At 39.9% G+C, this 41412-nt stretch carries 39 protein-coding genes (1 of these 39 running past the window's edge); 30 read left to right on the forward strand and 9 right to left on the reverse strand.

The window, feature by feature from the left end:
• The 4 genes in view from HMPREF2867_RS03795 to HMPREF2867_RS03810 are tightly spaced (at most 17 nt apart) and all read right to left on the reverse strand, a layout consistent with a single transcriptional unit that may run on beyond the window.
• Positions 1-62 carry the start of a DUF956 family protein gene (locus tag HMPREF2867_RS03795; protein WP_014633902.1) on the reverse strand. It extends 325 nt beyond the left edge of the window, so the window shows 62 of its 387 coding nt (coding positions 1-62); the start codon lies at positions 60-62; its stop codon lies off the left edge, out of view.
• A 12-nt stretch (positions 63-74) separates the two neighbouring features.
• Positions 75-989, reverse strand: a complete 915-nt coding sequence (locus HMPREF2867_RS03800; RefSeq protein ID WP_070575920.1) for a PTS system mannose/fructose/sorbose family transporter subunit IID — start codon at positions 987-989, stop codon at positions 75-77.
• A gap of 15 nt (positions 990-1004) precedes the next feature.
• Positions 1005-1805 carry a PTS mannose/fructose/sorbose transporter subunit IIC gene (locus HMPREF2867_RS03805; RefSeq protein WP_038675307.1) on the reverse strand — a complete coding sequence of 267 codons (801 nt, stop codon included), beginning with the start codon at positions 1803-1805 and terminating at the stop codon, positions 1005-1007.
• Positions 1806-1822: 17 nt separating this feature from the next.
• Positions 1823-2830, reverse strand: coding sequence for a PTS sugar transporter subunit IIB (locus HMPREF2867_RS03810; RefSeq protein ID WP_060973178.1), 1008 nt, complete (start codon positions 2828-2830; stop codon positions 1823-1825).
• 377 nt (positions 2831-3207) lie between these two features.
• On the opposite strand from HMPREF2867_RS03810, the gene HMPREF2867_RS03815 reads away from it, so the two are divergent.
• On the forward strand, positions 3208-3939 hold the full coding sequence (locus HMPREF2867_RS03815; protein ID WP_070575923.1) for a cyclase family protein: 732 nt from the start codon (positions 3208-3210) through the stop codon (positions 3937-3939).
• A gap of 44 nt (positions 3940-3983) precedes the next feature.
• On the opposite strand, the gene HMPREF2867_RS03820 is transcribed toward HMPREF2867_RS03815, so the two are convergent.
• Complete coding sequence (locus HMPREF2867_RS03820; protein ID WP_070575926.1) at positions 3984-4796, reverse strand: Cof-type HAD-IIB family hydrolase; 813 nt, start codon at positions 4794-4796, stop codon at positions 3984-3986.
• Between the two features lie 208 nt (positions 4797-5004).
• Between HMPREF2867_RS03820 and HMPREF2867_RS03825 the strand changes: the two genes are divergently transcribed.
• The 11 genes from HMPREF2867_RS03825 (at position 5005) to HMPREF2867_RS03875 (ending at position 15347) form a co-directional block, all read left to right on the forward strand.
• Positions 5005-6426, forward strand: coding sequence for an NCS2 family permease (locus HMPREF2867_RS03825; protein ID WP_002883789.1), 1422 nt, complete (start codon positions 5005-5007; stop codon positions 6424-6426).
• Positions 6427-6697: 271 nt separating this feature from the next.
• Entirely contained in the window at positions 6698-7141 is a 444-nt protein-coding gene (gene tsaE / locus HMPREF2867_RS03830) for a tRNA (adenosine(37)-N6)-threonylcarbamoyltransferase complex ATPase subunit type 1 TsaE (RefSeq protein WP_014633907.1), read from the forward strand.
• Complete coding sequence (locus tag HMPREF2867_RS03835; protein ID WP_060973182.1) at positions 7134-7655, forward strand: GNAT family N-acetyltransferase; 522 nt, start codon at positions 7134-7136, stop codon at positions 7653-7655. Before tsaE ends, HMPREF2867_RS03835 begins: the two co-directional genes overlap by 8 nt.
• Before the next feature lie 8 nt (positions 7656-7663).
• Positions 7664-8914, forward strand: coding sequence for a glycopolymer--peptidoglycan transferase LytR (locus tag HMPREF2867_RS03840; RefSeq protein ID WP_070575928.1), 1251 nt, complete (start codon positions 7664-7666; stop codon positions 8912-8914).
• A 152-nt stretch (positions 8915-9066) separates the two neighbouring features.
• On the forward strand, positions 9067-9540 hold the full coding sequence (gene rimP, locus HMPREF2867_RS03845; protein WP_002883745.1) for a ribosome maturation factor RimP: 474 nt from the start codon (positions 9067-9069) through the stop codon (positions 9538-9540).
• Between the two features lie 65 nt (positions 9541-9605).
• Entirely contained in the window at positions 9606-10805 is a 1200-nt protein-coding gene (gene nusA, locus HMPREF2867_RS03850) for a transcription termination factor NusA (RefSeq protein WP_064524541.1), read from the forward strand.
• A 20-nt stretch (positions 10806-10825) separates the two neighbouring features.
• Positions 10826-11122, forward strand: coding sequence for an RNase P modulator RnpM (rnpM, locus tag HMPREF2867_RS03855; protein WP_002883779.1), 297 nt, complete (start codon positions 10826-10828; stop codon positions 11120-11122).
• Positions 11115-11417, forward strand: a complete 303-nt coding sequence (locus HMPREF2867_RS03860; RefSeq protein ID WP_002883776.1) for a YlxQ-related RNA-binding protein — start codon at positions 11115-11117, stop codon at positions 11415-11417. Before rnpM ends, HMPREF2867_RS03860 begins: the two co-directional genes overlap by 8 nt.
• A gap of 18 nt (positions 11418-11435) precedes the next feature.
• Entirely contained in the window at positions 11436-14270 is a 2835-nt protein-coding gene (infB, locus tag HMPREF2867_RS03865; RefSeq protein ID WP_070575932.1) for a translation initiation factor IF-2, read from the forward strand.
• Between the two features lie 95 nt (positions 14271-14365).
• Positions 14366-14719 carry a 30S ribosome-binding factor RbfA gene (rbfA, locus tag HMPREF2867_RS03870; protein WP_002883798.1) on the forward strand — a complete coding sequence of 118 codons (354 nt, stop codon included), beginning with the start codon at positions 14366-14368 and terminating at the stop codon, positions 14717-14719.
• A gap of 64 nt (positions 14720-14783) precedes the next feature.
• Positions 14784-15347: an LOG family protein gene (locus HMPREF2867_RS03875; RefSeq protein ID WP_070575938.1), complete on the forward strand. Its 564-nt coding sequence runs from the start codon at positions 14784-14786 to the stop codon at positions 15345-15347.
• A gap of 76 nt (positions 15348-15423) precedes the next feature.
• Here the strand turns inward: HMPREF2867_RS03875 and HMPREF2867_RS03880 are convergent, their stop codons facing one another.
• Entirely contained in the window at positions 15424-16869 is a 1446-nt protein-coding gene (locus HMPREF2867_RS03880) for a UDP-N-acetylmuramoyl-L-alanyl-D-glutamate--L-lysine ligase (RefSeq protein ID WP_070575941.1), read from the reverse strand.
• A 94-nt stretch (positions 16870-16963) separates the two neighbouring features.
• Here HMPREF2867_RS03880 and HMPREF2867_RS03885 point away from each other — a divergent pair, with 94 nt between their 5' ends.
• The 4 genes from HMPREF2867_RS03885 (at position 16964) to HMPREF2867_RS03900 (ending at position 24054) form a co-directional block, all read left to right on the forward strand.
• Positions 16964-18595 (forward strand): putative polysaccharide biosynthesis protein, encoded by a 1632-nt coding sequence (locus HMPREF2867_RS03885; protein WP_070575944.1) that lies wholly within the window; start codon positions 16964-16966, stop codon positions 18593-18595.
• 116 nt (positions 18596-18711) lie between these two features.
• On the forward strand, positions 18712-21492 hold the full coding sequence (locus HMPREF2867_RS03890; RefSeq protein ID WP_070575947.1) for a cation-translocating P-type ATPase: 2781 nt from the start codon (positions 18712-18714) through the stop codon (positions 21490-21492).
• Positions 21493-21785: 293 nt separating this feature from the next.
• Positions 21786-22880, forward strand: coding sequence for a cystathionine gamma-synthase (locus HMPREF2867_RS03895; RefSeq protein ID WP_038675324.1), 1095 nt, complete (start codon positions 21786-21788; stop codon positions 22878-22880).
• A 10-nt stretch (positions 22881-22890) separates the two neighbouring features.
• Positions 22891-24054, forward strand: coding sequence for a MalY/PatB family protein (locus tag HMPREF2867_RS03900; protein WP_070575950.1), 1164 nt, complete (start codon positions 22891-22893; stop codon positions 24052-24054).
• A 35-nt stretch (positions 24055-24089) separates the two neighbouring features.
• On the opposite strand, the gene HMPREF2867_RS03905 is transcribed toward HMPREF2867_RS03900, so the two are convergent.
• Positions 24090-25694: a GH32 C-terminal domain-containing protein gene (locus HMPREF2867_RS03905; protein WP_021143579.1), complete on the reverse strand. Its 1605-nt coding sequence runs from the start codon at positions 25692-25694 to the stop codon at positions 24090-24092.
• A 277-nt stretch (positions 25695-25971) separates the two neighbouring features.
• On the opposite strand from HMPREF2867_RS03905, the gene HMPREF2867_RS03910 reads away from it, so the two are divergent.
• The 11 genes from HMPREF2867_RS03910 (at position 25972) to HMPREF2867_RS03960 (ending at position 36663) form a co-directional block, all read left to right on the forward strand.
• On the forward strand, positions 25972-28887 hold the full coding sequence (locus HMPREF2867_RS03910) for a glycoside hydrolase family 68 protein (RefSeq protein WP_070575953.1): 2916 nt from the start codon (positions 25972-25974) through the stop codon (positions 28885-28887).
• Between the two features lie 89 nt (positions 28888-28976).
• Positions 28977-29606 carry a uracil phosphoribosyltransferase gene (gene upp, locus HMPREF2867_RS03915; protein WP_002883819.1) on the forward strand — a complete coding sequence of 210 codons (630 nt, stop codon included), beginning with the start codon at positions 28977-28979 and terminating at the stop codon, positions 29604-29606.
• Positions 29607-29780: 174 nt separating this feature from the next.
• Complete coding sequence (locus HMPREF2867_RS03920) at positions 29781-30371, forward strand: ATP-dependent Clp protease proteolytic subunit (protein WP_002883818.1); 591 nt, start codon at positions 29781-29783, stop codon at positions 30369-30371.
• An 85-nt stretch (positions 30372-30456) separates the two neighbouring features.
• Entirely contained in the window at positions 30457-30906 is a 450-nt protein-coding gene (locus HMPREF2867_RS03925) for a YlbF/YmcA family competence regulator (protein WP_014633922.1), read from the forward strand.
• The gene (locus HMPREF2867_RS03930; protein ID WP_014633923.1) at positions 30899-31180 is read left to right on the forward strand and encodes a DUF2129 domain-containing protein; all 282 of its coding nucleotides are present in this window, start codon (positions 30899-30901) and stop codon (positions 31178-31180) included. Before HMPREF2867_RS03925 ends, HMPREF2867_RS03930 begins: the two co-directional genes overlap by 8 nt.
• Before the next feature lie 154 nt (positions 31181-31334).
• On the forward strand, positions 31335-32510 hold the full coding sequence (locus HMPREF2867_RS03935; protein ID WP_014633924.1) for an ABC transporter substrate-binding protein: 1176 nt from the start codon (positions 31335-31337) through the stop codon (positions 32508-32510).
• A gap of 43 nt (positions 32511-32553) precedes the next feature.
• The gene (locus tag HMPREF2867_RS03940; RefSeq protein WP_002890014.1) at positions 32554-33438 is read left to right on the forward strand and encodes a branched-chain amino acid ABC transporter permease; all 885 of its coding nucleotides are present in this window, start codon (positions 32554-32556) and stop codon (positions 33436-33438) included.
• Between the two features lie 3 nt (positions 33439-33441).
• A complete protein-coding gene (locus tag HMPREF2867_RS03945; RefSeq protein ID WP_002883720.1) occupies positions 33442-34392 on the forward strand; it encodes a branched-chain amino acid ABC transporter permease in 951 nt (316 codons plus the stop codon).
• A 2-nt stretch (positions 34393-34394) separates the two neighbouring features.
• Positions 34395-35159 carry an ABC transporter ATP-binding protein gene (locus HMPREF2867_RS03950; protein WP_021143582.1) on the forward strand — a complete coding sequence of 255 codons (765 nt, stop codon included), beginning with the start codon at positions 34395-34397 and terminating at the stop codon, positions 35157-35159.
• Positions 35159-35869, forward strand: coding sequence for an ABC transporter ATP-binding protein (locus tag HMPREF2867_RS03955; RefSeq protein WP_002883761.1), 711 nt, complete (start codon positions 35159-35161; stop codon positions 35867-35869). Before HMPREF2867_RS03950 ends, HMPREF2867_RS03955 begins: the two co-directional genes overlap by 1 nt.
• 134 nt (positions 35870-36003) lie before the next feature.
• Positions 36004-36663, forward strand: coding sequence for a CBS and ACT domain-containing protein (locus HMPREF2867_RS03960; protein ID WP_070575956.1), 660 nt, complete (start codon positions 36004-36006; stop codon positions 36661-36663).
• A gap of 150 nt (positions 36664-36813) precedes the next feature.
• Here the strand turns inward: HMPREF2867_RS03960 and cysK are convergent, their stop codons facing one another.
• Together cysK and HMPREF2867_RS03970 are read right to left on the reverse strand one after the other, a co-directional pair.
• A complete protein-coding gene (cysK, locus tag HMPREF2867_RS03965) occupies positions 36814-37740 on the reverse strand; it encodes a cysteine synthase A (protein WP_002883742.1) in 927 nt (308 codons plus the stop codon).
• A gap of 101 nt (positions 37741-37841) precedes the next feature.
• Entirely contained in the window at positions 37842-38468 is a 627-nt protein-coding gene (locus tag HMPREF2867_RS03970) for a YigZ family protein (RefSeq protein WP_070575959.1), read from the reverse strand.
• A gap of 54 nt (positions 38469-38522) precedes the next feature.
• On the opposite strand from HMPREF2867_RS03970, the gene HMPREF2867_RS03975 reads away from it, so the two are divergent.
• The 3 genes from HMPREF2867_RS03975 (at position 38523) to hpf (ending at position 41112) form a co-directional block, all read left to right on the forward strand.
• The gene (locus HMPREF2867_RS03975) at positions 38523-39842 is read left to right on the forward strand and encodes an ATP-dependent helicase ComFA (protein WP_064524563.1); all 1320 of its coding nucleotides are present in this window, start codon (positions 38523-38525) and stop codon (positions 39840-39842) included.
• Positions 39823-40485: a ComF family protein gene (locus HMPREF2867_RS03980; RefSeq protein WP_064524565.1), complete on the forward strand. Its 663-nt coding sequence runs from the start codon at positions 39823-39825 to the stop codon at positions 40483-40485. Before HMPREF2867_RS03975 ends, HMPREF2867_RS03980 begins: the two co-directional genes overlap by 20 nt.
• A gap of 78 nt (positions 40486-40563) precedes the next feature.
• Entirely contained in the window at positions 40564-41112 is a 549-nt protein-coding gene (gene hpf / locus HMPREF2867_RS03985) for a ribosome hibernation-promoting factor, HPF/YfiA family (protein ID WP_002883786.1), read from the forward strand.
• Positions 41113-41412: the final 300 nt, after the last annotated feature.

Genomic DNA, 41412 nt, shown 5'->3' on the forward strand with positions numbered 1-41412 from the left:
CCTTCACGAAACCAAGTTCCCTTAGTTGTGTGAGCCATTTCGGTATTGAGCGATTTAACCATACCTTGCTCCGATTAGAGTAGACCAATAATGTGGAGCACAATAGCTAGGACAAAGATACCCAAGATGATAACGATTGGAGAAACTTTTCTCTTAAGAAGGTACATACAGAGGAAAGTCAAACCAAGGGCAGCAAGACCAGGAATCAATTGGTTCAAGTTATCTTGCAAGGTTGTCACTTTGTTAACGTCAAGAGAGCGACCGGCAGCTTGTTGATGGAAGGCTTCTTTAACACCGGCAATACCTTTTGGAAGTTTATCCCAATCGATATAAGCACCTTCTTGTTGTTTAACAGTAGAGACAACTGGTGTGAAGGTGATACTTACCCAACGTTGAATAAGAGAACCGATAACGAACATCCCCATCATTGATGCGCCACGAGTTACTTGTTGAAGAAGGTTACCAGACACGTCGTCTGTAATCGCAGCACCAGCTCTATAACCGAATTCTTGAGTATACCATTTAACAGCGGCAACCATAACATTCCAGAGAACGAAGAAGACGATTGGGCCTAGGACGTTACCTGAAACTGCCAAACCTGCTCCTAGTGAAAGGAAGATTGGACGAAGGGTAAACCAGAAGAGAGGGTCACCGGCACCTGCAAGAGGTCCCATCATACCGACCTTAACCCCTGAGATAGCAGCATCATCGATCTCAGCACCGTTGGCACGTTCTTCTTCCAAGGCAAGTGTAACCCCAAAGATTGGGTTAGCCATGAAAGGTTGTGTATTAAAGAATTCCAAGTGACGTTTAAGAGCAGCAGCACGGTCTTCTTTAGTTTGATAAAGTTTTTTGATTGCAGGAATAAGGGTGTAAGCCACACCACCATTTTGCATACGTTCATAGTTGAATGAAGCTAAAAGGAAGTATGAGCGCAAGAAAGCTTTGAAACGATCTGCTTTTGTTAATTTAATTTTTGAATCAGCCATTTTCTTTCCTCCTAATTAAAAGTCTTCCAGAATTTCACCGAGGGGATCACCTGATCCTCCGTCGTTTGAAGAACCCAATGAACCACTAGCTTCAAGTGCAAGGTACATAACGGCAAGGCAGAGACCGATGATACCCAAGCTAATCAAGGTCAATTCTTTGAGGGCAGCCAAAGCAAAACCAAGGAAGAAGAATGGCCAAACTTCGCGACTAGACATCATGTTGATAACCATGGCATAACCAACAGCTACAACCATACCACCACCGATTGTCATACCTGATGTTAACCATTCAGGCATAGCTTCAAGACCAGATTGTACGATGTGTGCAGGAATCAAGAGCAAGAGGAGGGCAGGGATAGCAACACGGAGACCTTGGAGGGCCATACCGATGAAGTGCCATCTTTCAACACCAGCGATATCAGCAGCTTCTGCACGGCTATCCATAATATGAGAGATGAAAACAGTTGCTGTACGGACAAACATTGTCAAGGCAAGGCCGGCAACAGCTAAAGGCACCGCAAGGGCGATGGCAGGACCAATTCCTTTAGCTCCTTGGCCACCCAAGATAAGGATGATTGTAGAAGCTACAGCGGCAAGTGAAGCATCTGGTGCCATGGCAGCACCAACGTTTGCCCATCCCGAAGTAATCAACTGTAAGCTACCACCCAACATTACGCCGAGTTCGAGATGACCAGTAACAAGACCGATTAGGGAACAAGCCACAACTGGCTGGTATGTTTCGATTTGGTCGTTAACTGAGCTACAACCGATGATGAAAGCAACAATTACGACTAAAATAATTTGTACTAAACTCATTTATGCATCCTCCAAAATTATTTCTTCTCTGCTAATTTAGTTTCAGCTGACTTAATCAAGGTATCAACGTTTGCTGGGCTATCACTTGGTACCCCACGAACGTCAAATTTGACACCCAATGATTGCAACTCTTTGATAGCATCCACATCTGTTTGGTCAAATGAAAGAGCTTTAGTAACGTTGACTTTTCCTTCTTTATAAGCTGAAGAACCAAGGTTGATTTCTTTAACATCAACACCTGCTTTAACAGCAGCAAGAGCATCTTCAACAGATTCAAAGAGAAGCATAGCACGTGTATCACCAAAACGTGGGTCATTGTTTGCTTTAACCATGTTTTTAATTGGGATAACGTGAACTTGAACACCAGATGGAGCGGCTTGTTTAATCATGCTTGTACGAAGTTTATCATGACAAACAGTGTCTGAAACAACGATGATACGGTCTGGGTGAGTTGAGTGAGTCCAACCAGTCGCAACCTGACCGTGGAGGAGACGTGTGTCAACACGAGCCAAAACGTATTTGATTTTTCCATCACCAAGAACGGTTCCTTCAGGAATGGTACCTTTAGGAATAGAAGGTTTAGCGTCGGCTGGTTTAGTGTCTTCTTCAGGAATAAGGCCTTCTGGAAGGACTTTAACGCCTTCTTTTGTTTCCTTATAAATGTTAGCGACAATCTCTTCAACCCCAGCGTCAGGAGCTACCATACGTTCCGTATATGCTTGGATAAGCATTGGCAAGTTGAGTCCTGTCACGATAACCATCTTGCGATCAGGATTTTCTTCCTTGATACGGCTTGCCTGGTTAAATGGGGATCCAGACCAAAGGTCTGCAAGGACAAGAATTTCGTCGTCAGCGTCAAATTGAGCGATGGCATCTTTGAAGTGAGCGTACAAGTCGTCTGGACCTTCATTTGGCATGAAAGTAACCACTTGAACTTTCTCTTGTTCACCAAAAATCATAGAACCTGATTGGTGAATACCTTCAGCGAATTTACCATGGCTAGCAATAATAATACCGATACCCATTAGTGTTCTTCCTCCTTTTATATATTGCTTCTTAGGAATAGAAAAATGATTATTGGTATTATCATTCATGACATGAAAATGACAACAATATTTTTTTAGTCCCTCGAAAATTAGAACAATCTAATTGTAAAACGTTATCATAAATTTGTCAATGCTTTTCGTAACAAAAGTGTCATAAAATTGAAAAAAATATCAAATTATCGCAAATATACTTTTTTTCAGACAAAAGGATTTAGATATAGTTTGAAGCTATATCTAACTAGAAGAAATGGGATTAAGAAAAAATGAGATAAATGCTTGTAATAGCTAGTAATGGCTGCTATAATTTCTTCAATTAACTATTTAAGGTTAAATCTATAAGAAAAGAGGGCCTCCTTATGTCAGATTTACTAAGTATTTATAAAGAATTGCAATCTAAGAAATGGGTTGACTTGACCCACAAAATTAATGCGGAAAGTCCACACTTTCCAGCACTCCCTGCTTTGAAACAAGAAGACCTTTTCACATTAAAAGATGGTTTCCATGTTCAAAAATTTACAGTAGTTGGTCAATACGGAACGCATATTGATGCACCGATTCACTTTGTAGAAGGTGGTCGTTGGTTGGATGAGATTGCCCTCAAAGATCTTCTTTTACCACTCTATGTTATCGACAAGTCTAAAGAAGTTGCTGCGAGTCCAAACTTTATCTTGAGCAAACAAGATATCTTAGACTTTGAAGCAGAACATGGACGAATTGTTGAAGGGGCCTTTGTCGCTTTTCGTAGTGATTGGTCGAAGCGTTGGCCAGATCAAGATGCTATGCGCAACCTTGATGAAAATGGGGTTCAGCAAAGTCCAGGTTGGAGCCGCGAAGCTCTAGAATTCTTGATTCATGAACGCCATGTTAAGGCTGTCGGTCATGAGACTTTTGATACAGATGCTGGTATTCCAGCAGCAGAACATGGCTTGGTTAACGAATACTACCTCTTGGAACAAAACATTTATCAGGTAGAAGTCTTGAACCAATTGGATCAAGTTCCAGCCGTTGGTGCTTTGATTTCAATTGCATTTCCTCACTGGGACAAGGCGACAGGTTCCCCAGTGCGTGCAGTGGCTATTTTACCTTAATCAGAACAAAAGACACCGAAGAAATTTTCAGTGTCTTTTCTTGTTTATAAAAAGAGTTCTTGAAGTTTGCGAGCAACGCCATCCTCTTCATTAGTCCACTCAATTTGTTCGTTAGCGTGGGGAAGAAGGACAGAGCTAGCATTCTTCATGGCATAACCAGTTTTAGCAAGTTCCAACATCTCTGTGTCATTGTGTTCGTCACCAAAAGCAATCAAATCATTTGTTGATTTACGCATGGCCTTAAGTAAGTAGTTTAGAGCGTAGGCTTTTTTGATGCCTTTAGGCGAAAATTCCAAAATATTAAGTGGGCCACCCCAAGAATCAACTTCAATTTCTTCCTTGAAGTCTTTCTTGATGTCATCGGCTAGTTGGTACTTATCCTCATGACGAGTTTGCATAAGAAGAGCATTTGGGTTGCGTGTAATTTTTGCTGGTTCCAAACGCATAGCCTCAATGATTTTATCAACACCAAAGAGTTGTGGTTGAATACGCTCTGGGTGATTCATAGTGATATAGAAATGTTTTCGGTATTCACTTGCCAGAAAATCCATTTCTAACTCATCGTGTCGTTGTAGGAGGTCAATCAGATATTTTTTGTCTAATTTAACCGAATGCTCATAGGCCCAGTCTTGGTCTGGAAGATTGGTCAAGGAGCCATTAAAGGTAATGAGTGGTGTTTCTAACCCAAGTGTTTTGTAATGGTCGATAGCCATACGATAAGGACGACCTGTAGCAATAACGACTTGGTGTCCTTTGTTTTGTACATCTTTAATTGTTTTTTGTGTAAATTCTGAAATAGTTCCATCTGGACGCAAGAGGGTTCCATCAAGATCTAGTGCAATCAATTTTTTTGTCATGTTCCCATTATAGCAAAAATCTGTCCTTTGTTGGTGATTAAGAAAGAGCTTTCTAAGAACGTTCGGTTTTTCATAAGAAAAGTCTCAGGAAATAAACCTTGCACCGTAAAATAATTTCATGTAGAATAGTAACGTTGCATTCTACGTGAGAATGTTCCGAAATTATTCGGATTTTGACAATATTTTTTATTAAGGAGTCTAAACTTTCATGGAAAAGTTTTTCAAATTGAAAGAACATGGTACTGACGTCCGTACAGAAGTGACTGCCGGATTGACAACTTTCTTTGCCATGTCTTACATCCTCTTTGTTAACCCAGCGATGTTGGCTCAAACAGGGATGCCTGCACAAGGTGTGTTCTTAGCAACAATTATTGGTGCGGTTGCAGGGACATTGATGATGGCCTTTTATGCCAACCTACCATACGCTCAAGCGCCTGGTATGGGACTTAATGCCTTCTTCACCTATACAGTGGTCTTTTCTTTGGGGTACACTTGGCAAGAGGCCTTAGCGATGGTCTTTCTATGTGGTGTTATTTCATTGATTATCACAGTAACTAAAGTACGTAAGATGATTATTGAGTCTATTCCAACAGCCCTTAAATCTGCGATTTCAGCAGGTATAGGTGTTTTCCTTGCCTATGTGGGGATTAAAAATGCTGGTTTCTTGAAATTCTCAATTAATCCTCATACCTACACTGTAGCAGGTAAAGGTGCTGATATGGCCAAGGCTTCAATTACAGCTTCATCATCAGCTACACCAGGTTTGGTTGCCTTCAATAACCCAACTGTTATTGTCGGTTTGATTGGTCTTGCGATTGCGATTTTCTTTATCGTTAAAGGTATTCGTGGTGGAGTTCTTCTTTCAATCCTCGTAACGACTATCATTGCTATTTTTGCTGGTGTCGTTGATCTTGGAAGCATCGATTGGCACGCAGCTAGCTTGACATCATCTATTAAAGATCTTGGTCAGGTCTTTGGTGCAGCGCTTGGATCTAAGGGATTGGGATCACTCTTTGCAGACGTTTCTCGTTTGCCTGGTGTCTTTATGGCTATCCTTGCCTTCTCATTGACTGATATCTTCGATACTATCGGTACCTTAATCGGTACTGGTGAGAAGGTTGGTATCATTGCTTCAACAGGTGATAACAACGAATCAAAAGCTCTTGACCGTGCTCTTTACTCTGACCTTGTTGGTACAAGTATTGGTGCCATTGCAGGGACTTCAAACGTTACAACTTACGTTGAATCTGCAGCAGGTATTGGTGCTGGTGGACGTACTGGTTTGACAGCTCTTGTGGTTGCTGTACTCTTTGCCATTTCTAGTTTCTTTAGTCCAGTGGTGTCAATCGTTCCAAATGCGGCAACAGCGCCTATTCTTATTATTGTAGGTGTTATGATGCTCTCTAACCTTAAGAGTGTCGATTGGGAAGACTTGTCTGAAGCTATTCCTGCTTTCTTTACTTCTATTTTCATGGGATTCTCATATAGCATTACCTATGGTATCGCAGCTGGGTTCCTTACTTATACTTTGGTCAAAATTGTCAAAGGTCAAGCTAAGGATGTCCACTTTATTATGTGGATTTTGGATATCTTGTTTATCCTTAACTTCATCAGTATGGCTGTGTTCTAAAGCTTGAAAGAAAAAGTCTGTACATTTGTCAGGCTTTTTCTTTTGCAATTTTTATGTGGAAGAAAGGTGAGAGGTTTTTTTGATGAATTTTCAATGCCATAGAAATTTCACGAAAAAATCTAATTTATGAGCGTTTGATGTGTCTAAGATAAATCCAAAATTAAAACACGGATTTTGATTTCTTACTTAAATGATTCAATATTTATAAGTTTCTACTGTATTTTTACAGTGGATTCTAGTCCATATTTTTATTTTTTGATATAATGAAAACATGATTTACAGTCAAAATGAAGAAGAATTGATTAGTATCGGTCAAAAGCTAGGTCGACTACTCGATTCTGGAGATATAATTGTTCTCTCAGGTGATCTGGGAGCTGGCAAAACAACCTTAACCAAGGGGATTGCCAAAGGTTTGGATATTTCACAGATGATAAAGAGTCCAACCTATACTATTGTAAGGGAGTATGAGGGGCGACTGCCACTCTATCATTTAGATGTCTACCGCATTGGTGATGATCCAGATTCTATTGATTTAGATGATTTTCTGTATGGTGAAGGTGTGACAATCATCGAGTGGGGTGAGCTCCTAGATGAGAGTCTGTTAGGGGATTATCTCCTAATTTCGATATCTCATCATGGAGATGGACGTCAGTTGCTTTTTGAATCTTTCGGTCCTAGAAGTAAGGAGATTCAGGAGGAAATGGTAAATGGCTGAGCAAGAATTAGTCATTGAGGAAGCTCAAAGAGAGGATGCTGCCTCTCTAGCTCGCTTGCTAGAGACTGTAGCCTTGGAATCGGATTTTCTAGCACAAGATGCTAGAAGTTCTATACTGAGTGCCGAACAGTTAGCATCTTATATTGAAGGCCATCAGCATATGCTTAATGAGATTTGTTTGGTGGCAAAATTGGGTCGTGAGGTCATTGGTGTTTGTAATGTAACCTCTGATCAAGATACTAAGACTAGTCATATTGGTGACGTATTTATTGCGGTTGCTAAACCCTACTGGGGAAATGGTGTTGGCCAGTTTCTGATGGAAACAATGATTGATTGGGCAGATCATACACCTATTATCCGCCGCTTAGAGTTGACGGTTCAAGCACGTAATAAACGGGCGGTTCACCTCTATCAAAAATTTGGCTTTGACATTGAAGGCACTAAGAAACGTGGTGCAAGAACTAAAAATGGAGAATTTCTAGATGTTTACCTTATGGCTAAACTCATAGATTAAGAAAAAACATGAAACTTGGACGAAAAATTTTATTGATGTTGTTGGCGATTTTTGCAACGACAGTAGTAGCTGCTGGTATTTACCTAACGACAACTTATAATTACGCCACAGGCGAATTGTCAAAAACGTTTAGGGCTTCTAAAGCAACTTCAGGGAATAGTAAGGCTATTCAACAGACTAAGCCTATAACTATTCTCTTGATGGGGGTAGATACAGGATCCAAAGAACGTAAGGAAACCTGGGAAGGAAACTCTGATACCATGATCTTGGTAACAGTGAACCCTAAGACTAAGAAAACAACCATGACCAGTTTGGAACGTGACCTTTTGACAGATATTGAGGGGTCGGGGGAAGCAAAACTAAATTCAGCCTATGCTGAGGGTGGTGCTGACTTGGCTATTTCAACTATTCAAAAGGTTTTAGATATTGATATTGACTATTATGCACTGATTAATATGCAGGGTATGATTGATCTGGTAGATGCCGTGGGTGGAATTGAGGTAACGAATCATTTTGATTTCCCTATTTCAATTGCAGAAAATGAACCAGAATTTCAGGCAAAAGTTGAGCCTGGAACCCATAGAATCAACGGTGAGCAAGCCTTAGTTTATTCACGTATGCGTTACGATGACCCTGATGGTGACTATGGTCGTCAAAAACGTCAACGTGAGGTTATTCAAAAAGTTGTAGCTAAGCTCTTGAAGATGGACTCGATTGGTTCTTACAAGAAAATCTTGTCAGCTGTAAGTTCAAATGTTCAAACTAGCATTGATCTTGGTGATACCAATACTCTGCGTAGCTTGATGGGCTATAGTGATGCACTTAAAAATATTAAGTCATACCAATTGGCTGGTTCGGATGCCATGATCAACGGAGGAAGCTATCAAGTGGCCTCTACTGAGGATATTCTTAAGGTGCAAAACCGTATTAAGAAGGAAGTTGGTAAGAAAAAAGTCTCTGAATCCAATCTTAAGACTAGTTTGGTTCTCTATGGATCTGGTAGCTCTAACTATGGTTCAGATGATTTCGTTAATTCTAAAGGAAGTGCGGCTTCAAGTGAAACATCTTCAAATTATGAGGCTGGGCCATCTGAGGCAGCAGGTAGTGGATCGGTAAGTACCTATAACGGAGGTACAAACTATAGTAATAATTATAGTGAAAACACAGGTAATTATGTTCAGGAACAAGGTACGACAACCCCTACATACAATAATGGATCGGGTGTGACTACCTATAGCACTGTTCCAGCGGCACAATAAATGAGGTTGGGTGATTCCCAACCTTTTTGCTTTAAAATGACAGCGATATGGTTATTCCTTGCAATGGCTTTTGAGCTATGCTATAATATAGTAAAATAACGAAAGAGAGGCGGAGTAGAAACTTCGTCTCTTGTGTGTGTAAGGAGGTCATAATGTCGCAAAAAATTATTGATCTCGTGACGGCAGTCGTAGCTCCAGCTATTCCTGAGCCATACGAACTGGTCGATATCGAGTACGAAAAGCTTGGCGGTGACTATGTCTTGTCAGTTTTGATTGATAAGCCAGGTGGTATTACTGTAGAAGATACTGCAGACTTGACTGAAATTATCAGTCCCCTCTTGGATACTATTCAGCCTGATCCTTTCCCGGATCAATACATGCTGGAAGTTTCTAGTCCAGGGTTAGAGCGTCCCTTAAAAACCAAAGAAGCTTTGACAAATGCTGTTGGTCAGTATATCAATGTTAGTCTTTACAAAGCTATTGATAAGATCAAGATTTTCCAAGGTGACTTGGTGGCCTTTGATGGGGAAACCCTAACAATCGATTACCTTGATAAGACTCGCCATAAAACTGTTGAGATTCCCTATCAAACAGTTGCTAAAGCTCGTTTGGCAGTCAAACTCTAAAACTCTTAGTGTAAATAAAGAAAGGATGCCAGTTTTGGCCAATAGAGGCTAAAACAACAAAGAATATGAGCAAAGAAATGCTAGAAGCCTTCCGTGTCTTGGAAGAAGAAAAACACATTAACAAGGAAGACATCATCGATGCTGTGGTTGAATCACTTAAGTCAGCCTACAAACGTCGTTATGGTCAGTCAGAATCAGCTGTAGTTGAATTCAATGAAAAAACAGGTGATTTTCAAGTTTATACCGTTCGTGAAGTTGTAGACGAAGTCTTTGATAGTCGTTTGGAAATTAGCTTGAAAGATGCCCTTGCTATCAGCTCTGCTTACGAGCTTGGTGACAAGATTCGTTTTGAAGAGTCAGTCGATGAATTTGGTCGTGTTGCAGCGCAATCTGCCAAACAAACCATTATGGAAAAAATGCGCAAGCAGATGCGTGAAATCACTTATAATGACTATAAACAACATGAAGGTGAAATCATGCAAGGGACAGTTGAGCGCTTTGACCAACGCTTCATTTATGTGAATCTTGGAACACTTGAAGCCCAATTGTCACGCCAAGACCAAATTCCTGGTGAAAGCTTTAAGTCACATGATGTCATTGATGTTTATGTTTATAAAGTTGAAAACAACCCTAAAGGTGTTAACGTCTTTGTTAGCCGTAGCCATCCAGAATTCATCAAACGTATCATGGAACAAGAAATTCCAGAAGTATTTGATGGAACTGTAGAAATCATGAGCGTGTCTCGTGAAGCAGGTGATCGTACTAAGGTTGCTGTTCGCAGTCATAATCCTAACGTTGATGCTATTGGTACTATCGTTGGTCGTGGTGGAAGCAATATTAAGAAAGTTGTCAGCCGTTTCCACCCAACACGTTTGGATGCTAAGACAGGAATTGAAGTTCCTGTTGAGGAAAATATTGATGTTATTCAATGGGTTGAAGATCCAGCTGAATTCATCTACAATGCTATTGCACCGGCTGAAGTGGACTATGTTCTCTTCGACGAAGATGATAGCAAACGTGCAACAGTAGTTGTGCCAGATAACAAATTATCTCTTGCAATTGGTCGTCGTGGGCAAAACGTTCGTTTGGCAGCTCATTTGACTGGTTACCGTATTGACATCAAGTCAGCTTCTGAATACGAAGCACTCGAAGCTGAAAAAGCTGAGGCTGCTACTGAGGAAGTTGTAGATGAGATTGTTGCAGAAGAAGCTACACCTGTTGAAGTCACAACAGAAGAAGTAACTGAAACAACAGAAGCAGAATAAGAAGAACATAGAGGTGTTTGATGGCTAAAACACGAAAAATACCTTTACGCAAATCAGTTGTCTCAGGAGAAATCATTGATAAACGTGATTTGCTCCGCATTGTAAAAACTAAAGATGGTGAGATTTTCATTGATCCAACAGGAAAGAAAAATGGCCGAGGTGCTTACATTAAACTAGATAATGAAGAAGCTCTCCAAGCTAAAAAGAAACGTGCTTTTAACCATAGTTTCTCAATGGATGTTCCTGAAAGTTTTTATGATGAACTCATTGCTTATGTGGATCACAAGGTCAAAAGAAGAGAGTTAGGTCTTGAATAACACAGAAAAATTGTCAAATATGTTGGGACTGGCACAAAGAGCTGGAAAGCTTATTTCTGGCGAAGAACTTGTCATCAAGGCAGTTCAATCAGGACAGGCGAGACTAGTTTTTCTTGCCAATGATGCTGGTAGTAACGTGACTAAAAAGACGACTGATAAATGTAACTACTATAATATAGAAGTCTCCACAGTGTTTAACGCACTGGAATTAAGCATGGCTATTGGTAAACCAAGAAAAACGGTTGCTGTAGTTGATGCTGGATTTTCAAAGAAAATGAGGACTCTTATGGACTAAAGAATAGGAGGACATCACGTGTCAAAGAAACGATTATATGAAATCGCAAAAGAGGTTGGTGTAGAAAGTAAGGTTGTTGTTGCGAAAGCTCAAGAACTTGGTCTTTCTGTGAAGAGCCATTCCTCATCAGTTGAAGAAGCTGATGCTAATCGTATCACTTCAAGTTTAAAAGGGGGAACAGCTAAGGCTGAAAGCAAGCCAGCTCCTAAAGCGACACCAACTCCTAAAGAGGAAAAGGTAGCGCCTAAGGTTGATAAGGTACCTGTTGCCAAATCAGCTCCAGCTAAAGAAACATCAAAGGCTGAAGTCAAAGAAGCCCCTGCGACTCCGAAAAAACCACAAAGCCGTAATTTTAAGGCAGAACGTGAAGCACGTGCCAAGGCAGAGGCAGAGCGTCGTCAAAATGGCGGAGGCCGTGACAACCGTAATCGTAACCGAAATCAACAAGGGAGCGATCAAGGTAAACGTCAGAATAATGATCGTCGCAACCAAAATGGAAATGGTCAAGGCAACCGTAACAATGGAAACCGCGATAACAATAGTAATCGTGACCGTAATTTCCAAGGTAAACAGCGCAATGATCAAGGTCGAAATAAACGTAACGATGCTGCCCGCAACAATCAGGCAGGTCCACGTATTGACTTTAAAGCGCGTGCAGCAGCCTTGAAAGCAGAGCAAAATGCAGAATATTCACGTCAAAGTGAAACACGCTTCCGTGAAGAAAAAGCTGCAGAGCAACGCCGTGCGAAAGAGCAAGAAAAGGCAAGAAAAGAAAAACAACAGGCTGAAGTCGCTGCTCAAAAAGCAGTTGCTGAAGCTAAGCCAGCTCCCAAGCCAGCACCGGCTGCTCAACCAGCTCTAGCTGCGCAAACACAAGATACACGTCGTAAAAAGGCACGTCCAGATAAATCACGTGATAATCGTCGCGAGAATGAAGATGGACCTAAGCAAACAAGAAATAATAAGTGGAATAATCAAAACCAAGTGAGAAATCAACGAAATAGTAACTGGAATAAAAACAAAAATAAAAAAGGTAAAAATAACCGTGGTAATTCAGCTCCAAAACCAGTAACAGAGCGTAAATTCCATGAATTACCAAAAGAATTTGAATACACTGAAGGCATGACGGTTGCAGAAATCGCAAAACGTATTAAACGTGAGCCAGCTGAAATCGTTAAGAAACTCTTCATGATGGGTGTTATGGCAACTCAGAACCAATCTCTTGATGGGGATACTATTGAGTTGTTGATGGTTGACTACGGTATTGAAGCAACCAAGAAAGAAGAAGTCGATAATGCTGATATCGAACGTTTCTTTGTTGACGAAGACTACCTCAATAAAGATGCTATGGTAGAACGTGCACCAGTTGTTACTATCATGGGACACGTTGACCATGGTAAAACAACCCTTCTTGATACCCTTCGTAACTCACGTGTTGCGACTGGAGAAGCTGGTGGTATCACACAGCATATTGGTGCCTACCAAATTGAAGAGGGTGGTAAGAAAATCACCTTCCTTGATACTCCAGGACACGCGGCCTTTACATCTATGCGTGCCCGTGGTGCTTCTGTTACAGATATTACTATCTTGATTGTCGCTGCGGATGACGGTGTTATGCCACAAACTATTGAAGCCATCAACCACTCTAAGGCTGCTGGTGTTCCAATCATTGTTGCGATTAACAAGATTGATAAACCAGGTGCTAACCCAGAGCGTGTAATCGGTGAATTGGCAGAGCATGGCGTTATCTCAACTGCATGGGGTGGGGATAGCGAATTCGTTGAAATTTCAGCGAAGTTTGGTCAAAATATTGAAGAATTGCTTGAAACAGTTCTTCTTGTGGCTGAAGTGGAAGAACTTAAAGCTGACCCAACAGTTCGTGCCATCGGTACCGTTATTGAAGCGCGTTTGGATAAAGGTAAAGGTGCGGTTGCAACCCTCCTTGTTCAACAAGGTACCTTGCATGTTCAAGACCCAATCGTTGTTGGTAATACCTTCGGACGTGTCCGTGCTATGACCAATGACCTTGGTCGTCGTATTAAGACTGCAGCACCATCAACACCAGTTTCAATTACTGGTTTGAACGAAGCGCCTATGGCGGGTGACCATTTTGCCGTTTATGAAGACGAAAAAGCAGCTCGTGCAGCCGGTGAAGAACGTGCCAAACGTGCCCTTATGAAACAACGTCAACAAACACATCGTGTTAGTCTTGATAACCTCTTTGATACCCTTAAAGCTGGTGAATTGAAGACTGTTAATGTTATCATCAAGGCTGACGTACAAGGTTCTGTTGAAGCCTTGGCAGCATCACTTCTTAAGATTGATGTTGAGGGTGTTCGTGTTAATGTTGTTCACTCAGCAGTAGGTGCTATCAACGAATCTGATATTACTCTTGCGGAAGCTTCAGATGCTGTTGTTATCGGATTTAACGTTCGTCCTACCCCACAAGCACGTCAACAAGCGGAAACTGATGAAGTTGAAATTCGTCTTCACAGCATCATCTACAAGGTTATCGAAGAAATCGAAGATGCCATGAAAGGGATGCTTGATCCTGAATTTGAAGAAAAAGTCATTGGTGAAGCTATTATCCGTGAAACCTTCAAGGTTTCTAAAGTCGGAACAATCGGTGGGTTCATGGTTACTAGTGGTAAAATCACTCGTGATTCAAGTGCCCGTGTGATTCGTGATGGTGTCGTTATTTTTGATGGTAAATTGGCAAGCTTGAAACACTTTAAAGATGACGTTAAAGAAGTCGGAAACGCTCAAGAGGGTGGTTTGATGATTGAAAACTATAACGATATTAAAGTTGATGACGTTATCGAAGCTTACATTATGGAAGAAATTAAACGTTAATTTTGTTAGCTTTTAAGAAAGCTTACTTAGGAGACAAAGCTAGGTCATCTGGCCTGGCTTTTGTTCCATCATAATAAGAGAGAAAGGATAAGACTATGGGAAATTCATTTCGTGTAGACCGTGTTGGTATGGAAATCAAACGTGAGGTCAATGAAATTCTTCAAAAGAAAGTTCGTGATCCACGCGTGCAAGATGTCACTATCACAGATGTACAGATGCTTGGTGATTTGTCAGCTGCTAAGATTTTTTACACCATTCATTCAACCTTGGCCTCAGATAACCAAAAAGCACAAACTGGTCTTGAAAAGGCTACTGGGACAATCAAGCGTGAACTTGGTAAAAAATTGACTATGTATAAGATTCCGGATTTGACCTTTATTAAAGATGAGTCTATCGAATACGGTAATAAAATTGATGAAATGCTTCGTAATTTGGAGCGTAAAGACTAAGAAAAAATTCCTGTCAGTTATGGCAGGAATTTTGCGTTATAATAGAATAAAAAGGAGGACTTCAATGAAAGTAACGGTCTATTTGGGTGCTAATATGGGTGATAATCCTAGCTTTAAGAAAGCAACAATTGCCTTGGGTCAGTGGATTGCTAAAAATGGGCATACCCTAGTCTATGGTGGCAGTAAGATGGGACTTATGGGAGTTCTTGGTGATACGGTTTTGGAAAATGGTGGACAGGCTCATGGCATTATGCCACAATTCCTCAAAGATAGGGAGATAGCTTATGAGGGGTTAACCTCAATGACCATAGTAGAAACTATGGCAGAACGAAAGACTGCCATGCTAGAGCAAGGAGATCTCTTTATCGCCCTTCCAGGAGGTTTAGGGACACTGGAAGAAATCTCTGAAGCTATTGCAGCTGCTCGAGTCGGTAAGTTGGACAAACCCTGTGTTTTCTTCAATCTCAATGGCTATTATGATGCTATGAAAACGATGTTAGATACCATGGTTGCTCATGATTTTTTGGAGGCTGAAACAGCAGCAAAATTCCTCTTTACAGATGATTTTTCAGAAATTGAAGCTTTCGTCCAGTCTTACACGCCTCCTCAATTGAGACGTTATCGGTAGTATTGCTTTAATTTGTAAAATTGAGATGAATTAAAAAGATTCAATGATATGTCATTGAATCTTTTTAATTAAATCTTTACAAATATTTTTTAGCGACTTCAATATCGCCAGCATAGTTATCACGTTTCCCATTTACGATTTGGAAAGCATCAGCACCTTTACCGGCAATAACCACAGCGTCTTTGGAGTCTGTAGTCTCAGACATTGCTGTTTTGATTGCTTCTTCTCGATCAACAATGATACGTACCTCACGGTTGATGTGACTGGCAATTTCTTGACAGATAGCAAGAGGATCCTCCTTGTTAGGATCGTCGGCTGTTAGGAAGACATCAACATCAGGGTAGGTATTGAGGACATGTCCGAAGTCTTTACGACGACTTTCACCTTTATTTCCAGGAGCCCCTAGAATTAGGCTAATATGGCCATCTTGATGGCTGGTTACGACTTGTAAGAGCTTATCTAGGCTATCTCCATTGTGAGCATAGTCCACAAAAACCTTGGCTCCTTTAGTTTGTGTAAGAACTTCCATACGACCTGGAACAGAGGTCTGAGTAATCCCTTCTTTGATGTCTTGAAGGCTAGCTCCAAGACGTAGGCAGGCTAGACCTGCAGCCATAGCATTGTCCTGGTTAAAGTCACCTATAAGTTGGATATCATAGTCGCCGGCTAATTTCCCACTTGCCTTAAAGCTAAAACCTGAGCCATGTTTAACAGCATTGTCGGAGTTTTTACCATAGAAGTCATGCTCTTTATCCGCAACTTCCTCAGCGACAAAAGCAAAGTGATCCATACCGCTATTGACGATAACAACTCGACTGTTTTCCAAGAGAAGACGCTTATGGTAGAAGTAGTCTTCAAAGGTTGGATGTTCAATAGGTCCAATATGGTCTGGGCTGATGTTAAGAAAGACACCCACATCAAAAGTCAGTCCATAGACACGCTTAGTCAGATAGGCTTGACTTGAGACTTCCATAATCAGATGGGTCATGCCATTATCAACAGCTTCAGCCATCATACGGAAAAGATCCAAACTCTCAGGTGTTGTTAAGGTAGACTTGAAGAAGTTTTTTCCGTCTAATGTCGTGTTCATGGTTGAAAGCATAGCAGGTTTATGACTTTGCTTGAGAATATTGAAGGCAAAGTAGGCTGCTGTTGTTTTCCCTTTTGTCCCAGTAAAAGCCAGTAATTTAAGCTTGTCTTGAGGGTATTGGTAGAAGGCCTGAGCAACGAGGCTCATAGCCTGTTTAATATCTGATACGATAATGGCAGGTATTCCCACTTGATAATCTTTCTCAGCCACGTAGAAACTCAAGCCAGCTTTGACAGCATTCTCTAAAAATTCAGGCTTAAAGGCAGCCCCTTTGGCAAAAAAGAGGGAAGATGGTGTGACATCACGACTGTCGTAAGAAAGATGATCAAAAGTCACTCCAGTCCATGAATAGTAGTAGTTGTCTTGGTCAATAATATCTCGAAAATTACGGTCCTTTTTGAGAACCTCTAGAACTTGTTCAATAGTAATCATAGTTCCTATTTTAGCCTTAATGTTCTTGTTTTACAAGTCACAGCCAAAAGTTTATAATAAACTAGATTATATTTTATTCTTTAGAAAGAAAATTATGACTGAAACTAAAACTGACACACAGCAGCAGCAGATGCTAAGAGGGACGGCGTGGATGACAGCATCCAATATTATCAGTCGTCTATTAGGGGCACTTTACATTATTCCTTGGTATGCTTGGATGGGTAAACAGGGCGACCAAGCCAATGCCCTCTTTGGTCAAGGGTATAACATTTATGCCCTTTTCCTTTTGATTTCTACAGCAGGGATTCCAGTCGCAATTGCCAAACAGGTGTCTAAATACAACACTCTTGGAAAGATGGAGACGAGTTTCTTCTTACTCAAGCGTATCTTGTATTACATGATTGGTCTCGGATTGATCTTTGGCGTTTTCATGTACTTTGCTTCGCCGTGGATGTCTTACCTTTCTGGGGGAGATGAGGATCTGGTTCGCGTAATGCGTAGTCTTTCTTGGGCAGTTGTTATTTTCCCATCCATGTCTGTTTTACGAGGCTTTTTCCAAGGCTTTAACAATATGAAGCCATATGCCTTAAGTCAGATTGCGGAACAGATTATCCGTGTTATTTGGATGCTGTTGGCTACCTTCTTCATCATGAAAATTGGGACAGGCGATTATGTGACGGCAGTTGTCCAATCGACTTTTGCCGCTTTCATCGGTATGTTGGCTAGTTATGGGGTGCTTTTCTTCTACCTTTGGAAGGAGGGCAAGCTCAAGAGCCTTTTTGGCAAGCAGGCTGTTCATCCGGATATCAATCCAACTGCAATTGTTATTGAAACCTTTAAGGAAGCTGTCCCTTTTATTATCACTGGATCTGCTATTCAGCTTTTCCAACTGATTGATCAATGGACCTTTATCCGTACTATGGAGAAGTTTACAAGCTATAGTAACAGTCAACTTCAGGTTCTCTATGCTTACTTGTCTTCAAACCCAAGTAAGATTACCATGATTTTGATTGCCGTTGCTCTTTCTATTGCCGGGGTTGGGATTCCACTCTTGACGGAAAATATGGTTAAGAAAGATCTTAAGGGAGCGGCTAAACTGATTATCAATAACCTACAGTTGCTTTTGCTCTTTATTGTTCCTGCTATTGTGGGGTCAGTGATTTTAGCTAAACCACTTTATACAGTTTTTTATGGGGCCCCAGATAGTCAGGCCCACTTGCTATTTGTAGCCAGTCTGATTCAAGTTATTTTCTTGGCCTTGTATAGCGTTTTAGCACCAATGCTTCAGGCAATCTTTGAAACCCGTAAAGCTATTAACTATTTTGCGATTGGGGTTTTAGTTAAGGCTGTTCTACAGTTGCCATTGATTATTTTCCTAGGAGCCCTTGGCCCTGTTATTTCAACAGCCATCGGTTTAGGTGTTCCAATTGCTCTCATGTATAATCACCTCCACACTGTTACGCACTTTAGTCGTAAGACAGTGTTTAGAAAAGCCTTGCTCATCTGTATCCTTACAGTACTCATGGCTATTCCAGTTGCGGTCTTCTATTGGTTGTTCCAGTTTGTACTGTCACCAACAAGCCGTATGGGTAGTGTGATTTACTTGGTCATTGGAGGAGGCCTTGGAATCGGTGTCTATGGCGTTCTTGCTCTTGTAACTCGTATGGCTGATCACTTGCTTGGTGCCCGAGCTGCTAGTCTGCGTGCTAAATTACATATTAAATAAGATTTAAACCAAGTTGTGTGGCTTGGTTTTTTTCTTTTCAACAATTTCTGAAAAAGGAGTATAATGAGGGTGAAAAAATGAAATCGTTTTAATGATTTAGAATCGAGGAAAGGATTATGGTTGATTCTAGACAAGAAAATATAAAATTAGGGACCTATCCTCCCGAACAAGTTTACCAAGTCTTGCAGACAAGCACTCAAGGTTTGAGCTTACAAGAGGTTAAGGAGAGGCAGGCGACTTATGGCCCTAACCAATTGAAGGAAAGTAAGAAGGAGCCTATTTGGCTGGTCTTTTTCAGGCATTTTACCAGTCTTATGGCACTCTTATTGTGGGTCGGTGGTTTTATCGCTATGCTTTCTCATAGTTTAGAGTTGGGGATTGCAATCTGGTTGGTCAACATTATTAATGGTCTCTTTAGCTTTATTCAAGAATATAGAGCAAGTCAGGCTACGGCAGCTCTTAACAAGCTTCTTCCAGCCTATACGCGAGTTCTTCGTGATGGTAAGGAGGATAAGATTCTAGCTCAGGACTTGGTGCCAGGTGACTTGGTTTTCATTGAAGAAGGAGACCGTATTTCTGCAGATGGACGCTTGGTCGCCGTGACAGATTTGCAGGTTAACCAGTCTGCCCTCACTGGTGAGTCTAATCCTATTTATAAGTCAGATCAAGCAGATTTGACTCCCGACAAGACTGAGTTAGAATATGACAATATGGTATTTGCAGGGACGACAGTCTCTTCTGGTTCTGGACATTTTATAGTATCTGCTATCGGTATGAAAACTGAGTTCGGACAAATTGCAGACTTGACGCAAAACCTAGCTCAGGAAAAAAGTCCACTGCAAAAGGAACTAGACCATTTGACCAAACAGATTTCGGTCATCGCAGTATCTGTAGGTCTCTTCTTTATGGTGGCAGCGACTCTATTTGTCCATCAGCCTTTGTCTCAAGCCTTTATTTTTGCATTGGGGATGATTGTGGCCTTTATTCCAGAGGGACTTCTTCCCACAGTTACTCTCTCTCTAGCCATGGCAGTTCAGCGTATGGCTAAGGATCATGCTTTGGTTAAGAAGTTGTCTTCGGTAGAGACACTAGGAGCAACTTCTGTTATTTGTTCGGATAAAACAGGGACTTTGACGCAAAATGCTATGACGGTTAACCACCTGTGGACCTTGTCAGACAGTTATGGGGTAACTGGGCTAGGTTACGCACCGGAAGGGCAGATTGAGCAGGAAGGACAACCTGTTTCTCTTGAAGAAAATGAGCTCCTTAATCGTTTGGTCAGATTCTCACATTTGGCTAGCAATGCTCAAGTTGTAGCTCCTAGTGCTGATAATCCCAATTATACGATTTTAGGTGATCCGACGGAGGCTTGTCTTAATGTTCTCGCTGAAAAAGCAGGAATTAATTTAAATGACAATCATACTTGGGCCCCTCGCATCAAGGAAATTCCCTTTGATTCTGATCGTAAACGGATGACAACAGTGCATAAGCTTGAGTCAGGATTGGATGGTAGTTATCATATATCTATCACCAAAGGTGCTCCAAAAGAAGTGATGGAGCTTTGCTCAGATTACTTTGATAATCAAGGGATGATTAAATCATTGACAGCTACTGAGCGTCAGGCTATCCTTGCGGCTAACGATAAGTTTGCCCGTGATGGTCTACGTGTTTTAGCTGTGGCCTATAGACCTTTAGATAGCGAGCATATTGGAGAAGACCGGTGGGACATGCAGACCCTGGAGGACAGTATGGTCTTTCTAGGTTTAGTTGCCATGAGTGATCCGCCACGTCAGGGGGTGCGAGAGGCTATTGAGAAATGCCATAGAGCTAGTATTCGTATTATCATGGTAACAGGTGACTATGGTTTGACAGCTCTCAGTATTGCCAAGAAAATCGGAATTGTACAAGGTGATGATGCGCGTGTTGTTTCGGGACTTGAACTAGCTGCCATGGATGACGACCAGCTCAAAGAAGCGCTTAAAGGGGAAATTGTTTTTGCTCGTGTAGCACCTGAACAAAAATACCGTGTGGTCAATGCACTTCAGGAGCTTGGTGAGGTTGTCGCTGTTACTGGTGATGGTGTTAATGATGCCCCTGCCCTTAAAAAAGCTGATATCGGTGTAGCTATGGGGGTATCGGGAACCGATGTTGCCAAGGAATCTGCGGATATGATCTTAACAGATGATCATTTTGTTTCGATTGTACATGCTGTTGAAGAAGGTCGTGCAGTTTATAGAAACATTCAAAAATTCCTGACTTATATTTTTAATTCCAACACGCCAGAAGCCGTACCCTCTGCTTTCTTCTTGTTCTCTTTGGGACGCATACCTCTTCCCTTAACGGTTATGCAAATCCTAGCTATTGACTTGGGGACAGATATGGTACCTGCTTTGGGATTGGGGGTTGAACCACCTGAAGAGGGCGTTATGGATAGACCGCCAAGACGTCTTTCAGATCGCTTGCTCAATCGACAATTATTGATTAAAGCTTTTGTCTGGTATGGACTGATTGAAGCAGCCTTAGCTATGGGAGCTTTCTTCCTTAATTATTGGGTTAATCAAGGTAATTTAAACCATTTGGCCAGCTCAGGTCCTCTTTATCGAGAGGCAACCACTATGACCTTAGGTGCTATTATCTTTACCCAAATTGGTATGGCTATGAATAGTCGTAAAGGTAGAGGGTCTATATTCCAAGTTAAACCATTTGCTAATCGGATTATTAGCTTAGGGATTGTTTTAGAAATTGTTCTCTTTATCATCCTGTCTTACGTGCCTTTCTTCCACACGCTATTTAACACTGCACCTATTGGACTTGATGATTGGCTCTATTTACTTGCTTGTCCGTTTGTTATTATGGCTTTGGAAGAAATCAGATATCGCTTATTTGATAAAAAGTAAGTCAGTAGCTTACTTCGGATTGCAGCGAGACTTTTAAATCATTTCTTAGTGCTTGAAACTATGATGTTTCAGGCACTTTTTGATGCTTGAAAATCTACTTTAGACAATCTCAAAAATTGGCCTTATTTTAAATTAGAGTCAGTATCTATCTGTCTTTTTAGGTTATAGAAATAAACTATAACTAACTATCAAGAATCCGTATGATGAACTTACCATTATTTTCAGAAAATAGTGATAAAATAGAGGTCATAGATATGGATTATATCCACTTTACCATGTAGAAAGGGCACATTATGACACAAGAATATCAATTAGAAACCATTTTGGCACACGCAGGAATCAATTCGGATGAAGCAACAGGAGCCTTGGCTTCACCGATTCATTTTTCAACAACCTACCAACATCCAGAATTTGGCCATTCTACTGGTTTTGACTATACACGAACTAAAAATCCAACACGCGCAACAGTGGAAAAAACACTTGCAGCTATTGAAAAAGCAGATTATGCTATTGCGACAAGTTCAGGGATGAGCGCCATTGTTTTGGCCTTTGAAATTTTCCCAGTAGGTAGCAAGGTTGTAGCTGCGCGTGACCTTTACGGAGGCTCTTTCCGTTGGTTTAATGACAAGGAAAAAGAAGGTCGCTTCTTTTTTGAATACACTAATACCGAAGACGAGATGATTGCGGCCATCACTGATGATACTGATATTGTCTACATCGAAACACCAACAAATCCACTTATGATTGAGTTTGATATTGAAAAAGTGGCAAAAATTGCTCATGATAAGGGTGCAGTGGTTATTGTTGATAATACTTTCTATAGCCCAATCTATCAAACACCGATTACTCAAGGTGCTGATATCGTTGTACATTCAGCTACTAAATACCTATCAGGTCATAATGATGTTTTGGCTGGTGTTGTTGTGACTAGCAACCAAGAATTTTACGATAAACTTTATTATAACCTCAATACTACGGGTCCTACCTTATCACCATTTGATAGCTATATGCTCATGCGTGGTCTTAAGACCTTAAAACTTCGTATGGAGGCATCGACAGCTAATGCTCAAGAAGTTGTAGCTTTCTTAGAAAAGTCACCGGCTGTTAAGGAAGTTCTCTATCCAGGCAAGGGTGGGATGATTTCCTTCAAAGTGGCTGATCAAGACAAGATTCCAACCATTATCAATTCTCTAAAGGTCTTTACCTTTGCGGAGAGCCTAGGTGGTGTCGAAAGCTTGATTACCTACCCAACGACACAAACCCACGCAGATATTCCAAGTGATGTACGTGCTTCCTATGGTTTGACAGACGACTTGCTTCGTCTTTCAATTGGTATTGAAGCAGCACAAGATTTGATTGCTGACTTGGAAAATGCCCTTAGTCTTTAAGGAGTTATCTATGACACGTTATGATTTTACAACACAACCAAATCGCTTGAATCAAAACACCATGAAATGGCACGAAGCTGAAAGTAATCCAGAACTCCTTGAGCTTTGGGTTGCTGATATGGACTTCCTACCTGTTCCTGAGATTAGGGATGCAGTCATCAACTATGCTGAGACACATATTTTTGGTTATCCTTATCCAAGTGATGAGCTTTATCAGTCCATTATTAATTGGGAAAAAAATCAACATGGTTATGTCGTTGATAAAGAGAGTATTGTGCTTATTGAAGGTGTTGTCCCAGCCATTTCAACAGCTATTCAAGCCTTTACGAAAGAAGGCGATGCTGTTCTCATCAATACACCAGTTTATCCGCCTTTTGCTCGTTCTGTCCGTTTGAATAATCGTCGATTGATTGAAAATAGTCTTGTTAAAGTTAATGGCCATTTCGAAATTGATTTTGAACAATTGGAACGTGATATCGTCGAGAATGATGTTAAACTTTATGTTTTCTGTAGCCCACATAACCCAGGTGGGCGTGTCTGGACCAAAGAGGAATTGACTAAGGTAGCAGATTTGTGCCAGAAACATGGTGTCCTCTTGGTATCTGATGAAATCCACCAAGACTTAGCTCTATATGGGAATAAGCACATCTCTATGAATACCATTTCAGATGCTTACAAGGACTTTACCTTGGTGCTTAGTTCGGCTACTAAAACCTTTAATATTGCTGGTACCAAAAACAGTTTTACTATCATTGAAAATGAAGACTTACGTAAAGCCTTTAAACAAAAGCAATTGGCAAATAATCAACATGAAATTCCAACCATTGGTTTGATTACAACCCAAGCAGCTCTGACCTATGGGAAACCTTGGTTAGAGGAATTGAAAACTGTCTTTGAAACTAATATTGACCTTTTAACCAAAGAATTTAGTGAAAAGACTAATATCAAGGTCATGAAACCTGAGGGAACTTACTTGGTTTGGCTTGATTTTTCAGCCTATGATCAAGACCATAATGAACTTGGACGTTTGCTTAAAGAAGAAGCCAAGGTAGTGCTAAATGACGGTATTACTTTTGGTTCCGAAGGAGAAAAACATTTCCGCTTTAACGTAGCTACGCCAACTACGGTTGTTGCCGAAGGAGTTAAACGTCTTGTTTCTGTCTTTGGAAAATAATAAAAGTGATGCTGTTTGCATCACTTTTATTATTGTTATGAGTGTACATCGTAGATTTTCAAGTTTAATAGTAGATCTTCCTGAGTGGAGAAAACCTTGACATCCTGCTTGCCAGAGGTATTAAATCTGGCTAGAGTGTAGGTTTGGCCATTGGGGAAGAAAATTTCCAAGCTACGATTGTCTGTAATAAGCGTTATAGTGATATTATCATTTTCCTTATAGAGACTGTCAGCTTGAAAACCTTGACCGTTACCCAAGAGTCCATCGTAATAGTAAGAAGAGGCAGTTTGACTACCATCCATGCTGTTGTTCAGTTCAGCAGCATAGGCAGAGACCCGATAGGTACCACTTGTTATTTGGTAGGCGATTTTAACGTAATCAGAGCCTTGCCAGATATCAATGTAGATATAGCCTCCTTCTTTCTTAATATTTGAAAAATGCAGTTGGTAATACCCCGCACTATTTTTTTCAGAAAGGTCAAGAAGGCCATTAGCATTCTGATTGTGACTTTTATCAATCCAAGGTTTTCTATTGTCACTGGTGAGTGGCCTTTGACTCGAAATGTTGCCGTTTTGATTTTTGAGGGTTAATTGTTCATTTTTATAGAGGGGAGCGGACTGAATAATACCGTCCTTATCCAGTTGTAGCTGTCTGGGTGTAGCGTAAAAACCGATAGTTTTTAGAAAATCACTCTTGGCCTCTTGGTCACTGTGAATGCCTGACGTGAAGTAATTCCAATTACCAACCCAGCCAAGACTGATAAGGTTATGATTGCTTTCTTCAATTCGATCGCTTCCAGTGAAGTTAGCGCCATAATAGTCTGAGCCTTGATCTAAGCGTTTTGTTTCTGTATCTGCAATAAATAAGCCGTTACCATCTAAATGCCCTACAGTATAGTAGGTTCCAGTTGTTTCGCCTGAGGCTGTATCCTTAGCTCCAAAAAAGAGAACTTGCTTGTCCCGACCATCAGTTGTTGTCATTGTTTTGAGAACGGGACACTCGATAGGAGCGTTGTCCTGCCAGTTACGACCCTTAAAAAATGTTTCGGGTAGGATTTTGGAGTCTCCCTTGCTATCTGCTTTGGTCCAGTTGATACCATCTTGAGATTGATAAACACCTAAGGCGTCACCTTCAGCGACATACATGAGTAATTTGTCTTTGAAGTGGAAGACATAAGGATCGCGGAAGTCTTTACCGTTATAGGATTGTTCCTTTGTCAATAAAGGTTTACCATCTTTTAAGGCTTTAGTAAAGCTAGTTCCCTTGTCATTTGATGCACTAGCATAGATTGCTTGGCTTCCATCATCCATGAGTCCAGTAAAATAGGCGACAGGTTCTTCGTTTTGGCTACTAGAAATCCCCTGACTATCTGTGACTACACTCCCTGTCCAAGCAGAATGCCATCCTTCTTTAGAGTCGCCACCCTTTGCTGGTATAGCAGTCTCTTGTTTACTATAGGTGATAAAATCTTTAGTCGTTGTATGTATCCAATCTTGACCGCTAGGTCCAAAAGGATCAGTAGCCCCATCTACAGAATGTAGAAAATAGATATCATAGTAATTTTTTTCTTGATTCCACACGATAGTCTGTAGGTCGTTAGACCATCCTTTATGAGATGCTAGATGAAAGGTTTGACTCATAGAAACCTTATTTGTTTTTTGGGAAGGATTGTTAGCGTTCTCATTTTTTATTATAAAAACAAAAAATAAAATTAAAAAAACGAGAGCTAAAATTAGAGGTGAATATTTTGATTCCATATAGTGATATTTCCTGATAAAATTACTTATTTTGTAGTTATTATTTTAACAAAAAAATAGTTTTTTACAAAAAATATAAATTTGTCATTAAAAAAAGATTGGAATTTAGATTAAAAAATGATAGAATAAAACATGTGAAAACCTAAAAGGAGAGTTTAATATGGATAGTACAGTTAATTCACAGTCAAATACAGTAGCACCAAAGCAAGCAGAGTGCAAAAAGATGCGTTATAGCATCCGTAAGGTTGCCACAGTAGGGGCAACATCAGCGCTCGTTGGTACCTTGGCATTTTTGGGTGCCACTCAGGTAAAAGCTGATCAAGTTACAGAAACAGCACCAGCGGTAGCTACTGCGACAGCAACACCAGAAACAAGCACAGCATCTCTAACGGTAGCCAGTGAAACAGCAACAAGTGTGGCAACTTCAGAAGCAGTTGAATCTTCAGTTGCACATTCAGAGGTTGCAACTACACCAGTTACAGAGACACAACCAAGCAACACAACTCCATCAGTAGTCGAAGAAAAGGCGTCTAGCACAGTAGTGACATCTTCATCAGATGCAACAACACCTTCATCAACAGTTGCTGCGGTTTCTGCTCCAGCTCATACATCAGAGGCTGCAGTAGAAGCACCAACTTCAACAGCAAGCTCAGAAACAGCTGATACACACACTGAAGTAGCCCTTAAACCTACTGAAAACAGCGCTGCTAATGCAAACCTTAGCAAACTTAATGGTCGTATCAAGTCTATTGTTGAAGATAATATGACCTCAGATCAAATCGTTGCCTTGACTGAGGAAGAAATTAAAGCACTTAATAAAGTTGACTTTAGCGATGATGCTATCAAGGGTACAGGTACTAGCTTGACTTACCGTAACTTGAAAGATATCGTTGCTAGCTTCTTGAAGCAAGACAGCAAATTGGCAGTTCCTTACTTTAAAGCAGATACAATCATCAATATGCCTGCTTTCAACACTGTTGATGCCCAAACGATGAAAAAAGAAGAAATCGACGTTTGGGATTCTTGGCCAGTCCAAGATGCTGAGTCAGGTGTAGTAAGCAACTGGAACGGTTACCAGTTAGTCATTTCAATGGCCGGTGCACCAAATAAAAACTCAAACCACATTTACTTGCTCTATAGTAAATATGGAGATAATGACTTTACACATTGGAAAAATGCGGGTCCAATCTTTGGTTATAATGCCCTTGAAGATGACCAACAATGGTCAGGTTCAGCGACGGTAAACTCTGACGGTAGTATCCAACTTTACTACACTAAGAATGATACTAGTGGCGGTAAATTGAACTGGCAACAATTGGCTAGTGCTACACTTAACCTAGCTGTTGAAAACGACGAAGTTGTTATCAAGTCAGTTGAAAATGACCACATTCTCTTTGGTGGAGATAATTATCACTATCAAAGCTATCCTAAATTTATGAGTACTTTTGATGATGACCATAACCATGATGGTAATCCAGACCGTACGGATAACTACTGTCTTCGTGACCCACACATCATTGAAGATAACGGTAGCCGTTACCTTATTTTTGAATCAAATACAGGTGACGAAAACTACCAAGGCGAAAAACAAATTTACAAATGGTCAAACTATGGAGGAGATGACGCCTTTAACCTTAAGTCATTCCTCAATATTGTTAATAATAAACACCTTTACAACCTTGCATCATGGGCAAATGGTTCTATCGGTATCTTGAAACTTGATGATAATGAGAAAAATCCATCTGTAGCTGAACTTTACACACCGCTTGTCACTAGCCACATGGTTACTGATGAAGTAGAACGTCCAAGTGTTGTTAAGATGGGTGGCAAGTATTACCTCTTCACTGCTTCACGTATCAACAAATCTACGGATGCTGAAGGTACTGTAGCAGCGCGTGAAGCTGTCGGTGATGACGTTGTCATGCTTGGATTCGTATCAGACAGCCTCCGTGGGAAATACCGTCCACTTAACGGCTCAGGTGTGGTCTTGACAGCCTCTGTTCCAGCTGACTGGCGTACATCTACCTATTCTTACTATGCGGTTCCTGTTGAAGGATCATCAGATACTCTCTTGGTTACTTCTTACATGACTAACCGCGGTGGTATTGCTGGTGCTGAGAATAAATCGACATGGGCTCCAAGCTTCCTCATTAAGATGAATGAAGATGATACTACAGAAGTTCTTCCTAAGATGACCAACCAAGGGGACTGGATTTGGGATAAATCTAGTGAAAGCTTGGTACACGTGGCCGATCAAAACAGTGCTAAATTGCCAAATGAGGACTATAACGTAGATTATTATGCAGTGTCAGATTATGGTCTTAAACCACATACTTATCCTACAGTTGATGGTTCACCGGGCGTTTCTGAAGCTCGCGGTGTCTTAACTGTAACTGTTAAAGATGGTGAAGACAAGAAATCAGATAAATCAGAAACACCAGTAAATCCAACAGAAGGTAATCATTCTGTTGATGATAAGTCTAACAAACCAGATACACCTTCTAAACCAGCAGACAATAATCAACCATCAACTAATAAAGAAGATAAACCAGCAACGCCGACGAATCCAGATTCTCCAGTTCGTAATCCGTTCCCTTATTTCACAGACCGCCCATCTAATGATAATAATTCATCAGATGATCATCATGTAGAGGTTCCTGCGAAACCTTCAACAGAGAGTTCTGTGGGTGACCGTCGTCCAGTAGCTCAAGCTACAGAGATTGCGTCACCAGTACCAGAGGCTATTGTAGCAACTGGACCAACTGTTTCAACGACTCCTGTTAAAGAAGAGTCTGTCACTGAAACAGAAGCTCCAAAACCAGCTAAGTCTGAAGAGGAAGTTCAGTCTCACGGAGTCGCTAAAGCTGATGAAGTAACTAAGTCTGATGAGTCAAGTAAAGACAACAATACTAAAGTTGCTGCCAAACTTGCTACGACTCCTAAGACACCAAGTGATTCAGAAGGTTCAAAGAGCAACATTCTTTCAATCTTGGCGACTATCTTTGCAGCAATTGCAAGTCTAGCTCTTCTTGGCTATGGTTTGGTCACAGGAAAGATTCATTTGCCTAAAAAATAATCCTTTTCAAAAACGTTTGCAGTAAAGCAAGCGTTTTTTTTGCCTTTTTGATATAATGGAGTGAATATAAAGCAAAGGAAGAAACTATTATGGGTAAATTTCAAGTTATTTCACATCCACTGATTCAACATAAACTTTCAATCCTCCGTCGTGAGGATACTTCTACTAAGGACTTCCGTGAGCTAGTTAATGAAATTGCTATGCTCATGGGTTACGAAGTGTCTCGTGACCTTCCTCTCGAAGAGGTTGAAATTCAAACACCAATTACTAAAACTGTACAAAAACAACTTTCTGGTAAGAAATTGGCGATTGTTCCAATTCTTCGTGCGGGTATTGGTATGGTCGATGGTTTCCTTAGCCTTGTACCAGCAGCTAAAGTTGGTCATATTGGTATGTATCGTGACGAGGAAACTCTTGAGCCAGTTGAGTACTTAGTTAAATTACCAGAAGACATTGATCAACGTCAGATCTTTGTAGTAGATCCAATGCTTGCGACTGGTGGTTCAGCAATCTTGGCAGTAGACTCACTTAAAAAACGTGGTGCAGCTAATATCAAGTTTGTTTGCTTGGTTGCAGCACCAGAAGGTGTCAAAAAATTGCAAGATGCTCACCCAGATATCGATATCTACACAGCATCTTTGGATGAGAAACTTAATGAAAACGGTTATATTGTTCCAGGTCTTGGAGATGCAGGTGACCGTCTATTTGGTACAAAATAGGTTGAAAAAGGGAAAATTTCCCTTTTTTTACTAGATTAATAAGTTTCAAGTGAAATTGTTTTAGAGTGATTTAGCACTCTTTTGAAAAGAGTGCTAAGAATGATGTTTTTTATTTGACCTAATTTGACTAAAATCATATAATAGCATCAAGACAATATTAAAAGGAGGATTCATATGATTCCTGTAGTAATTGAACAAACATCACGCGGTGAGCGTTCTTATGATATTTACTCACGTTTGCTCAAGGATCGTATCATCATGTTAACAGGTCCTGTTGAAGATAATATGGCAAACTCAATTATCGCCCAACTCTTGTTCTTGGATGCTCAAGACAACACAAAAGATATCTATCTTTATGTTAATACACCAGGTGGATCAGTTTCGGCAGGTCTTGCCATTGTTGATACAATGAACTTCATCAAGTCTGATGTTCAGACTATCGTTATGGGGATGGCAGCATCTATGGGAACAATTATTGCTTCAAGCGGTACCAAAGGTAAACGTTTCATGTTGCCAAATGCAGAGTACATGATTCACCAACCAATGGGTGGTACTGGTGGTGGTACGCAACAAACAGACATGGCTATCGCAGCTGAACATTTGCTCAAAACGCGTAATAACTTGGAGCAAATCTTGGCGGATAATTCTGGACAGCCAATTGAAAAAGTTCATGTAGACGCTGAACGTGACAATTGGATGAGTGCCCAAGAAACGCTTGAATATGGCTTTATCGATGAAATCATGGCTAATAACCAATTAAAATAGACTGAGCTTGTCTTAAATAAAAGTCAGATGCAAATCGGTTGTATAAGGACCGTTTCATCTGGCTTTTTGTGTTATAATAGAAAACATGTTAATAATCAATAAGGAGTTGCTTGCTATTGATCAAGCTATAGATTGTCTTGTTTCGTATTTTCTAAAGCTACCTGAGGTAGAAAATTACCGTTTGAAACGCCAGAAATTCGAAAATGACAGAGAACTTCAAGAGCAACTCTTTGCATTTCAGGAATTAAAGGATAGCTATGATACTGCTAAGGAGTACGAAGCTTTTAGACCAGATGTGAGAGAGTTGAAACGTCAGGTTTTGCGAATGAAGCGCCAAATTGATTTGAACGAGGTGGTTATTGGCTATCGTCAGGCAGAGTTCGATTTGCAGACTATTTTAGCCAATCTTGGTGAGGAGATTGCCCAAGCTGTTTCAGACCAGATTTTTATCGATTCTGGGCTACCTCTTGCCCCTCACAAACCGCATCATAAAAAGGGAGACACTAACATAAAGGAGAAAATGAGTCATGATTAAGCGTCAAGGCATTATTGTTTATTTATACTACAATAGAGACTTACGTAAAATTACCAAGTTTGGGGATGTTGTCTACCATTCTTATAAGATGCGTTATGTGCACCTTTATGTAGATGAGGACAAGGTCGAGGATATTTTGAAAGAGCTCGATGGAATGAAAGCAGTGAAAAAAGTTCTGCCTTCCTACTATTCTGATATTGATATGGACTTTGTAGGTAGTCTGGAACGCTACGACACCTCAGTTCCTGAACCGTTTAAGAACTTTTCTCTTTAATAGGAGAAAAGTTTTTTTATTTTCAAAAAGTTATTCTTAAAGTAATGGAAACGATTACTGTGGCTAAAGCTTAGTTATGTGTAGTTGACAATTGTCTGATAATTCTGTAAGCTATAAGGTGGACTTTTTTAAGAAAATATTAAGGAGAAATCTTATGTCTAAAAAGATCACACTTATTGTGTTAGCCTTTTTTGCTTCCATTTTCTTGGTTGCCTGTGGCAAGTCACCAGATGTGACTGCTAATGCCAATGGTACTAAGATTGGCGATACCATCAAAATTGGTGTTAATATGGAGTTGACAGGTGCCGTTGCAGCCTATGGTAAGGCAGAGCAAAATGGTATTAAGTTGGCTGTTGATGAAATTAACAAAGCTGGTGGCGTCGATGGCAAAAAACTTGAGCTTGTCACAAAAGATAATAAATCTGAAAACGCTGAAGCTTCAACCTCTTCAACGAACTTGGCTATTCAGAGTAATGTAAATGCTATCGTTGGTCCAGCGACATCAGGTGCTGTCGCTGCGGCTAGCCTCGTATCACAAAAAACAGGGGTTCCTTTGTTGACACCTTCTGGTACTCAGGATGACCTTACGGTAGATGCTAACGGAGCTAAGAAATTTGTTTTCCGTACAACCTTTAAAGATAGCTACCAAGGTAAAGTTTTGGCAGCTTATTCTTACAGTAATTTGAATGCTAAGAAAGTAGTTCTCTACTATGATAATGCTTCGGATTATGCTAAGGGGATTGCAGATGAATTCAAGCGTGAATATAAAGGTAAAATCGTTACTGAAGCTACCTTTGCTTCAGGTGACAAGGACTATCAGTCAGCTTTGACTAAATTTAAAGACCTTGATTATGATGCGATTGTAATGCCTGGTTACTATACTGAGACTGGTATTATCACTAAACAAGCACGTGACCTTGGAATTGATAAACCAATCCTTGGACCTGATGGATTCAGTGATGCGAAATTCACTGAGCTTGCAGGTAAAAAGAATGCGTCAAACGTCTACTATGTATCAGGATATTCAACAAATGTTTCTCTTTCTGACAAAGCATCAGGATTCATCGAAGCATATAAAAAAGCTTACAAAACTGAACCAAATATGTTTGCTGCTCTAGCGTACGATTCAGTTTATATGATTGCAGAAGCATCTAAAGATGCGAAAACATCAGTTGATATTGCTGATAACTTAGCACATTTGAAAAACTTTGTCGGGGTTACTGGTAAAATGACGATTGATAAGGATCATAACCCTATTAAAGCAGCTCTTATGGTTAAAAGAGATAATGGTGAAGAAGTTTCAGCGGAAGCCGTTGAAATTGAAAAATAATCTATTATCTATACTGAAAATGAACTAGAAAGTTTGGTTATATATGTTTTTTGAACAACTTCCCCAACAACTAGTCAATGGTATTATCTTGGGTAGTATCTATGCCCTACTTGCCCTTGGATATACCATGGTTTATGGGATTATCAAATTGATTAACTTTGCCCATGGAGACATCTATATGATGGGTGCCTTCGTTGGTTACTATGCGATTAATAGCCTTGGAATGAATTTCTGGGTTGCCCTTGTCTTTGCTATGCTTGTCTGTGCGATTTTAGGGGTTGTTATTGAGTTCTTGGCTTATCGCCCGCTCCGTAATTCGACACGTATTTCTGCCTTGATTACAGCTATCGGTGTCTCATTCTTCCTTGAGTACATCATGGTTCTATTTGTAGGGGCAGATACACGTTCATTCCCTCAAAAGATTGCAATTGAGACTTATCATCTTGGATCAATCTCTGTAACAAATGTGCAATTGCTTATCTTGGTAGTTGCGCTTGTGCTTATGGTTGCTCTTCAATTGATTGTTAAAAAGACTAAGATGGGTAAAGCTATGCGTGCCGTATCTGTAGACAGTGATGCCGCTGAATTGATGGGTATTAATGTTAATAACACTATTAGCTTCACTTTTGCTCTTGGATCATCACTAGCAGGGGCAGCGGGTGTCCTTATTGGTCTTTACTATAACTCTATCGAACCTCTTATGGGTATGACGCCAGGTATTAAAGCCTTTGTTGCCGCTGTTCTTGGTGGTATCGGTATTATCCCTGGTGCAGCACTTGGTGGATTTGTTATCGGTATTTTGGAGACATTATCAACTGCAATTGGTTTGTCAAGTTACCGTGATGCCATCGTTTATGGTGTCTTGATTGTTATCCTTTTGGTTCGCCCAGCGGGTATCCTCGGTAAAAATGTGAAAGAGAAGGTGTAAGACATGAAGAAAAATCTAAAAGTAAACCTTATTTGGTTTGGTCTTATCATTGGGCTCTTCCTTATCTTGAAAGGTCTTGAACTTTCAGGTATCATGAACCTTTACTACATCCAAATCTTAATGGGGATTGGAATCTCAATCCTTATGGGACTTGGTACTAACTTGGTTCTTGGTTTCTCAGGGCAATTTACACTTGGTCAAGCTGGTTTCATGGCAATTGGTGCCTATTCATCAGCTATCATCACTGGTATGATGCCAACATATGACGGTTTCTACCTCTCAATGGTTGTCGGTGTCATCATCGCAGCTATTGTTGCCCTTATCTTTGGTCTACCTACCCTTCGTTTGAAAGGTGACTACCTTGCCATTGCAACTCTTGGTATGGCTGAAATCATCCGTATCATTATCGTTAATGGTGGTGAATTGACCAATGGTGCCGCTGGTTTGACAGGTATCCTTCCCTATACTAGTTGGCCTGTAATTTATTTCTTTGTGGTAATCATTACAATTTTGGTGCTTAATTTCTTACGTTCAGCAACTGGACGTCAAGCAATCACTCTTCGTGAAGATGAAATTGCTGCTGAGTCAATGGGTGTTAATGTCACAAAAATGAAGGTTCTTATCTTTGTTATCGGTGCCATGATTTCAGCGATTGCTGGCTCACTTTATGTCAGCTACATCGGTACAGTCGTGCCAAAAGATTTCACCATCATGAAATCAATTGATTACCTTATCATTGCCGTTCTTGGTGGTCTTGGATCTATCACAGGTACTATCATTGCCGCTGTTGTTCTTGGTATTATCAACATGTTCCTACAAAATGTTTCAAACCTTCGTATGATTATTTACGCCTTGGCTTTGATTCTTGTAATGCTCTTCCGTCCAGGTGGACTTCTTGGAACAAAAGAACTCTATCTCTCAAAATTCTTCAATAAATCTAAGGAGGGCAAATAAAAATGGCACTTCTTGAAGTTAAAAATCTGACTAAAAATTTCGGTGGTTTGACTGCCGTTGGTGATGTTTCAATGGAACTCAATGAAGGTGAGTTGGTTGGGCTTATCGGACCAAATGGTGCTGGTAAAACAACCTTGTTTAACCTTTTGACTGGTGTCTATGAGCCAAGTGAAGGGACTGTTATACTTGATGGTACAGTCCTAAACGGTAAAGCACCTTATAAAATCGCTTCACTCGGTTTGTCACGTACTTTCCAAAATATCCGTCTTTTCAAAGACATGACTGTACTTGAAAACGTTCTTGTTGGTTTATCAAATAAGCAACCTTCAAATTTCTTTGCATCTCTTTTGCGTTTGCCCAAGTACTATTCAAGTGAAGAAGAGTTAAAAGCAAAAGCTATGAAACTGTTGGCTATCTTCAATTTGGATGGTGAGGCAGATACACTTGCGAAAAACTTGGCTTACGGACAACAACGTCATTTGGAAATTGTTCGTGCACTTGCAACAGAACCAAAAATTCTTTTCCTTGATGAACCAGCTGCGGGTATGAACCCACAAGAAACGGCTGAATTGACTGCTCATATTCGTCAAATTCAAAAAGACTTCGGAATTACCATCATCTTGATTGAGCACGATATGAGTTTGGTCATGGATGTTACTGAACGTATTTATGTTTTGGAATATGGACGCTTGATTGCCGAAGGAACACCTGATGAAATTAAGAATAACAAACGCGTTATTGAAGCTTACTTGGGAGGTGAAGCATAATGGCAATGTTGAAAGTTGAAAATCTCTCAATTAAATATGGATCGATCGAAGCTGTAAAAAACGTCAGCTTTGAAGTTAATGAAGGTGAAGTCGTAACTCTTATCGGAGCTAACGGTGCAGGTAAGACATCAATTCTTCGTACCATCTCAGGTCTTGTTCGTCCAACTGAGGGAACCATTTCTTATCTTGGAAACGACATCCACAAAACACCAGCACGTAAGATTGTTGCCGAAGGTTTGGCTCAAGTACCTGAGGGACGTCATGTATTTGCAGGATTAACCGTAATGGAAAATCTTGAAATGGGAGCTTTCCTTCATACAAATAAAGAAGAGAACGCAGCTCTCTTGAAAAAAGTCTTCCAACGTTTCCCACGTCTAGAAGAACGTAAGAATCAAGATGCAGCGACACTTTCTGGTGGTGAGCAACAAATGCTTGCAATGGGTCGTGCCCTTATGAGTCGTCCAAAACTTTTGCTTTTGGATGAACCTTCAATGGGACTTGCTCCAATCTTTATTCAAGAAATTTTTGATATTATCGAAGATATCAAGGCACAAGGGACTACAGTTCTTTTGATTGAACAAAATGCCAATAAGGCTTTGTCAATTGCGGATCGTGGTTATGTTCTTGAAACAGGTAAAGTGGTTCTTTCAGGTACTGGTGAAGAACTTCTTGCATCAGATGAAGTTCGTAAAGCCTATCTTGGAGGATAAGAAAAAGCGCCCAAGGGCGTTTTTCTATCGTCTCATGCTGATTGTGAAATACTAATTTTTCAGTAAAATATTGCAATCGGTTTCACTTAGTGTGGTATAATACAAGTAAGAAATCATTCGGAGGAAAATGAAACATGGCAGTAAAAGATTTTATGACGAAACGTGTAGTTTATGTCTCACCAGAAACAACAGTTGCAGTAGCTGCAGATATTATGCGTGAGAAAGGTTTGCGCCGTTTGCCAGTAATTGAACACGATAAACTTGTTGGGCTTGTTACAGAAGGTACAATGGCGGAGGCCTCACCATCAAAAGCAACAAGCTTGTCAATTTATGAAATGAACTATCTCCTTAATAAGACAAAAGTAGGAGATATCATGATCAAGAATGTCCTTACTGTTTCCAAATATGCTAGCCTTGAGGATGCAATCTATATCATGCTTCAAAATAAGGTTGGAGTCCTTCCAGTTGTGGACAATGACCAAATTTCAGGAATTATCACAGATAAAGATGTCTTTCGTGCTTTCTTGGAAATTTCTGGTTATGGTCAAGCTGGAATTCGTATTGGGTTGGAAGTTACAGATACTCCACGTGTTTTGGAAAAAATTGCGAACCTTATTGCTAGTGAGAATCTCAACATCGAACGTACAATTGTTGCCCCTAAAAATGACACTGTGCTTCGTGTTGAACTTCAAGTTGAAGGAGAGATTGGGATTGAACAACTCAAGAAGGTTTTTGTAGAAGCAGGATTTACAGTTACTGAAATTGCAGAAACAGAAGCAAAAGAGTTAGACTAATAACAAGGATAAAAAAACAGAAAGTTTGTAGGAACAGTTCAGTGGAAATAAGATTAAAATCCTTACTTTTTCTAGTAATTAATGAACTACAGGTTTAACTTTATACAATAAAAAGAGGCTAGAACATTATGTTCTAGCTTCTCTTTTTTATTAATCTTGAAAATCGTAAAGTGTTGTAGAGAGGTAACGCTCACCATTGTCAGGCAAGAGTGTCAAGACTTTTTTACCTTCGCCAAGTTCAGCAGCAACCTTAAGGGCGGCAGCAATAGCAGCACCTGATGAGATACCAGCTAGGAAACCTTCTTGGCTACCCAATGTACGTGATGTTGCGATAGCTTCATCAGAAGGAATACGGACAACACTGTCATATGATTTTGTATCCAATGTGTCAGGAATGAAACCGGTTGAAATACCTTGGATTTTGTGTGGTCCTGGTTTATCACCGTTCAAGACGGCAGATTCATCAGCTTCAATACCATAAACCTTGATATTTGGATTAGCAGCCTTAAGGGTTTTTGAAACACCTGAAATAGTACCACCAGTACCGATACCAGCAACAAAAGCATCCAAACCTTCTGCACCAAAATCTTCAAGAATTTCTTGACCAGTTGTAGCCGCGTGAACAGCTGGGTTTGATGGGTTAGCAAATTGAAGTGGCACCCAACCATTGCGTTCAGCAGCAACTTCTTTAGCCTTAGCAATCGCACCCTTCATTCCTTCGCTACCAGGAGTCAATACAAGTTCAGCTCCATAAGCTTGGATGATTTTACGACGTTCAACACTCATTGTGTCAGGCATTACGATAACAACTTTATAGCCCTTAGCAGCCCCAACCCAAGCGAGACCGATACCAGTGTTACCTGAAGTTGGTTCAACAATGGTATCACCAGGTTTAATCGTACCAGCTTTTTCAGCATCTTCAATCATACGAAGAGCAATACGGTCTTTTACTGAAGAACCAGGGTTGAATGCTTCGAGTTTAACGTAAACATCTGCTGATCCTTCTGGAACAATAGAATTAAGTTTAATAACAGGTGTTTTTCCAACAAGTTCAGTGATTGAGTTGTAAATTGTCATATTTAAAATCCTCTTAATCTTTGATTGATGGTTTTAAGTATACGACGGTAGGCTCAACTTGTAAAATACATCTTCTTTATCACTGTGATAACGTTTAACTATCAGATAGGAATTTCAACGATTTTCTTTCCAGATTTTTCATAATTAACTTTCCCTTGATAGAACTCAGTTAGTTCTTGACCAAGTCTTTCAATATCAGACTCTTCGACAAATAAAGTAGTAGAAACATCTGATAAGAAAGTTGTATCAAATTCTTGTAGTCCTTCTTTTTCAAGGAAGTTGGAGAAGACTTGGTATTGAGAGTAGGTTAACTCTACGGTTAGTCCTGTTAATTCCTTGACTTCAACTCGGCCAATCTCTTCAATAGCATGGGCAACGCTACCAGAGTAAGCTCGGATAAGACCACCTGCCCCAAGCTTGATTCCTCCAAAATAACGAGTCACAACTGCTACGATATTAGTAAGTCCTTGTTTTTCTAGAACAGTAAGCATAGGTACCCCAGCTGTTCCAGAAGGTTCGCCATCATCACTTGAACGCTTAATTTGACCATCATCTCCAACGATTATTGCAGAGCAAGAATGATTGGCCTTGTGATGCTGTTTCTTAATCTGAGCGATATATTCTCTTCCTTCTTCCTCACTGCTGATACGTTTTAAGTGACAAATAAAACGAGATTTTTTTATTTCTTCTTCAACGATCCCATCGTTGGCAATAGTTTTGTAATCCATAAAAAAATTTTATCATAAAAAGATGAATTCAAACATATTTTCGAATAGAAAGATATGGTACCTAAAGAATATTATGGACGACTATTTACGAAAGAGCAGTTGCCAGTGAACTATCACCCAGAGGCTTTAACATTAGAAAGTATGATAAAGGTCGATAAACAACTTAGATGTAAAAGATGTTACAGTCGGATAGAGGAAGATTGGCAATTACCGGGAGGTCAGTATTATTGTAGAGCATGTATTGTCTTTGGTAGAAACCAAGAAGGAAAAGAACTTTATTATTTTCCTTCCAAAACATCAGAAATTGAATTTCCTGTTTTGAAGTGGTTTGGAGAACTAACTCCCTATCAAGCTAAGGTCTCAGAGAAACTTTTGAGAACTTATCAAAAACAGAAAGATAGTCTCGTACATGCTGTGACCGGTGCTGGTAAGACAGAAATGATTTATAACATCGTTGCCTATGTTCTGGAAAATAAAGGTCATGTAGCTATCGCAAGTCCTAGGGTTGATGTTTGTCGAGAATTATTTCTACGTATGAAGAGGGATTTTACTTGTAGTATTTCCCTGCTTCATGCTGAGAGTGAACCATATGATGGTAGTCCGCTTGTAATAGCTACCACACATCAACTACTAAAGTTTTACCAGAGTTTTGACTTAGTTATTGTAGATGAAGTAGACGCATATCCTTTTGTAGGAAATGTCATGTTAAATCATGCTGTAGAACAGGCGAAGACCGAAACAGGTCGATTTATTTACTTAACAGCGACTTCAACATTATCTTTAGAAGAGCAAGTTCGACTTGGGACTTTAGAAAAGCATCACCTTGCTAGACGTTTCCATGGAAATCCTTTAGTACTTCCTAAATTCTTCTGGCAGGGCAGATTACAAAAATCTCTGACAAGAGGTAAGCTTCCAAGACCTCTTCTTTATCAGATTAAAAAGCAACGTAAATCAAAATTTCCTCTATTAATCTTCTTTCCAAATATAGCGATAGGTGAAAAGTTTACAAGTATTCTACAAAAATATCTTCCAGATGAAAAAATGGCCTTTGTTTCCTCAAAAAGTGAGGAGCGTTCAACTATCGTAGAGAAGTTCCGAGAAAAAGAACTGTCTATCTTAGTTACAACAACTATCCTCGAACGTGGTGTAACCTTTCCACAAGTAGATGTTTTTGTTTGTATGGCAAATCATCACTTATACACTAGTTCGAGTCTTATTCAGATTGGAGGTCGAGTTGGAAGATCACCAGATAGACCGACAGGAAAGCTTTATTTCTTTCATGAAGGACTCTCCAAATCAATGCTTCGGTGTCGAGAAGAGATAAAGGTTATGAATAAAAAAGGAGGATTTAACAATGAAGTGTCTGCTATGTAATGATTGGATTGAATCACTACCAAAATTAAGAGACCTCATTATGTTTAACCAAAGAAAAGAGTACTCTTGCCGATCTTGTAAACATCAGTTTAAAAACCTCTCAAAAGAAAGATGTCAAAATTGTAATAAAGAGTTATATGGAGATGCTTGTATTGATTGTAAACTTTGGATGAAAAAAGGCTATATTCCTAAGCACCTTGCTATTTATCGATATGAGGAAAATATGAAAGAGTATTTTAGTCGCTATAAATTTATGGGAGACTATTGTCTTAGAAAAATATTTCAAAAAGATATAAGAAATAACTTAAAACCATTTTTTAAAAAAGGTTACGCCATAGTGCCAGTCCCATTATCAGAAGAACGCCTGGTAGAAAGAGGATTCAACCAAGTTGAGGGATTAATAGAGGGAATTCCCTATCAGGATATCTTTGAGAAAAGAGATATTGAGAAGCAATCCTCGAAAACACGTGAGGAGCGTTTAAGTCAAGATAATGCCTTCTGTCTCAAGAAAGGTATAGATGTACCAGATAAGATTATTATAGTGGATGATATCTATACAACAGGATCCACTTTATATCAGATGGTCCAACTATTAGAAGGTATAGGTATTAAAGAAGTTTTGACCTTTTCACTAGCTAGATAATAAAAATCCTTGCAAATTTTCATGAAAAGGATATAATAAAGATAAAGAAAACGCTAACAAGCGAGAAAGAGGTCTTTTATGATTAAATATAGTATCCGTGGCGAAAACATCGAAGTAACTGAAGCACTTCGTGACTATGTTGAAAGTAAACTTAGCAAAGTTGAAAAATACTTCAACGAAGACCAAGAATTGAATGCACGTGTAAATCTTAAGGTTTATCGCGAAAAGACAGCTAAAGTAGAGGTTACTATTCCAACAGGTTCTGTAACACTAAGAGCAGAAGATGTTTCGCAAGATATGTATGGTTCTATTGACCTAGTGGTTGATAAGATTGAAAGACAAATCCGTAAAAACAAAACAAAAATTGCACGTAAGCATCGTGAAAAAGTTCCAACAGGAGAAGTATTCTCAGCTGATTTTAATAACGAACAAGTTGAAGAAGCACCAGCTGTTGAAGTTGTAAGAACTAAAAACATTGAGTTGAAACCAATGGATGTTGAAGAAGCTATCCTTCAAATGGAATTGTTGGGTCATGACTTCTTTATCTATACTGATAGCGAGGATCATACAACTAATGTTCTTTACAAACGAGAAGACGGTAACTACGGTTTGATTGAAGCTAAATAATTAAAAAAGAAGGGAAGTAGGTTGAGAGACATGCTTCCTTTATTTTTTGAAAAACCCTATTGACAAGCATTTATTTGGGTGTTAAGATATAAAAGTTGTCTTAACTGACTTGCCACAAACTTGAAAAGGTTCCAAAACTTTAAAAAAGTTATTGACAAGATAAGTCAGAGATGATATTATAAATAAGCTGTTTCGGAAGGGGCGGCCAACACGAGAAGTAAAAAAACTTCAAAAAAAGTGTTGACAAGCTATTCTAGATTTGCTAAAATATAGGAGTTGTCTTAAGAGAGACAAAGACCT

This window comes from Streptococcus sp. HMSC064H09 (assembly GCF_001812625.1).
Classification (GTDB): domain Bacteria; phylum Bacillota; class Bacilli; order Lactobacillales; family Streptococcaceae; genus Streptococcus.

Excerpts from the sequence above, each read along its gene's own strand:
- HMPREF2867_RS03800 (WP_070575920.1), bottom strand. The coding sequence starts at position 989 with ATGGCTGATTCAAAAATTAAATTAACAAAAGCAGATCGTTTCAAAGCT.
- HMPREF2867_RS03805 (WP_038675307.1), bottom strand. The coding sequence starts at position 1,805 with ATGAGTTTAGTACAAATTATTTTAGTCGTAATTGTTGCTTTCATCATC.
- HMPREF2867_RS03810 (WP_060973178.1), bottom strand. The coding sequence starts at position 2,830 with ATGGGTATCGGTATTATTATTGCTAGCCATGGTAAATTCGCTGAAGGT.
- HMPREF2867_RS03815 (WP_070575923.1), top strand. The coding sequence starts at position 3,208 with ATGTCAGATTTACTAAGTATTTATAAAGAATTGCAATCTAAGAAATGG.
- HMPREF2867_RS03820 (WP_070575926.1), bottom strand. The coding sequence starts at position 4,796 with ATGACAAAAAAATTGATTGCACTAGATCTTGATGGAACCCTCTTGCGT.
- HMPREF2867_RS03825 (WP_002883789.1), top strand. The coding sequence starts at position 5,005 with ATGGAAAAGTTTTTCAAATTGAAAGAACATGGTACTGACGTCCGTACA.
- tsaE (WP_014633907.1), top strand. The coding sequence starts at position 6,698 with ATGATTTACAGTCAAAATGAAGAAGAATTGATTAGTATCGGTCAAAAG.
- HMPREF2867_RS03835 (WP_060973182.1), top strand. The coding sequence starts at position 7,134 with ATGGCTGAGCAAGAATTAGTCATTGAGGAAGCTCAAAGAGAGGATGCT.
- HMPREF2867_RS03840 (WP_070575928.1), top strand. The coding sequence starts at position 7,664 with ATGAAACTTGGACGAAAAATTTTATTGATGTTGTTGGCGATTTTTGCA.
- rimP (WP_002883745.1), top strand. The coding sequence starts at position 9,067 with ATGTCGCAAAAAATTATTGATCTCGTGACGGCAGTCGTAGCTCCAGCT.
- nusA (WP_064524541.1), top strand. The coding sequence starts at position 9,606 with ATGAGCAAAGAAATGCTAGAAGCCTTCCGTGTCTTGGAAGAAGAAAAA.
- rnpM (WP_002883779.1), top strand. The coding sequence starts at position 10,826 with ATGGCTAAAACACGAAAAATACCTTTACGCAAATCAGTTGTCTCAGGA.
- rbfA (WP_002883798.1), top strand. The coding sequence starts at position 14,366 with ATGGGAAATTCATTTCGTGTAGACCGTGTTGGTATGGAAATCAAACGT.
- HMPREF2867_RS03875 (WP_070575938.1), top strand. The coding sequence starts at position 14,784 with ATGAAAGTAACGGTCTATTTGGGTGCTAATATGGGTGATAATCCTAGC.
- HMPREF2867_RS03880 (WP_070575941.1), bottom strand. The coding sequence starts at position 16,869 with ATGATTACTATTGAACAAGTTCTAGAGGTTCTCAAAAAGGACCGTAAT.
- HMPREF2867_RS03885 (WP_070575944.1), top strand. The coding sequence starts at position 16,964 with ATGACTGAAACTAAAACTGACACACAGCAGCAGCAGATGCTAAGAGGG.
- HMPREF2867_RS03890 (WP_070575947.1), top strand. The coding sequence starts at position 18,712 with ATGGTTGATTCTAGACAAGAAAATATAAAATTAGGGACCTATCCTCCC.
- HMPREF2867_RS03895 (WP_038675324.1), top strand. The coding sequence starts at position 21,786 with ATGACACAAGAATATCAATTAGAAACCATTTTGGCACACGCAGGAATC.
- HMPREF2867_RS03900 (WP_070575950.1), top strand. The coding sequence starts at position 22,891 with ATGACACGTTATGATTTTACAACACAACCAAATCGCTTGAATCAAAAC.
- HMPREF2867_RS03905 (WP_021143579.1), bottom strand. The coding sequence starts at position 25,694 with ATGAGTCAAACCTTTCATCTAGCATCTCATAAAGGATGGTCTAACGAC.
- HMPREF2867_RS03910 (WP_070575953.1), top strand. The coding sequence starts at position 25,972 with ATGGATAGTACAGTTAATTCACAGTCAAATACAGTAGCACCAAAGCAA.
- upp (WP_002883819.1), top strand. The coding sequence starts at position 28,977 with ATGGGTAAATTTCAAGTTATTTCACATCCACTGATTCAACATAAACTT.
- HMPREF2867_RS03920 (WP_002883818.1), top strand. The coding sequence starts at position 29,781 with ATGATTCCTGTAGTAATTGAACAAACATCACGCGGTGAGCGTTCTTAT.
- HMPREF2867_RS03925 (WP_014633922.1), top strand. The coding sequence starts at position 30,457 with ATGTTAATAATCAATAAGGAGTTGCTTGCTATTGATCAAGCTATAGAT.
- HMPREF2867_RS03930 (WP_014633923.1), top strand. The coding sequence starts at position 30,899 with ATGATTAAGCGTCAAGGCATTATTGTTTATTTATACTACAATAGAGAC.
- HMPREF2867_RS03935 (WP_014633924.1), top strand. The coding sequence starts at position 31,335 with ATGTCTAAAAAGATCACACTTATTGTGTTAGCCTTTTTTGCTTCCATT.
- HMPREF2867_RS03940 (WP_002890014.1), top strand. The coding sequence starts at position 32,554 with ATGTTTTTTGAACAACTTCCCCAACAACTAGTCAATGGTATTATCTTG.
- HMPREF2867_RS03945 (WP_002883720.1), top strand. The coding sequence starts at position 33,442 with ATGAAGAAAAATCTAAAAGTAAACCTTATTTGGTTTGGTCTTATCATT.
- HMPREF2867_RS03950 (WP_021143582.1), top strand. The coding sequence starts at position 34,395 with ATGGCACTTCTTGAAGTTAAAAATCTGACTAAAAATTTCGGTGGTTTG.
- HMPREF2867_RS03955 (WP_002883761.1), top strand. The coding sequence starts at position 35,159 with ATGGCAATGTTGAAAGTTGAAAATCTCTCAATTAAATATGGATCGATC.
- HMPREF2867_RS03960 (WP_070575956.1), top strand. The coding sequence starts at position 36,004 with ATGGCAGTAAAAGATTTTATGACGAAACGTGTAGTTTATGTCTCACCA.
- cysK (WP_002883742.1), bottom strand. The coding sequence starts at position 37,740 with ATGACAATTTACAACTCAATCACTGAACTTGTTGGAAAAACACCTGTT.
- HMPREF2867_RS03970 (WP_070575959.1), bottom strand. The coding sequence starts at position 38,468 with ATGGATTACAAAACTATTGCCAACGATGGGATCGTTGAAGAAGAAATA.
- HMPREF2867_RS03975 (WP_064524563.1), top strand. The coding sequence starts at position 38,523 with ATGGTACCTAAAGAATATTATGGACGACTATTTACGAAAGAGCAGTTG.
- HMPREF2867_RS03980 (WP_064524565.1), top strand. The coding sequence starts at position 39,823 with ATGAAGTGTCTGCTATGTAATGATTGGATTGAATCACTACCAAAATTA.
- hpf (WP_002883786.1), top strand. The coding sequence starts at position 40,564 with ATGATTAAATATAGTATCCGTGGCGAAAACATCGAAGTAACTGAAGCA.